Annotated in this window: 52 protein-coding genes (1 of these 52 running past the window's edge); 20 read left to right on the top strand and 32 right to left on the bottom strand. The window is 42.2% G+C overall.

Translation table 11 applies throughout. From position 1 onward, the window contains the following. Positions 1–983, bottom strand: the 5' portion of a protein-coding gene (locus AC1HJP_RS16010; RefSeq protein WP_480362660.1) for an NAD(P)H-hydrate dehydratase. It extends 496 nt beyond the left edge of the window; the window shows 983 of its 1479 coding nt (coding positions 1–983); it begins with the start codon at positions 981–983; the stop codon falls past the left edge of the window. Positions 984–995: 12 nt separating this feature from the next. On the opposite strand from AC1HJP_RS16010, the gene queG reads away from it, so the two are divergent. After that, the gene (queG, locus tag AC1HJP_RS16005) at positions 996–2129 is read left to right on the top strand and encodes a tRNA epoxyqueuosine(34) reductase QueG (protein ID WP_480362659.1); all 1134 of its coding nucleotides are present in this window, start codon (positions 996–998) and stop codon (positions 2127–2129) included. Positions 2130–2309: 180 nt separating this feature from the next. On the opposite strand, the gene AC1HJP_RS16000 is transcribed toward queG, so the two are convergent. From AC1HJP_RS16000 to AC1HJP_RS15990, 3 genes are all read right to left on the bottom strand, one after another. Next, a complete protein-coding gene (locus AC1HJP_RS16000) occupies positions 2310–3437 on the bottom strand; it encodes a response regulator (RefSeq protein WP_480362658.1) in 1128 nt (375 codons plus the stop codon). A gap of 58 nt (positions 3438–3495) precedes the next feature. Continuing rightward, the gene (locus tag AC1HJP_RS15995) at positions 3496–5457 is read right to left on the bottom strand and encodes an ATP-binding protein (protein ID WP_480362657.1); all 1962 of its coding nucleotides are present in this window, start codon (positions 5455–5457) and stop codon (positions 3496–3498) included. Between the two features lie 87 nt (positions 5458–5544). After that, positions 5545–6030: an N-acetyltransferase family protein gene (locus AC1HJP_RS15990; RefSeq protein ID WP_480362656.1), complete on the bottom strand. Its 486-nt coding sequence runs from the start codon at positions 6028–6030 to the stop codon at positions 5545–5547. A 76-nt stretch (positions 6031–6106) separates the two neighbouring features. Between AC1HJP_RS15990 and AC1HJP_RS15985 the strand changes: the two genes are divergently transcribed. The 4 genes from AC1HJP_RS15985 (at position 6107) to AC1HJP_RS15970 (ending at position 8055) form a co-directional block, all read left to right on the top strand. Then, the gene (locus AC1HJP_RS15985; RefSeq protein WP_480362655.1) at positions 6107–6646 is read left to right on the top strand and encodes a glutathione peroxidase; all 540 of its coding nucleotides are present in this window, start codon (positions 6107–6109) and stop codon (positions 6644–6646) included. 81 nt (positions 6647–6727) lie between these two features. Then, positions 6728–7009, top strand: coding sequence for a peptidylprolyl isomerase (locus AC1HJP_RS15980; protein ID WP_349285420.1), 282 nt, complete (start codon positions 6728–6730; stop codon positions 7007–7009). Positions 7010–7101: 92 nt separating this feature from the next. Next, positions 7102–7683, top strand: coding sequence for a glutathione S-transferase family protein (locus AC1HJP_RS15975; RefSeq protein ID WP_480362654.1), 582 nt, complete (start codon positions 7102–7104; stop codon positions 7681–7683). Positions 7684–7704: 21 nt separating this feature from the next. After that, on the top strand, positions 7705–8055 hold the full coding sequence (locus AC1HJP_RS15970) for a DUF2750 domain-containing protein (RefSeq protein ID WP_138478029.1): 351 nt from the start codon (positions 7705–7707) through the stop codon (positions 8053–8055). Here the strand turns inward: AC1HJP_RS15970 and AC1HJP_RS15965 are convergent. Both AC1HJP_RS15965 and panP read right to left on the bottom strand, forming a co-directional pair. After that, positions 8032–8421 carry a VOC family protein gene (locus AC1HJP_RS15965; protein WP_480362653.1) on the bottom strand — a complete coding sequence of 130 codons (390 nt, stop codon included), beginning with the start codon at positions 8419–8421 and terminating at the stop codon, positions 8032–8034. The genes AC1HJP_RS15970 and AC1HJP_RS15965 overlap by 24 nt on opposite strands. A 113-nt stretch (positions 8422–8534) precedes the next feature. Then, a complete protein-coding gene (gene panP / locus AC1HJP_RS15960) occupies positions 8535–10160 on the bottom strand; it encodes a pyridoxal-dependent aspartate 1-decarboxylase PanP (RefSeq protein WP_480362652.1) in 1626 nt (541 codons plus the stop codon). Between the two features lie 258 nt (positions 10161–10418). Between panP and AC1HJP_RS15955 the strand changes: the two genes are divergently transcribed. After that, positions 10419–12296, top strand: a complete 1878-nt coding sequence (locus AC1HJP_RS15955) for an EAL domain-containing protein (RefSeq protein WP_480362651.1) — start codon at positions 10419–10421, stop codon at positions 12294–12296. Between the two features lie 69 nt (positions 12297–12365). On the opposite strand, the gene trmB is transcribed toward AC1HJP_RS15955, so the two are convergent. From trmB to rph, 7 genes are all read right to left on the bottom strand, one after another. Then, complete coding sequence (gene trmB / locus AC1HJP_RS15950) at positions 12366–13037, bottom strand: tRNA (guanine(46)-N(7))-methyltransferase TrmB (RefSeq protein ID WP_480362650.1); 672 nt, start codon at positions 13035–13037, stop codon at positions 12366–12368. Further along, entirely contained in the window at positions 13037–13810 is a 774-nt protein-coding gene (locus AC1HJP_RS15945) for an ABC transporter permease (protein ID WP_480362649.1), read from the bottom strand. Before AC1HJP_RS15945 ends, trmB begins: the two co-directional genes overlap by 1 nt. Beyond that, a complete protein-coding gene (locus tag AC1HJP_RS15940) occupies positions 13807–14727 on the bottom strand; it encodes an ABC transporter ATP-binding protein (RefSeq protein WP_480362648.1) in 921 nt (306 codons plus the stop codon). Before AC1HJP_RS15940 ends, AC1HJP_RS15945 begins: the two co-directional genes overlap by 4 nt. Position 14728: 1 nt before the next feature. Further along, complete coding sequence (locus tag AC1HJP_RS15935; RefSeq protein ID WP_480362647.1) at positions 14729–15352, bottom strand: flavin prenyltransferase UbiX; 624 nt, start codon at positions 15350–15352, stop codon at positions 14729–14731. Between the two features lie 30 nt (positions 15353–15382). Beyond that, on the bottom strand, positions 15383–16750 hold the full coding sequence (gene mpl, locus AC1HJP_RS15930; protein ID WP_480362646.1) for a UDP-N-acetylmuramate:L-alanyl-gamma-D-glutamyl-meso-diaminopimelate ligase: 1368 nt from the start codon (positions 16748–16750) through the stop codon (positions 15383–15385). A gap of 341 nt (positions 16751–17091) precedes the next feature. Then, the gene (pyrE, locus tag AC1HJP_RS15925) at positions 17092–17736 is read right to left on the bottom strand and encodes an orotate phosphoribosyltransferase (RefSeq protein ID WP_480362645.1); all 645 of its coding nucleotides are present in this window, start codon (positions 17734–17736) and stop codon (positions 17092–17094) included. 21 nt (positions 17737–17757) lie between these two features. Continuing rightward, the gene (gene rph / locus AC1HJP_RS15920; RefSeq protein ID WP_058031002.1) at positions 17758–18471 is read right to left on the bottom strand and encodes a ribonuclease PH; all 714 of its coding nucleotides are present in this window, start codon (positions 18469–18471) and stop codon (positions 17758–17760) included. A gap of 202 nt (positions 18472–18673) precedes the next feature. On the opposite strand from rph, the gene AC1HJP_RS15915 reads away from it, so the two are divergent. Further along, the gene (locus AC1HJP_RS15915) at positions 18674–19549 is read left to right on the top strand and encodes a YicC/YloC family endoribonuclease (RefSeq protein ID WP_480362644.1); all 876 of its coding nucleotides are present in this window, start codon (positions 18674–18676) and stop codon (positions 19547–19549) included. A gap of 74 nt (positions 19550–19623) precedes the next feature. Here the strand turns inward: AC1HJP_RS15915 and AC1HJP_RS15910 are convergent, their stop codons facing one another. Further along, positions 19624–20400, bottom strand: a complete 777-nt coding sequence (locus tag AC1HJP_RS15910) for a DUF2306 domain-containing protein (protein WP_480362643.1) — start codon at positions 20398–20400, stop codon at positions 19624–19626. Positions 20401–20579: 179 nt separating this feature from the next. On the opposite strand from AC1HJP_RS15910, the gene AC1HJP_RS15905 reads away from it, so the two are divergent. The 6 genes from AC1HJP_RS15905 to AC1HJP_RS15880 all read left to right on the top strand — a co-directional run bounded on the left by AC1HJP_RS15905 (position 20580) and on the right by AC1HJP_RS15880 (position 28473). Beyond that, a complete protein-coding gene (locus tag AC1HJP_RS15905) occupies positions 20580–21812 on the top strand; it encodes a helix-turn-helix domain-containing protein (RefSeq protein ID WP_480362642.1) in 1233 nt (410 codons plus the stop codon). Between the two features lie 535 nt (positions 21813–22347). Continuing rightward, positions 22348–23184 carry an alpha/beta hydrolase gene (locus AC1HJP_RS15900; RefSeq protein WP_480362641.1) on the top strand — a complete coding sequence of 279 codons (837 nt, stop codon included), beginning with the start codon at positions 22348–22350 and terminating at the stop codon, positions 23182–23184. Between the two features lie 40 nt (positions 23185–23224). Next, on the top strand, positions 23225–24718 hold the full coding sequence (locus tag AC1HJP_RS15895; RefSeq protein ID WP_480362640.1) for a flavin monoamine oxidase family protein: 1494 nt from the start codon (positions 23225–23227) through the stop codon (positions 24716–24718). Between the two features lie 57 nt (positions 24719–24775). After that, on the top strand, positions 24776–26470 hold the full coding sequence (locus AC1HJP_RS15890; protein WP_480362639.1) for a thiamine pyrophosphate-binding protein: 1695 nt from the start codon (positions 24776–24778) through the stop codon (positions 26468–26470). Positions 26471–26524: 54 nt separating this feature from the next. Next, positions 26525–27451: a hypothetical protein gene (locus tag AC1HJP_RS15885; protein ID WP_480362638.1), complete on the top strand. Its 927-nt coding sequence runs from the start codon at positions 26525–26527 to the stop codon at positions 27449–27451. 5 nt (positions 27452–27456) lie between these two features. After that, positions 27457–28473, top strand: coding sequence for a hypothetical protein (locus AC1HJP_RS15880; RefSeq protein WP_480362637.1), 1017 nt, complete (start codon positions 27457–27459; stop codon positions 28471–28473). A 200-nt stretch (positions 28474–28673) separates the two neighbouring features. Here AC1HJP_RS15880 and AC1HJP_RS15875 read toward each other — a convergent pair whose 3' ends face one another. The 4 genes from AC1HJP_RS15875 to prlC form a co-directional block, all read right to left on the bottom strand. After that, positions 28674–30599 (bottom strand): methyl-accepting chemotaxis protein, encoded by a 1926-nt coding sequence (locus AC1HJP_RS15875; RefSeq protein WP_480362636.1) that lies wholly within the window; start codon positions 30597–30599, stop codon positions 28674–28676. Positions 30600–30729: 130 nt separating this feature from the next. Then, positions 30730–31509 (bottom strand): class I SAM-dependent methyltransferase, encoded by a 780-nt coding sequence (locus AC1HJP_RS15870; protein WP_480362635.1) that lies wholly within the window; start codon positions 31507–31509, stop codon positions 30730–30732. Positions 31510–31600: 91 nt separating this feature from the next. Continuing rightward, the gene (locus AC1HJP_RS15865) at positions 31601–32737 is read right to left on the bottom strand and encodes a response regulator (RefSeq protein ID WP_480362634.1); all 1137 of its coding nucleotides are present in this window, start codon (positions 32735–32737) and stop codon (positions 31601–31603) included. Positions 32738–32966: 229 nt separating this feature from the next. Then, positions 32967–35003, bottom strand: coding sequence for an oligopeptidase A (gene prlC / locus AC1HJP_RS15860; protein WP_480362633.1), 2037 nt, complete (start codon positions 35001–35003; stop codon positions 32967–32969). A 176-nt stretch (positions 35004–35179) separates the two neighbouring features. Here prlC and gorA point away from each other — a divergent pair, with 176 nt between their 5' ends. From gorA to AC1HJP_RS15845, 3 genes are all read left to right on the top strand, one after another. Continuing rightward, positions 35180–36538, top strand: coding sequence for a glutathione-disulfide reductase (gene gorA, locus AC1HJP_RS15855; RefSeq protein WP_480362632.1), 1359 nt, complete (start codon positions 35180–35182; stop codon positions 36536–36538). 350 nt (positions 36539–36888) lie between these two features. Further along, the gene (locus AC1HJP_RS15850) at positions 36889–38079 is read left to right on the top strand and encodes a conjugal transfer protein TraF (protein WP_480362631.1); all 1191 of its coding nucleotides are present in this window, start codon (positions 36889–36891) and stop codon (positions 38077–38079) included. A 210-nt stretch (positions 38080–38289) separates the two neighbouring features. Further along, positions 38290–39894 (top strand): DUF342 domain-containing protein, encoded by a 1605-nt coding sequence (locus AC1HJP_RS15845; protein ID WP_480362630.1) that lies wholly within the window; start codon positions 38290–38292, stop codon positions 39892–39894. A gap of 508 nt (positions 39895–40402) precedes the next feature. Here AC1HJP_RS15845 and asnA read toward each other — a convergent pair. Continuing rightward, entirely contained in the window at positions 40403–41398 is a 996-nt protein-coding gene (gene asnA / locus AC1HJP_RS15840) for an aspartate--ammonia ligase (RefSeq protein ID WP_480362629.1), read from the bottom strand. 357 nt (positions 41399–41755) lie between these two features. Here asnA and asnC point away from each other — a divergent pair, with 357 nt between their 5' ends. The 3 genes from asnC to recG are packed head-to-tail and all read left to right on the top strand — an operon-like array spanning position 41756 to position 45075. Then, positions 41756–42214 carry a transcriptional regulator AsnC gene (gene asnC / locus AC1HJP_RS15835; protein WP_058031017.1) on the top strand — a complete coding sequence of 153 codons (459 nt, stop codon included), beginning with the start codon at positions 41756–41758 and terminating at the stop codon, positions 42212–42214. A gap of 51 nt (positions 42215–42265) precedes the next feature. After that, on the top strand, positions 42266–42961 hold the full coding sequence (gene trmH, locus AC1HJP_RS15830) for a tRNA (guanosine(18)-2'-O)-methyltransferase TrmH (RefSeq protein WP_058031018.1): 696 nt from the start codon (positions 42266–42268) through the stop codon (positions 42959–42961). 26 nt (positions 42962–42987) lie between these two features. Further along, positions 42988–45075, top strand: coding sequence for an ATP-dependent DNA helicase RecG (gene recG / locus AC1HJP_RS15825; RefSeq protein ID WP_480362628.1), 2088 nt, complete (start codon positions 42988–42990; stop codon positions 45073–45075). A 195-nt stretch (positions 45076–45270) separates the two neighbouring features. Here recG and AC1HJP_RS15820 read toward each other — a convergent pair whose 3' ends face one another. The 3 genes from AC1HJP_RS15820 to AC1HJP_RS15810 form a co-directional block, all read right to left on the bottom strand. Further along, on the bottom strand, positions 45271–45945 hold the full coding sequence (locus AC1HJP_RS15820; protein WP_480362627.1) for a site-specific integrase: 675 nt from the start codon (positions 45943–45945) through the stop codon (positions 45271–45273). Positions 45946–46195: 250 nt separating this feature from the next. Continuing rightward, positions 46196–47242: a recombinase RecA gene (gene recA, locus AC1HJP_RS15815; protein ID WP_480362626.1), complete on the bottom strand. Its 1047-nt coding sequence runs from the start codon at positions 47240–47242 to the stop codon at positions 46196–46198. Between the two features lie 66 nt (positions 47243–47308). Next, positions 47309–47800 (bottom strand): CinA family protein, encoded by a 492-nt coding sequence (locus AC1HJP_RS15810; RefSeq protein ID WP_480362706.1) that lies wholly within the window; start codon positions 47798–47800, stop codon positions 47309–47311. Between the two features lie 22 nt (positions 47801–47822). Here AC1HJP_RS15810 and mutS point away from each other — a divergent pair, with 22 nt between their 5' ends. Next, on the top strand, positions 47823–50426 hold the full coding sequence (mutS, locus tag AC1HJP_RS15805; RefSeq protein WP_480362625.1) for a DNA mismatch repair protein MutS: 2604 nt from the start codon (positions 47823–47825) through the stop codon (positions 50424–50426). A gap of 52 nt (positions 50427–50478) precedes the next feature. On the opposite strand, the gene rpoS is transcribed toward mutS, so the two are convergent. The 10 genes from rpoS to AC1HJP_RS15755 all read right to left on the bottom strand — a co-directional run bounded on the left by rpoS (position 50479) and on the right by AC1HJP_RS15755 (position 57446). Next, entirely contained in the window at positions 50479–51462 is a 984-nt protein-coding gene (rpoS, locus tag AC1HJP_RS15800) for an RNA polymerase sigma factor RpoS (RefSeq protein ID WP_480362624.1), read from the bottom strand. Positions 51463–51520: 58 nt separating this feature from the next. Next, complete coding sequence (locus AC1HJP_RS15795; RefSeq protein WP_138477922.1) at positions 51521–52342, bottom strand: peptidoglycan DD-metalloendopeptidase family protein; 822 nt, start codon at positions 52340–52342, stop codon at positions 51521–51523. A gap of 67 nt (positions 52343–52409) precedes the next feature. Then, complete coding sequence (locus tag AC1HJP_RS15790; RefSeq protein ID WP_480362623.1) at positions 52410–53051, bottom strand: protein-L-isoaspartate(D-aspartate) O-methyltransferase; 642 nt, start codon at positions 53049–53051, stop codon at positions 52410–52412. Continuing rightward, positions 53052–53801: a 5'/3'-nucleotidase SurE gene (surE, locus tag AC1HJP_RS15785; protein ID WP_480362622.1), complete on the bottom strand. Its 750-nt coding sequence runs from the start codon at positions 53799–53801 to the stop codon at positions 53052–53054. It lies immediately after the preceding gene. Next, a complete protein-coding gene (truD, locus tag AC1HJP_RS15780; protein ID WP_480362705.1) occupies positions 53798–54829 on the bottom strand; it encodes a tRNA pseudouridine(13) synthase TruD in 1032 nt (343 codons plus the stop codon). Before truD ends, surE begins: the two co-directional genes overlap by 4 nt. Then, on the bottom strand, positions 54826–55302 hold the full coding sequence (gene ispF / locus AC1HJP_RS15775) for a 2-C-methyl-D-erythritol 2,4-cyclodiphosphate synthase (RefSeq protein ID WP_475162904.1): 477 nt from the start codon (positions 55300–55302) through the stop codon (positions 54826–54828). Before ispF ends, truD begins: the two co-directional genes overlap by 4 nt. Beyond that, positions 55295–55993 (bottom strand): 2-C-methyl-D-erythritol 4-phosphate cytidylyltransferase, encoded by a 699-nt coding sequence (ispD, locus tag AC1HJP_RS15770; RefSeq protein ID WP_480362621.1) that lies wholly within the window; start codon positions 55991–55993, stop codon positions 55295–55297. Before ispD ends, ispF begins: the two co-directional genes overlap by 8 nt. A 1-nt stretch (position 55994) precedes the next feature. Next, a complete protein-coding gene (gene ftsB / locus AC1HJP_RS15765) occupies positions 55995–56270 on the bottom strand; it encodes a cell division protein FtsB (protein WP_349285383.1) in 276 nt (91 codons plus the stop codon). Positions 56271–56296: 26 nt separating this feature from the next. After that, positions 56297–56917, bottom strand: coding sequence for a hypothetical protein (locus AC1HJP_RS15760; protein WP_480362620.1), 621 nt, complete (start codon positions 56915–56917; stop codon positions 56297–56299). A gap of 49 nt (positions 56918–56966) precedes the next feature. Next, positions 56967–57446 (bottom strand): DUF2947 family protein, encoded by a 480-nt coding sequence (locus AC1HJP_RS15755; RefSeq protein WP_480362619.1) that lies wholly within the window; start codon positions 57444–57446, stop codon positions 56967–56969. Between the last annotated feature and the right edge of the window lie 225 nt (positions 57447–57671).

Here is a 57671-nt window from a genome sequence, read left to right as displayed (position 1 = left end):
CCAAGTCCTGGTCCTATCACTAAGACATCGGCTTTATCCATAAGTGCCAATAAATCAGCTTTATTTTCAAGACCATGCACCATAAGCTCATAGCGTCCTTGTAATACCATGGCAACATTATCTGGATGCGTTGCGACACTAACAAGGCCTGCCCCTGAACGTAAGCACGCCTCTGCAGCCAGCCTTATGGCACCAGCCATCCCCTTCCCACCACCAATTAATAACACATGACCACATTGGTTTTTGTAAGTGTCACTGCCTCTAGCTGGACTTCTCGCAAGGTGTTCACTTTGGTTGAGGTAAGTGGCACTCGGCTTAACAAGCGTTGCAAACGCTTCTGCAACTCCCAATTCAGCTAAATAGAGTCGACCACAATGCGCCGTCGCTTTACCCGTTAATAAGCCTTGCTTTAAAGCGATAAAAGTCAGCGTGACATCTGCTTTAAAGGCACCAATAGCAACTTCTGATGAATTGGCATTGACACCGCTGGGGACATCTATACTCACTTTTATTGCAGTGCTTTTTTCGCATTGATTAAATATAGAGATAAGCGGAGCGCTTAAGTCACCTTTAAACCCTGTGCCAAATATGCCGTCAACAATGACATCGAACGTTTGTTGCTGAGGCCAACCTGCACTGAATTCAACTTCACATAATTTAGCGTGTTGGTAGGCTTTCAACGCATCACCTTTCAATAAACTAGTAGGAAACACACTGTAAACGACAACCTGTCGGCCCGTTTGCTGTAAATGCGCGGCCAACAAGTAGGCGTCCCCCGCATTATTGCCTTTTCCAGCCAAGATCAAGATTCGTTCAGCATCAATAAACTCGACGTCAAACAAACTGAATAACGCCTCACCAGCTCGTTGCATTAATTGCCATAACGATAGGCCTACTTTTTGCGCAGCTTGTGCTTCATGCGCTTGTACCTGTTGGGCGAGGTATGCGTATTGTGGTAAATTAGCGGTGTATTTAGCTTCCAAGATTATGATTCCGTGACTGCCACTAAGATTGATTATATTGAACTTGCTGCAAAAATTAAGCAATGGGGTAAAGAATTTGGCTTTGCCGAGGTTGGGATCACTGATATTGATCTGAGTGAACACGAAGCTCAACTGCAACGCTGGTTAGATAATGGCTATCATGGCGAAATGAGTTATATGGCCGCCCATGGTATGAAACGGGCAAGACCCGCTGAACTTGTCCCGGGTACTCAACGGATCATCAGTGTAAAAATGAACTATCTGCCACCTGAGGCGAGCTTTGCAAAGGCGCTTGGAAATAAAGAAACCGCCTATATTAGCCGCTACGCATTAGGCCGAGATTACCATAAAGTGATCCGCAATAAACTGAAGAAGCTAGGACAAAAAATTGAGCAAGAAGTTGGACAGTTTGGCTTTCGCCCTTTTGTTGATTCAGCGCCAGTATTAGAACGCCAACTCGCAGAAAAAGCAGGCCTTGGGTGGCGTGGTAAAAACAGCTTGTTAATCAATAAACAAGCTGGTTCCTGGTTTTTTTTAGGAGAGTTATTTGTCGACCTACCCCTTCCTATTGATGAACCAAACAAAGAAGAAGGCTGTGGAAAATGCACTGCCTGTTTAACATTGTGCCCTACTGGTGCCATTGTTGAACCCTATGTTGTTGATGCTAGAAAGTGCATTTCGTATTTAACCATCGAGTTGCAAGGCCCCATTCCTGAAGAGTATCGCACTCTTCTGGGCAATCGCGTATATGGGTGTGATGACTGTCAGCTGGTTTGCCCTTGGAATCGCTTCGGGCAACTTACTCAAGAAGATGATTTTGCGCCACGTAAGAACTTAAAAGATCAAGAACTACTGGTTTTGTTTAGTTGGACAGAAGATATATTCTTGAAAAATACCGAAGGCAGTCCAATTCGCCGAATTGGTTTCGAACGCTGGCAGAGAAACCTAGCTGTTGGGCTCGGAAATGCACCATTTAATCAAACCATCGTAAACGCATTAGAAGCTGCGCTTCATCAAAGTAGTGATTTGGTTAAAGATCACATTGAATGGGCTTTAGAGCAACAAAGGCAAAAACAGCGCAATGAAGATAGAAAGCAATTGCGCTTGATCCGCATTATTGAAAAGGGATTGCCGCGCGATGCTTAATACCAATCCTCAATAATATTCAATCATTTTGAGGGACTAAAACTGACGCTAACTTCGTTGAAAATTTCTTATTTAGAACAACTAAATAGCAAAATTTTGCCTCGTTACCGACACGCTTTTCTTGCCTCAAAATAGCTCGCTTAATTAAGAGGATTGGTATAACAAATAGTAGTTGCCCCACTACTTCTTATTAATTAGTGAGAGATCCGCTTCGATTTCAGCAAAAGCCGTTCTAACTCTCGTGATTGACTCTTCACGCGCAACAGAGTTTTGGATTGCCTCATCAACATTAGTAAAGATAAATACTTCTTGGTCTTCATCTAAGCCCATCGTCGGGATCCGGTTCTCAAACTGCTCCTGCAATGAGCGAAACACTTCTTCGTTGTGCTTACGGTTATCGTCCAGTAACGACATTAATCCGGTAAACTTACTATGTACCATAGAAATGACTTCTGAGAGGTTTTGCTGCTGCTCTTGTAACTCTCTACGTGTCAAAATTGACAACAGTTGCTGCTCTGTCACACTCACGATAAAGCAAATATGATCGCGAATACGACCATGCTTTTCTTCGTCATCTTCAGGCATATTCAAGATTAATAAACTCAGATTTTCGTAATTTACCAGAATACGGTTTTGGAACTCATGGAGTCGACCTTTTGATTTGAGGATCTCGAAAAGCTCCAGCACAATCGGAGAACATAAACCTGAAGACGCAAAATGCTGTCTATCGTCGTCTATCCTCAGTTCCATATTACAATTCAAACCAAAGCTTGATAGGCAACTTATTAAAGCTTGCGCTAGTTCAGAGACATCGTCTATTTGACCGATTTGCTCGATATAATTAACAATTTGTCCCATTTCACTGCTGGTCGCCATAGCGCTAAATGCAGTGCTGGTTGCATCCTCAACTTGTTGCTCAAGACTTTCTTTTTCAAGTAATATCTGGCCAAGATTACTCAGCTTACTTTTTAGTTCACCATGTGCAAAAGGCTTAACAATATAGTCTTCTGCTCCTACGGAATATCCTTCCATACGCTCTTCAACTGAGCCTCGAGCAGATACAAACATGACTACAATGTCTTTGGTGGCTGGATTTGCCTTAATTTGACGACACACTTCATAGCCATCCATACCCGGCATACTTACATCAAGTAAAACGACTTGAGGGGAAAACGATTCTAATACTTCCAAACATTCTGGACCACTCTCTGAAGTCACCAATTGTAAGTCTAAATCTTCTAAGATTTCTTCTATGATCTCTAAATTAAACGGTTCGTCATCAACGGCTAAAATTCTTTGTAATGCCATGAGCTATTCCTTTTCTTGATACCTATAGAATAGTTATAGTCTTGGTTTTGCAAGTTTGCTAAACCATTAACTCATTTTGTTTCTTTAATGGTAACTCAATCATCACGGTAGCACCGCCATTATTATTGTTTTTGGCACAAATATAACCCTTATGTAGTAGTATAAACTCCTTACAAATAGCCAAACCAAGCCCTGTTCCACCAGCGCCACTGTTGGTTTTACTGCTTTGTACAAACTTAGAAAATACCTGCTCTAATTCATCTTCAGGAATACCAACACCTCGATCACTAATCGAAATATGAACCTTTTCTTCGTCTAACGTAATTGCCACGTCAACTTCACTGTCTTTTGGGCTGAATTTAAGCGCGTTACCTAACAGATTTCGTATTACCTGATTAAGCTGCTCTTGGTCGCAAAACAGCGGCAACCTATCAACAGGTGAATTAACCCGAATTTGTATGCCCTTTTCCATTGCAGAGCCTGCGACATCTTCGATGCCTGTTTTAATGATCGCCATTAAATCATGGTTACTTGGGTTAAATGGAAAATGACCCGCATCAAGCTTTGAAAGGTCTAACAAATTATTCAACAATAAAAGCAGACGCTCACCACTGGTTTCTATTCGCGATAAATATTTTTTCAATTTATCAATTGGTGTTTCACCTGCCCCAAGTTTGTCTAACCCAAAGCGTGCAAAACTTAAAATAGAATGCATGGGTGTACGAAGCTCATGTGACATATTAGCTAAAAACTCTGATTTACTTTGGTTAGCCGCTTCAGCATCATCTTTTGCTTTTTGTAACTGCGCAGTTCTTGCCTGCACTTCAACTTCTAAGACTTCTTTCGCCTCTTCTAACAATTGTTGCTTTTTCTTAAGCTGCGTCACATTTTTTAATATCACCGCAAATGCCATTTCACCATGATGGTCTATTTCGGTGAAAGTGCCCATGAGTGGCACTGAGCCATTTTCTCTTGGCAATAATAGTTCAAAATTGAAATGTCGATGAGCACCAACACCTTGGATAGCTGTTTTAAGGCCTGACGCTGTTTCTTTATCAAATAACTCAAAAATAGAATGTTCAGGCAGCTCTTCTGGAGAAAGTTTTAATAATTCGCCACAAGCATCATTCGCTTCAATAATTTTGCCATTTCGAGAGAACAGCATAATTGGATCAGGCGTATGCTTATAGATAACTCGAAGTAAGCTATCTCTTTCGATTAAGGCATCGACAGTATCTTGAAGTCGTTCAACCAACTCTTGGTTATGACGTTTTAGCAGTTCGGTTTGCCATAACTTGTGTAGAGATTGCAGTAGTTCACTCTCATCAAAAGGCTTTATTAAAACATCTTCAACGCCTTGACGGATGGCTTCCATCATATCCACTTGATTGGCACGAGAGGTAAACAATAAACATCGACAATGTGGATACACCATTTTGAGCGCATTAAACACTTCGAGACCCGTGCCTTGCTCTAAATTAAAATCACTGATCAGCAAGTCAACATCATTATTTTTAGCTAGCTCTAACGCTTCATCTTTACTATGTGCTGTTAACACTTGAAGCTGTGCGCCTCGTAGGCTGGTAGCCAGAGATTCAAGCCGCTCGTGATAATGATCAACTAACAACACTTTTGGTAACACCAGTCGTGAATCAATACCAATCTCTAAAACACGCTCTAATAAGTTAGTAATTTCTTTATTGGCGAAGAAAGGATAAATCACTATACCGTTAGGTAAAGCACGATTAAACTGGCTAAAGACCTGCAAGTGCTCTGTGTTGTCAGGCTTAGGGGCGAGTAATATTAATTTAGGGTGTGCGCGAAGAACAGATAGACTATCTAGATATTCACTGGGAATACCATGCGCAATGGCAACAACACCGTATTGGTTATAATCAAAAGCGTCATTTAACATTCGATAGTGAATATGTTCTACTTCACCACCTAGTAACTCAAATAGCACTTTTAGACGCATAGCCAGTACACTATTGCTGTCAATTATCAGTATTTTATTAGACATAGCTTGTTCTTAGACTCTATTTTCCAGCCAACCACATATTGACTGAGCAAACTCACACTTGAGCAAATCAGTGATTAATTATGGCAATCACAAATGCTTCCCTAGAATAGTCAAACTATAAGTCTGATCATCCATTTCTGCCACTTGAGGAAACTCACCCCATACAGCATAACTATGCTGTTTAAATAGTTTAATGCTTGGCGTGTTATGCGAAAATACAAAACCGAGTAATACTTTCAGCCCTATTTCTCGACCATGTTCTTCAGCAAATTCGAGCAGCTTTTTACCCAGCCCCTGACCTCGTGCTTTGTGCGTAATATAAATACTAATTTCTTTACAGTTCTGGTATGCCGGTCGCCCATAAAAGTCTTTATAACTTAACCACCCGAGCACATTTTCACCATCGCAACAAACAAAAATAGGCGAGCGCATATTATGACTCTCAAACCAAACAACTCGAGACTCAACAGTCACAGGCTCGGTGTCAGCTGTCACCATACGGCTGGCGATGGTTTCGTTGTAAATGGCAACTATCGCCTCTAAATCAGTTGCTTGTGCATAGCGAATATTCATTACTTTTACTCTACAATGATCGTGGTAAACGAAGAATTCGTATCTTAAACTAGTCAAATAAAAAATGGGAAAACATATGTGTAAGTATTTATTAAGTTTAATGATTTTGTGCTATGCACTGTTTACATCGCCAGTGCAGGCAAATAGTTGCGATGACTTCACGAATGTCACTATGCGAAAACTACACTCTGAGGAGTCAGTAAATTTTTGCGAATTTAAAGATAAACCTCTGCTGATTGTGAATACAGCCAGTAATTGTGGTTTTACAGGTCAATTTGAAGAACTTGAAGCCCTACATCAAAAGTATAAAGACAAAGGCCTCGTAGTAATTGGTTTTCCTAGCGATGACTTCTTTCAAGAAGAAAACGATGAAGCAGACACCGCTGAAGTCTGTTATGTAAATTATGGGGTAACATTCACAATGCTCTCAACAACAGCGGTTCGTGGTGATGATGCAAATCCTATTTTTAAGCACCTTAATGCAGAGACAAGTTCACCAAAGTGGAACTTCTATAAATATCTTGTTTCAGCAGACAGAAAAACGGTGCAACGCTTTAACAGCCGAACTAAGCCGCTTTCGGCAAATTTAACTCAAGCAATTGAAAATTCACTATAACCGTTGCGCGAGAAAAAATTCTATCTATACTAGAATAAACTATGAGTAAATAATGCTCAGATTTAGAATTATGGAGAATGTATGACAGTTGCCAGTGCAAGACATATTTTAGTTGAAAGCGAAGCGCTTTGCTTAGAATTGAAATCAGAAATAGAGCAAGGTGCAGACTTCGCAGAACTTGCAAAAAAACACTCAAGCTGTCCGTCAGGCCAAGATGGTGGTGAACTAGGCGAGTTTGGGCCAGGTATGATGGTACCAGAATTCGATAAAGTGGTTTTTTCTGCACCGGTTAATCAAGTACAAGGTCCAGTGCAAACTCAGTTTGGTTATCATTTACTAGAAGTAACAAGCCGAACTGAATAACTATCAATATATTCTAAAGCCGCTTTAGCGGCTTTTTTTATACCTATTTCAAAGATATTTTTTCAATGAGCATAAAAGATAGGAGCCGATTTATGCACTTGTATGGTTCTGACACCTCTCCCTACGCACGCCGCATTCGTATGTTTGCTCAGTATCATCAATTTGATTTACCTTACACTTGTCTAGATATATTTGCGCAAGCAGATCGACAAATCATGGTTGAGCACAATCCAACTCGTAAAATCCCATTTCTAACTAATGACGAGTTAAACATCGCGGACTCAGGGTTAATCATGCGCTATTTAACTGAACAACATCAGATACCTGAAATGACTTGGTGGCAAGCGAACCAACTAGTGCAGGTCGACGCTTGTAATGATTCATTAATCGAATTGTTACTTTGCCATCGTTCAGGCTTTGATACCTCTGAAAACAAACTATTCTTCAACCTTCAATATGAACGTATTGCTGCACTTTTAGCCTATTTAAATGAACAATGTGTGAAAGAAGCTTTTTTAGAAAGCAGTTATCTCAAGATCAGTTTATACTGCCTGCTAGATTGGATCTTGTTTCGTGATCTCTATAATTTGCAAGACTTTGCAGCCTTGGTGGCATTTCATCAAGTACAAAGTAATTTGCCTGGTGTAGCACAAACTGATCCTAGACATTCTTGATAGCTTAAACAGGATAAGATGATGAGCGAAATCGAAATTGAATCAGAATTAGTCACATTTGTTGAGCAAGCCCGCCTTGGAGCGCAAGTTTGGGCTTTAGGCGCAGAAGATGGTGGCGTCGTTGTTTGCGAGTCAAACCAGTTTGAAAATGCGGATGTCCTTTTGCTATGGGACAGTGAAGAAAAAGCAAAAGCACAATGTAAAGACGAGTGGCAGACATACTCACCTATGGCTATCGACCTAGACGAGTTACTAGACGAGTGGGTTGAAGATTTAAACGAAGACCAAGCATTATTTGGCTTAAACTGGAACGATGAGAACGTGTGTGTAGAAATCGAGCCTACTGGCTTAGCACGCGCTTTGTGTGACTAACGCAATCAAAGTCCCTTCGATAGCACGCACATAAGCTTGTGTGTGCTCTCCTCTATGAATTGGAGGCATCAGCGGCTCCGCGCCGGCTTCAACCGCTCTATCATAACTCTCAATCACATTTTCACACTCAATACATAATTCAAACCCCAGTGCGGGCTGCTTTGGGTGGCTACGAATATAACTTTGCTTAAACTGCGCTTGCGCCAAAGGGTGTGAGGCAAAGCCAAGTGTCACCATACCTGTATCTAACTCACCATAATCAGCCGCTTCTGTCAGCGCAGTAGTCGCAAAACCAAAAGCTTGATAGTAAAAATCTAACGCCTCTTCAACTGAGTCGACATAAATGATTGTTTTTAAATACTGCATGTTCAGATGTTAGTAAAAAAGTGCATAAACTAAGCATACTATTTGAACAGCATAAAAAAAAGCCAACTTATTCAGTTGGCTTTAATTTATAAATAGCGTTTAGTTATATAAAGTTAGATATACTTAGCTAAGTACTTTTTAAAGATAGGGTCTGTTTTCGCCAATTGCTTTTGCTCGTCTAGAATTTCTTTAAGCATAGCTTCAGAGGTTAATGGGTTGGCTAAAACCACTCTGAAAACAACCGTAGGCTGCTTATCGTATTGTACAGGTGTCAGGCGTGTACGTGAGACGAATGAGCGCCCAGCTTCACGCTGACGCTTTTGCATGCTTGCCGTGAATCGGTTTAATGCAGCATAAATGTCGATTTTCTCGTCTTCATTCACATTGGCGATTGCCTGCTTAATTGCCTTCGGTACATAACGGTAAGTTAATAAACATAACTCAGGCTCTGAAACCAACTCAAAATCTTCATCTTGTTTGATAAGCTCGGCAAAGTACTTTGCCTTCGCAATGCCTTTATCGATCAACATTTCATAGCCTTGACGGCCAATCACTCGTAAACAGGCATGTACAAGCATCGCCATACCTGGGCGGCTTCCCTCTAGCGTATGACTCCCTAAATCTTTAGAGCCCTTACGAAGAATATATTCAGCATGATGTTCGATGGCATCGGTGGCATGCGGATCTTTAAACAGCACCATACCGGCGCCCATCGGCACATACATTTGTTTGTGTGCGTCAATGGTGATTGAATCAGCACGCTCAATGCCTGCTAATAATGGACGCGCATTACTCGACAATAAGGTAGCACCACCCCAAGCCGCATCAACATGGAAGTGACAGTTTAACTCTTGAGCTAGATCAGCCATCTCATTTAATGGGTCTATGTTACCTGTCTCCGTTGTGCCAGCAACACCCACTAACGCCATAACTTTAATGCCTTGCGCTTCAAGCTCTAATGCTTTCTCTCGCATAGCCTGAACATCAACCTTGTTATTATCGCTGGTCTTAACGGCAATAAAATTGTCGCGGCCAATACCTAGAACATCAGCGGCTTTACCGAGTGAGTAGTGTCCTCGTTCAGACACTAAAACCGCCAAGCCTTTGTAGCCATAATGCATCATAGCTGCAATTAGGCCTTGACTGTTAATGCCTTTAAAGTCACCTTGAGGTTTTAACAAACGGTTTCGAGCGATCCAAAGTGCTGTGATATTTGCAACGGTACCACCAGAACAAAACGCACCTAAAGAGGTCTTTGCGCTATGCATCCATTTGCTGTAGAAAGATTCATCAGCACCATAAGCAAGATGATGCATCATACCTAATACTTGACGCTCTAATGGTGTAAATGCTTTCGAAGTTTCGATTTTAACTAGGTTCTGGTTCAACCCCACCATGAGTTTTGACAAAGGTAAAACAAAATGAGGGAGTGCAGAGGTCATATGACCAATAAAACTCGGGGAAGCCGTATGCACTGAGTGCGCAACCAGCTGCTCCATAATGTCTTGAGCATAGTCAGATACAAACATAGGCTGTTCTGGAATAGCAGCCGATTGAAAATCTTTTTCCACTTCGTGCAAAGGTTTTTCAATTGCAGCAATATTCTCGTTTAAAAAGCCCACCAAATTATTGGAGATTTCCAGTTCAATCTTACTTAAAGTTGAATCTGGCGCTTCCGGCACCGTAAATATACGCATTAAAGTTTCATCAGAAGCTACAGCACAACGCTTAGGACCCATGTTTCTACCTAGTTAAACAAACCAACGATGAACGAAAATATCCTCATTGGCCTTATAATTCTTATATGACTAAACCGCTAACTGTACTTTAAGTTTTCATTAAAGTCTCGTTTTGCGCCTATAAAACTTAAACGCGCCTTCTATACTAGTGTAAAAGACGCAATCTTGAAGTGGACTTAAGTCAGATATTTGCCTAATATTTGGGAAAATAATGATCATTCTTCAAAGCTTTTTTGCTTTTTAGAATAAGGACTAACAATGATCAGAAGGACCTCGCCAGCAAACATTCTCTTTGCAGGCTTTTTTATATTTCTAACTTGTTTAGTGGGTTACGTTTATTACACCTACGAAACAACGCGTACTGCAATTATTAATGATATTGATGAACGCTTGCTACATGCAGCTAAAAGTGCACAGCTTTTGATTGGCGAACAATACCATGATGATTTAGCTGCAATTCAACCTGGACAATACCAAGGTTTAAGCAAACAACTTTCGCTTTTGGCTGATACGCTCAATGTCGAGTACGTGTATAGCATGGTGTATGAGCAGCCCTTTGTACTTTTTACTTCATCAAGCTACACCAAAGAAGATGTGCAAGCTAACATGCTTACTCGCTTTTTAGACCCTTACCCTGAAGCAACAGTTACAAACAAAAGTGCTTTTCGCTCTACTGAACCAGTATTTGAGATTTCAGAAGACCAATGGGGGCGATTTAAAACGATTCTAGTACCCTACATAAGCAATACTGGTAAGACTTATCTGGTGGGTGCTGATATAACCATGGATTCTGTGCAAGCACAACTCAATGCCAGCGTTACGCGTGCCATTCTTAGCGGTAGCTTTTTCTTTTTAATTGCAGTTTTGGTGGCTAGCTTTTACTTTATCCTATATCGCAAATCACTCACCACAGATCCTCGTACAGGGTTTGGTAATCGCATTGCACTTGAACATGACATTAAACAACACAAAAGTGAGCACTTAAGTCTTGCCATTGTAGAAATACATGAGCTAGAAAATATCGTTAGTTTTTACGGCGCGAATGTGGGCGATCAGGTCATGAACAAAGTGATGGGCTACTTTGCTACTCAGTCTAACTCTGTGTATGTTTACCGACTCGCAACATCAAAGTTAGTGTTATTTTGTGACAGTGAACGTGGCGAGCACTTTTTAAGTAACTTAGTACAACAATTCCCTGCCAGCTCACCCGTTTTAAATAGGCCTCACCTTTATGTTCAGCTTAATGCAGGCATAGCGGAAGGGAATAAATCTTTACTGTTAGAAAACGCCTATGTTGCTTGTCGACAAGCGGTTCAGCAAAAAGAGTTAGTGTGTATTTACAGTATTGATAAGCACGAAGCTAAACAGTTGCAACATGCTCGCCTCGCAATGGCTAAAACACTTAATGATGCCTTTTCTCAAAATCGCGTGGTTGTTTACTTTACTCCGCGCTGCGCCCCAAACCATGACAATATATGCCAGTATTTATGTAATGCTAGAGTACTCGATGAGCAAGGCGGTATCATTACCGACAACGCTTTTTCTGAAGTGGTTAAACAATCCCGTATGGAAGGACAACTTACCAGACATATTTTTTCTCAATGTGTAACCCGGTTTAGAAAATCCCGTACTGCTTGGTCAATCGATCTAAGCTACCAAGATGCCTCTGATCCACAATTAATCGACTTTATCTCTCAAGAGCTGCGCCGTTACCCGCAACCAAGCTTAATCACCTTTGAACTTGATGAGCAAGACATACTCGATAACTTTAATGCCATGGCTGTTGCAATTAATATATTAAAGAGTAAGGGCGTGAAGATTTTGGTCAACTCAGTGAGCAGTGGTTTGTTGACCGTCAGCAGAGTGATGAAACTCAGCATTGATGCCATTAAACTCGATGACGCCATTTCAACGCACCTAGAAAGTGATGAACAAGTACTGTCTTTTATCGAGCATTTAGCGCGTTTATGTAAAGATAGAGAAATGCACTTGATCGTAGGTAATGTAGAAACCGAAATACAGTACGAACTACTCAGTGCGGCTGGTGTTACTTACTTACAAGGGAGCTATATTGGCAAGGCCACGCCACATATCAAATGCCCAGAAGAGCATGCGACATATCAGGCGAGTGCATAGACCTTTGGGCTTCAATGTAAAAAAGGGCTAAATAGCCCTTTTTTGATGAGTTTGAAAACAGACTATATTTTAGCGCGTTAAGTCTAATTGCAAACGCGTACTCGATTGCCCGCTCGCCCAGTATTTACGCTCAAACGGCGTAATAGCCGTATCACTTTCATAAGCTTCAACCTCAACAGAGTGGCCTGCTAGTTCAAGTGCTCGGGCGAATTCTTTAACGTAAATGTCCCAATTAGAGCGCACTTCTAAAATACCGCCTAACTTCACAATAAATGGGAAGACGGGGGCACCGTGCCAACGTCTACCAATATGCTTGGCTTTAGGCCAAGGGTTTGGATATAACAAATAATGATGCGTTGGCTGCCAACCAGCTTCTAGCGCAAGGCGCCAAAAGTCGTTTAAATCAGCCTGAACTAAAATATAGTGCCCTGATTCAGTTTGCTTATATTCCACATCATGCTTATCTAAGCGGTGCGACGACTTATCGATACCAATCACTAAGGCATCTGGGTGCAATTTCGCTAAGTTGGCGGTGCTTTCACCTACCCCACAGCATGAGTCTAAAATCAAAGGCCCATTAAAAGCTTGAACCTTTTCATTGACCTCATCAAACGCTTTTTGCGTATGTTCGGCAATGGGCTTTTTAAACTCTGCCGCTAGGTGTTTTTGTACTATTTCATCGAGCTTTTCATGTAGCCCAGGTTGGTTTGAAACAATGCTTCTCGAATTTGCTTCACTCATCAGTGACGTAACCCTATCCCACGGCGAATTAATGTCAATGCCGTAATAAATAAACCAGTAATTAGCACTAATAATACCGAAAATGAGGTGTAAATGCTGACATCAGACACACCTAAAAAGCCAAATCTAAATGCATTCACCATATAAATGATCGGATTTACCTGCGACACACCTTGCCAAAACTCAGGCAACAGCGTGATAGAGTAAAATACTCCACCTAAGTAAGTTAGTGGCGTCAGGACAAACGTTGGGATAATACTGATGTCATCAAAGCTGTTGGCATAAACGGCATTAATCAGGCCTCCTAGCGCAAAAACCGCCGATGTCAGTACCACAGTGGCGATGATCACAAACACATTATGAATTTGAATATCAACGAAAAACAAAGACACAATTGTGACGATTAAACCTACGAGCATGCCACGGGCCATACCGCCGCCCATGTAACCAAGCACAATAATGTAATTTGGAACGGGCGCCACTAACAGCTCTTCAATGCTCTTTTGGAATTTAGTCGAATAGAAGCTTGATGCCACATTTGAATAGGAGTTGGTGATCACCGACATCATGATCAGACCCGGAACAATAAACTCCATATAGCTAAAGCCGCCCATCTCGCCAATACGCGAGCCAATCAAACTACCGAAGATCACAAAATATAAGGTCATAGTGATTGCAGGTGGCACTAAGGTTTGCACCCAAATACGTAAAAAGCGAATACACTCTTTGATCCAAATACTTTTTAACGCGACTGAATAACGACTTAAACTCATGCTTCACGCCCCTGCTCTAGTAAACTTACAAACAATTCTTCTAATCGGTTAGCTTTATTTCGCATACTCAGTACGGTATTACCTTGCACTGATAACTGTGAAAACACCTCGTTTAACCCCTGTGATTTTGCAACCTCAACCTCTAATGTGTGGTCGTCAGTCATTGCGAACTCATAACCCTCTAAGGTGACGGGCTTCACAGGTGACTGTAAGTCGAGTACGAAGGTTTCTTTATCTAACTTAGCAAGTAAGGCTTTGATCGTGGTGTTTTCAACAATCGTACCTTGGTCGATGATGGCGATGTTTTTACACAGTAACTCCGCCTCTTCAAGATAGTGAGTCGTCAAAATAATCGTCACCCCTTGCTCGTTGATTTCACGTAAGAAATCCCACATTGAGCGACGTAGTTCAATGTCTACACCTGCGGTTGGTTCATCTAAAATAAGCAACTTAGGTTCGTGCATTAGCGCGCGAGCAATCATCAAGCGGCGTTTCATACCACCCGAAAGTGTGCGTGCTTGCTTGTCTTTTTTATCGAACAGACCCAGCTTTTTTAAATATTTCTCGGCACGCTCATGGGCAAGTTTGCGTGGCACACCATAGTAACCCGCTTGGTTCACTAAAATTTGGTTCAAAGTTTCGAACTGAGAAAAGTTAAACTCTTGCGGCACTAAACCTAGCTCTTGTTTCGCGTCTTCAAGCTTTGTATCAATTGAATGACCAAAAACCTCAACTGTGCCTGCGGTTTTATTTACCAATGATGAGATAACGCCAATGGTGGTTGATTTACCAGCACCATTAGGGCCAAGCAGCGCAAAAAAATCGCCCTGCTCTACTTGCAAGTCGATGCCTTTTACCGCCTCGACGCCATTTTTATAGACTTTGCGTAAGCCTTGAATATTTAATGCGATGGTCATGTTATTTGTGGTCTCCATAACCCCAACGTTTAGTGAGTGTATGTTCGATATTAAGGTGGTCTAAAATTCGTGCCACCATAAAGTCGACAAGATCGTCGATTGATTCAGGTTTATGATAAAAACCCGGTGCAGCAGGCATGATGGTCACACCCATTTGGCTCAGTTTAAGCATATTTTCTAAGTGAATTGAGCTAAATGGCGTTTCGCGTGGCACTAAAATAAGTTGTCCACGTTCTTTGATCACCACATCAGCCGCACGTTCTAATAAGTTATCTGATGCGCCTACCGCAATCGCCGATACAGAACCTGCGCTACACGGGCAAACCACCATTTTTTTCGGTGCTGCTGAACCAGAAGCCACTGGGCTAAACCAGTTGTCTTTACCAAAAACTTTGACTTGCTCAGGCCCTGCTTTTACTAATTCACTTAACTGCTCAGTACATTTTTGCTCATTGCCAGACAACTTTATATTTGATTCGGTATCAAGCACCACGCGCGCTGCGCTCGAAATAAGCACATAGACTTGATAATTCATTGCCACCAGCACTTCGAGTAGACGAAGACCATAGGGGGCGCCTGATGCGCCACTAAAAGCCAGAGTGATGGCCTCTTTATAGTGTTTCATTTTTAAACCTTTAAGCTCGACGTTGGCAACCTAGCTAAATTTAGCCTGCAACGCTGTCAATAATTTTTGATGGATACCCGCAAAACCACCATTACTCATGATAAGAATATGCTGACCTGCCTGTGCGTTTGCACACACCTTCTCAATAATAGACTCAATCGTGCTATCGCACTCTCGCCCTGCTTCTTTGGCTTGGGCCTTCAGCGACCAATCTAACCCTTCAGGTTCAAATAAATACGCTTTATCAGCTTGTTCAAGTGACGCCAACAAGGTTTGTTTGTGTACGCCCATTTTCATGGTGTTAGAACGAGGCTCTAAAATAGCAACGACCTCATCACTGCCTACTTTGGCTTTTAAGCCTGCCAAAGTGGTTTTAATTGCCGTTGGGTGATGTGCAAAGTCGTCGTAAATACGAATACCAGCTACTTCACCGATCAACTCCATGCGGCGTTTTGGTGATATAAACTCAGCTAAGGCATCAATCGACACCTCAACTGGAATGCCCACATGACGTGCTGCAGCAATGGTCATCATGGCATTTTTCACATTGTGCTCACCAATTGCGTCCCAATTCACAACCCCTTGTACTTCCCCGTGTAAAAGCACTTCAAACTGCGAGCCGTCAGCTGAGAGTAAGTGATAATCCCAATCGCCTTTTAAAGTTTCCTGTTCACTCCAGAAACCGCGTTCAACCACCTCTTGCAAGGCAATATCATCCGCCGGATAAATGGCTTTACCTTTACCGGGTAAAGTACGAATAAGATGATGGAACTGCGTTTGAATGGCGTTGAGATCAGCAAAGATATCGGCATGATCAAATTCAAGGTTGTTCATGATCAGTGTACGTGGCAGGTAATGCACAAACTTACTGCGCTTATCAAAAAAAGCTGTGTCGTATTCGTCTGCTTCAATCACAAAAAACGGCGTATCGCTGACGCGAGCCGACACTCCAAAATTTTGTACTATGCCGCCGATTAAAAAGCCAGGGCGCAAACCTGCATATTCTAAAACCCAGGCTAACATACTCGCCGTTGTGGTTTTACCATGTGTGCCCGCCACAGCAAGCACCCAACTGTCACGCAGTAAATGATTCTTCAGCCACTCAGGGCCTGAGGTGTAATTTAACCCTTTCTCTAACACATACTCAACGCATGCATTACCTCGACTCATGGCATTGCCAATCACCACCATATCTGGCGCAGGGTCTAGCTGTTTAGGATCGTAACCTTGAGTGAGCTCAATACCCAATTCTTCAAGCTGAGTACTCATAGGTGGATAAACGTTTTGGTCTGAGCCTGTCACTTTATAACCCAAAGACTGAGCAATGGCCGCAATGCCGCCCATAAATGTGCCGCAAATACCTAAAATATGAATGTGTTTATTATTGTTGTTGCTCATAAACCAAGACCTTGGGTGAAGAATATATGGTTTGCCATATTAACGGAAATCACCATTATTGTGCGAATTAATTACAGAAACAGGTGTTATATCAATACTGATTAAATATGGGCTGAATATATAAAAAAAATGCCAGTCTTAGACTGGCATCTTCTATCTTATATTTGTACCTATTCTCTTAAAAAAACGCATTTATAACAGCACATAGAACAGGTTCAAACTCTAAGTATTTCGTATTGTACGTAGGCGGCAAACATATGAGACCCATGAGCATAGGTTTCCTATGTGATTGGGCGATATATGTGAAGCCAACACCCGTACGAGACGAAAGACGACGAGTATTAGGCTACGCCGTACTGGTCGCGGTACGCCTTAACTGCTTCTAAATGCTCGCCCATTGAGCCTTGCTCTTCTAGGTAAGTAATTAAATCAGCAAGTTTCACGATTGATACCACTTGTGTAGCAAAATCACGTTCAACTTCTTGAATTGCAGATAATTCAGCTTTACCTTTTTCCTGACGGTCTAGGGCAATTAAAACACCTGAAAGGTCAGCACCTGCCGCGGCAATGATTTCCATTGATTCACGAATTGCAGTACCCGCTGTGATCACGTCATCAACTAACATGATACGACCTTCAAGTGGAGAACCTACTAAGCTACCGCCTTCACCGTGGGTTTTTGCTTCTTTACGGTTAAAGCAATACGGTACGTCTTTGTTGTAGTGATCAGCCAGTGCAACTGCAGTCGTTGTTGCAATTGGAATACCTTTGTACGCTGGGCCAAATAGTAAGTCGTACTCAATGCCTGCATCTTCTAGAGCTGCTGCATAAAAACGACCTAAGCGTGCCAGATCACGACCTGTGTTAAACAGACCCGCGTTAAAGAAATAAGGGCTAGTACGGCCAGATTTTAAAGTGAACTCACCAAACTTTAATACCTGCTTTTCTAGAGCAAATTCAATAAACTCTTTTTGATATGCTTTCATGTCAACTTAACCCTATTTAAATTATGCCAATGCTTGTTTTTGAATATCGATGATTTCGCGAATTGAATGCTTCGCCAAACCTAACAGCTCATCTAATTCTTCAAATGAGAACGGTTCGCCCTCAGCAGTACCTTGTACTTCAATCAGCTTGCCTGTTTCTGTCATGATCACATTCATATCAGTTTCAGCTTCTGAATCTTCTAGGTATTCAAGGTCAGAAATCGCTTGGCCTTTGTAAACACCCACAGAAATTGCTGCAATCATAAACTTCAGCGGGTTATTGTTGATCATGCCTTTCGCACGCATGTTAGTCAGCGCATCTACCAATGCCACACATGCACCGCTAATCGACGCCGTACGCGTACCACCGTCAGCCTGAAGTACATCACAATCAATTGTAATGGTGTTTTCTCCAAGCGCTTTTAAATCAACCGCAGCACGAAGCGCGCGCGCGATTAAGCGTTGAATTTCCATTGTGCGGCCGCCTTGCTTGCCTTTCGCAGCTTCGCGGTTATTACGCGTATGAGTAGAACGTGGCAACATACCGTATTCAGCTGTGATCCAACCTTTACCTTGGCCTTTCATAAAGCGAGGTACACCGGCTTCAACCGTTGCTGTACAAAGTACTTTTGTGTTTCCGAACTCAACCAGCACAGAGCCTTCGGCGTGCATAGTATAGTTACGGGTAAAGGTCACAGGCCTAATTTGATTTGCTGTTCTTTCACTTGGACGCATCCACGTTCCCCTATATTCAAAATTTTCAATATTATAAAGGGTCATGCGTTATCTTGCCACGGACATTTGTGTTAATTCGAGCTATAACTTACTCTCAACAAAAATGATGATTTTGTGACTGGGCAGAAATTGCACTTCAAACTGGCCTGCCCTGTAGCTATAATGCCATCGGTTTTAATTTTATGATTTTAGGAATCTTTACATGATCCACAGTATGACCGCCTACGCACGCCGAGAAGTTAAAGGTGAATGGGGCACAGGGGTTTGGGAAATCCGCTCAGTTAATCAGCGTTACCTAGAAACCTTTATCCGAGCACCTGAACAATTTCGCGGTATGGAGCCGGTAATACGCGAACGCCTTCGCAAGCACCTACAACGCGGCAAGGTTGAAGTATTCTTAAAGTTTGCAGCCAACCCAGCCCATGTTGGCGAATTGTCTATCAACGAGACTTTGGCACAGCAGTTAATTAAAAGCGCCCAGTGGGTTCAATCACAAAGCAATGGTGACCAAGCAGTAAGTACCATTAACCCAGTTGATATTTTACGTTGGCCGGGCGTGATGGAAGCCGAAGAAATCGATTTAGACACAGTAAACAGCGAGCTACTTGCTGGTTTTGATATACTCGTTGAAGATTTCAAAGCGGCGCGTGCAAGTGAAGGTGAAAACCTTGAAGCCATGATCACGACACGTCTCGATGCCATCATCGAGCAAGTAGCGATTGTTGAAGGTCATATGCCAGAAGTGGCTAAATGGCAACGCGACAAGCTAACTAGCCGTTTAGATGAACTTAAAACAGATATCGACGAAGGCCGCCTTGAGCAAGAACTTATTTACCTTGCGCAAAAACAAGACGTCGCTGAAGAGCTAGACCGTTTAAAGTCTCACGTGAAAGAAACAAACAAAATCCTAAAGAAAGGAGGCGCATGTGGCCGTCGCTTAGACTTTATGATGCAAGAATTTAACCGTGAATCAAACACCCTAGCTTCAAAATCAATCAACACAGAGATCACCAATGCAGCGGTTGAACTTAAAGTATTAATTGAACAGATGCGCGAGCAGATCCAGAATATTGAGTAATAAGCCGATATTTTACCTGCTTTGAAAAACCGCCTTTTGGCGGTTTTTTATTGAGTACCTTTAAACAAAATTACTTAAACTTTAACATGCAAATTTGATTCATTAGCGCTTTCTTCAACACGTTGCTTTCTCATACACACCTCTACCACCAGCACATTTAAAACTAACCCAATCAAACGGTCATAGTCGTGTAAAACACTAATAGCTAGCTCTCCCACCAGGCTCGCAACATCGATAAACAAACTTAAAATTACTTCTAAAAATAGTGGTGTCACTACTGCTAAAGTCACTGCGACAGCGCGCGTCATCCATACTTTATGGGCAGTGATGTTTTTCTTCATTGCAAACACAATAGCTATACTGAAGCTAATACAAATGGCGATAGCGACAATCACCAAGGATATAAAACGTGCACCTAAGTCTGTTGTTGAAAATACTAGGTGCATCCACACACCAGATATTGCCATGACGCATGCAGACATAACGGCCAAACGCCCCATCACTCTGTGCATCTTAGGTCGAGTTACGCGTAATCGAGTTGAGAACTGAGTGGGTAATGAAAAGAAGAAAACAATGCCGCTTACCCCATGTACCAAAATTGCTGTTGGGAGTTCAAAGTAACGGGCATTAATCAAACCTGATGCCTCCGCAATTGCACCTGGGCCGAGTAACACCAGCGCCACAATAAAAATTGCAGGTATAGCGGGCAGGCCAATTAAAAAGAATAACAGGCTGACTACTTTCCAATTGCTTGGACTTTTTTTGTGATTACTTGATGATGACGCGGCCACACAGTTTGGGTCTACTAGCTGTGAGTCTCTTTGATTTTTATTTGCAGTGATTAAGTTCATAACATTGCCTTGTTTGTCGTTTTGCTTGAGACAATCTTGTAATATCAATGCTAGTGTGTCGTTCTGTCCTATTGATTAAGACTCTATAGAGGACCTTAATTTAAATAGGCCTGAGAAATAGAACACCATAAACATACAACTAACCAACTGTAAAGTAAGAATAAAAAAGGGTTATTTATATGCCAGCTGCTGATTTAAATTTACTGGCAATTAATATTGCGACTTTGAGCGTGTTATTCTTTAGCGCAAACTTACTGGTTGTTCGAGCCGACAAAAACCACACTTATTTTCCGCTCGCTTTGAGCTTTATTGGCATCGCGATTGTCATTTGTCAGCCAAGTCTAAAAGTCCTCGCGCCCGCTTTACAGCTTTCAACCTTAACGCTGGCATTACCCGCTTTATTACTGATTGCGCCCTGCTTTTGGCTATATGTAAAAGGCTTAACACACAATGCACCTTGGCGATTTGAAAAAGCCGATATAAGGCATTTAGTTCTACCTGGGCTTGGGTTATTGATTAGCCTTATCACCTTTTTGCTACCCGCTGAGATTCATTACAATCTGCTTGGTAAGGGTGACATGGCAATACTCGAACAGACATCGGCACTGTTTAGAAACTTCGTCTACGGATTGCTGATCGCCACTTTTTTTCTGGTGTTGGGCTGGATTGCACAATCAGCGTTTTACCTAATTAAAATCATCAAGCGTCTACAGCACTATAGAAACCAATTGAAACAGGTATTTGCTTCGACCGAAGCCAAAGAGATCAGATGGCTAAGTGGTTTACTGCTGTTTGTAGGCATTGCTTGGGCTTTCTCTGCAATCAATTTATTACTCGATAATTTGTTTATCGCCAGTGAATTTACACAAGATATCTTTCAATTTGTTTTGCTCATTCCGGTTTGCTTTGTCGCCACTTGGGGCTTGAGACAAAAACCGGGCTTTGAAGAATTATTTTCTACCGAGTCGATCGATGTTGAACATCAAGCGTCTTTTGCTTTGGATAATGAAAATAGCCAAGTTAAAGAATCTGAAAATGTTTCTTCTGAGAAATACAAACGCTCAGCTCTCACTGCTGAGATGGCAGAAAACATCGCACAGAAAATGGAAGCGGCGATGACCTCAGAGCAGCTTTACTTAGATGCAAACCTCTCTTTACCAAAACTTGCCAAACACATTCATACGTCGCCTAATTATATTTCTCAAACACTAAATGAAACCTTAGCGACTAACTTTTTTGATTACGTGAATCATAAACGCATTGTGGCTGCACAAAAGCTGCTATTAGAGTCAGAACTAACGGTTTTAGATATCGCTATGCAAGTAGGCTTTAATTCTAAATCAGCGTTTTATAGTGCGTTTAAAAAACATACTCAATTAACACCAAGTCAATTCAAGCAACAGTCAAAATAAGCACTTAACTAAATTAGACGCAAAGATACCTGCGGTGTGCAATAAACTGAAAATTGCATACAGATACCACCTAATGGGAGATTTAAAATAAATTATTTTATAAAAAACTATTTAACTCCCATCAACAGTGCCCAATAAGAAAACTCGTTAAGACTGCATATTTCAATAGTGGGAGAAAGATAAAGGTTAATTTGACAGATAATAAATAATCATAACTGTGCACTTACTCTCGCAATATTTACATTATTGCAGGCCTTTTTGAGTAAAAAGAAAACAGTCCGTTCGACTACAAGAAACAATAATTATTTTTATTCGACAAAAGTATAATACCTTCACGCCATACGGTCATAGAATAGTTAACCTGCTGTTTAGCATAAAAATTCTTAACTTTTACGGCAACTCTAAAAGATTTTTGAGTTTTTTCGATTAACGCAGTTAAAAAGCAAAAGTCCCTATTTTTTATACTGTTATTTTTCGTATTTTTTATTGCTAAGATGCCCGCGTTTTTTACTTACAGAATTAGGAAGGACTTAGGATGAAGTTAAAAAATACCTTTATCGCTTTTTGTACCACAGCCAGTTTAGTGGCTTGTAATAGTATTTCTTCAGACTCAACACCGCTTTCTGCGGCTGCTCTAAGCGCTGAGCAAGCTGCTGCCACTGTGGTATTTATTCATGGCGCACATTTGCGTGGCTCTGCTTGGCAGCCTGTTGCAACTGAACTGGAAAGTGCACAAATTGCATCACATATTCTAGATTTACCCGGACGTGATAATACTGTTACGCCATCAAGCATTACCTTAAATCACGCGGCAAAGGCACTGTGTGAGCGAACTAATGCACTACCTCAGCCTCAGGTTTGGGTTATGCACAGTCAAGGTGGCGCGGTTGCTCACGAAGCGCTCGCATCATGCAATAAGGCTGAGATCAGTAACTTAATCTATGTCAGTGCCGTTGCGCCTATCGAAGGCGCTAAACCTTTTGCACTGCTAAACAAAGACGATGAAAACAATTACTTCAAAGGCGTCACCTATAAAGATGGCTGGATGAAAATCACCAACCAAGCTGAATATGTTGCGTCATTTACCAACACCCAATCTCATTCTCTTAAGGCAAAAGTTTGGTCACAATCTGTCGATGAACCTGCTGTCACGGGCGAAGGCAAAGTGTACTTAAACAAAACTAAGTTAGACGCAATTCCAAAAGCCTATGTGTTTGCGAAAGAAGATAAAATCATCTCTTATGCGACACAACAAAAGATTGCTCAATCTATAGGTGCGACAAAAACTTACAGTATTACGTCTGGTCATTTGCCTATGATCACGCAACCTGTGGCTTTGGCAGATGCAATTAAATCAGCGTTAACACTTTAATTTTTAAATAAACTTAATCAATCGTTAAAAGGACTTTTTAATGATGAATAATACTCTTGCCCATAGTGGCAAGCCTATGGCGCTATTGAAAAGTGTCAGGGCACTTGCTGCCCAAAGTTTACCGAAAACGCCTTCTGTTACTATTGTGGGTGGTGGTATTGCGGGATTAACCAGCGCCTACGAGTTACTAAGACTCGGTGCAAAGGTGACCATCATTGAGTCTGATCCTGGCCATATCGGTGGTCGCGTTAGAACCTTACGAGAATCTGATACGCTTTATGCCGAATTAGGCGCGATGCGTATTCCAACACATCATCAGCTATCACGTCATTACATCGCTGAAATGGGCTTAAAGTTGAGACCATTTGTACAGGATAATGCCAGAGCCCACGCGATGATCCGCGGCCAAAAAGTGGCTCGGAGTGCTGAAGGTTTTGAACGCTTAAAACAGGCCTTCGATCTGACCCCTAAAGAGCGCAACATGAGCGTAGATGATATGTGGGATCTTGCCGTCACTGAAGTACTCAATGCTTTATCGGATAAAGAAAAACTGTCCCTATATGACAAAGAGTTAAGTACTGACAAACTGAAAACACTCGATGCTATGTCACTAAAAGATGCTTTTAAACAAGCGGGATTAAGCTCAGAAGCCCTTGAGTATGTCTCGTCAATTTATGGGGTTTCGACCTTACTACATACTGCTTTTTCAGAACATTTGCGCGAGCAACTTGAGCGAGTTTGGTTTGAAGGCTTTGACGAAATCGTCGGCGGTACAGATTTACTCGCACAACGTCTTTATCAAAGTATTGCAGGTAAAGTTAATTTTCTGGCTGGTGCCAAAGTCGTCGATATTAACAATCAAGCCGATAAAGTATCTGTGTGTTACCAGTCGAGAGATAGAAGCAAACACACCATAGAATCTGATTATGCTATTTGTACGTTGCCTTTTGGCGTATTGGGCAAAATCGACTTTCATAACAGCATAAACCCAAAGAAAGCGCGCGCATTTGCACAAGTGCACTATGATTCAGCCACTAAAGTGTTGATCAGAACAAAAAATCGTTTTTGGGAGCTTAAAGAAGGGATCTATGGTGGTAGCACCATCTATGATGTCGGCCTAGGACACACTTGGTATCCAGCTGATAATGCCATCGCCAAAGATACTTTGGTATCAAACTCGGCAAGTTATCTACTCGCCTCTTATACCTGGGGGCAACACGCACGTCGTGTTGATACGCTCAATAACTTCGAGCTAAAAGAGCTGATTTACACCGAGCTGAAAAAAGTACACCCCTATATCACACGAGATGACATTTTAAGTGTCTTGCGATGGAGCTGGAGTAACCATACTCACTCAGCGGGTGCCTATGCTTTTTTCAACCCCAGAGATCATCAAGATTATTATGCACTCATGCGTGAACCTGAACAGCGCTTATGTTTCGCGGGTGAGCATTGCTCTGTTTATCACTCTTGGATCCAAGGCGCGTTAGTCTCAGCGCTTGAGGCCGTGCAATACATTCACAAACACGCTTAAATTTTTTACCAATTAAAGTAGTAAGCCAAAGATAAGTTTTGGTAATAAGGAAATATCATGTCTTATACAGTCGCTGAGTTTATTACACTCAGACTTAAACAGTTAGGGTGTCACCATGTTTTTGGTGTGCCGGGTACATCATGTTCAGATTTTATCGACAGCTTAGTTGCCGATCCAGACATGCACTTCATCAATACCGTAAATGAACTAGAAGCAGGTTATGCCGCAGACGGGTATGGCCGACAAGGCGCGTTAGGTGCTGTTTCAGTTGCGTATGGTGTAGGTACGTTAAGTATGGCCAACGGCATTGCCAGTGCATTAACAGAGCGCGTGCCTCTGGCGGTGATCAACGGCGGTCCAACCGATAAAGACTTAAGCCTTGAGGCCGAATACGATGTGTTATTCTCGCACTCAACGGGGTTTGGTAAAACCGATTTACACGTGTTCAAAGAGCTGACGCTCGCCGCTGAAGAGATCCGTGAATTAGACGGTGCTGCAGATAGAATAGATGCTTTGCTGATCACTGCGTTAGAGCAATCTGGTCCTGTGTATATCGAGATCCCTCAAGATTTGTGGAAAAAGCCGATTGGTCACTTCTCTGCGAACTTAAGCTATTCAGCAAAACGCCACACTGCTGGTAAGCAACAGTTTGTCCGCGCCCTTGAAGACAGACTAGCGCATGCCCAAAAGCCTGTGGTGTTATTGGGTGCTGAACTAGTTAGATTTGGTCTAATTGATGAGGCAATGCAATTTGTTGAATCTCAGGGACTGCCTTTCTATACCACCTTACTGTCTAAGTCTTTAGTAAGTGAATCACACCCTCTGTTTTGCGGTGTGTATGACAGTGATTTAGCTCCTTCAACCATAACACAGGGTGTTGAATCATCTGACTGTGTGATTGCACTTGGTTGTTTGTTTGGCATTGATCACCGTTATATGGTTATCTCACTGAAAGAGAAGCTGATCCGTGTGGCATTTAATAAAGCCATGGTAGGCAGCCATGTACTACCAAAACTCTCTTTGGGCGCTGCAATAGAAGCCATCAATATGTTGCCAAACCTTAACTCACAAGGCAACACCGTACCCAGTGTCGCCGGATTAAGTTATCAGCAACGCCGAGAGCAATGGCAAAGCAAATTTGCCAGCGATCCATATTCAGGCACTTTGGGGCATGATGGTATTTTTGCCGCCATCGGGGATTTCTTAAATAACACCCATGCGCCTTATTACATTAGTTTAGATACCTGTTTGGCAAGCTTCCCGGGCGCGGATATACCTGTGACCGATACACAATGCTTCTTAGCAAACCCGATTTGGCTTTCAATTGGCCAGGGCACTCCCGCCGCCATTGGTAGTTATTTTGCAACGGGCAAACGACCGCTGATTGTAACTGGTGACGGTGGATTTCAAATGGTGTCACAGGCATTCTCATCGTTTGTACAAAACAATATCCCAGCCATTATTGTCATTGTTGATAATGGATCCTATGCGATAGAGCAGTTCTTAATTGACGGTTCGTTCTTTACTGAGCCTGGTAAAGCACCATTAGATTACGTGATGCTCAACGGTTGGAAGTACGAAAATATGCCGCATGTTTACAACGGCGGCATTGGCCTTCGAGTAAATACCTATGAAGATCTACTCGGTGCACTGCAACATGCGCATGCCCGCGATGATCAACCTTGTGTGATTGCAGCACAGATCCCAATTAAAGATCTCCCAGCTGAAAACCGCGCCTTTTTAGGTATTTAATCAAAACCGGCCGGTAAAACATCATACCGGCCACGTTAACACAAGGGTAAAAGGATGACATTGTCGCGACGCGCTTTTTTAAAAAGCGGTTTTGCTGCTGCCGGATTAACTAGTCTTGATGCGTTTGCTTCGCCTTGGATAAGGGCCTTGCTTAATGAATCAAATAGCTACCATGCGTTGTATTTAAATAAGTATTTATTTAATGACTTAACGGCGTTATTAGCAAAGCAACTGCACTTATACCAAGACGCTGAAATACACACTCAAGCATTAAAGTGTGCGGCAAACATGCAAGATGAAGCGCTGATATACCAGCGTTTGTCGGCTATTCTAGCCAGCAGTAACCTCAATATACAGTTGCTTAATATGCATCGTTTGCAAGATCAGCAAGTGCGCTTCAGCCAATATTTAACGGAGTTAATCCAGCATCAACGTTTCTCTGGGTATATCAGCTTTGGCCTGCCCAATAGTGAGTTTGATCCCATCAACCACTTGCCATTTTTTAATGGTGCAACTTATACCATGACGCACACCTTAAGCGAGCAATATACACCATTGCCACGAGCGGATTTCACTGGAGTAATTCATCCAACAGAGCTATTCACTCAAGCAAGTCATATAAATGCGCCTAAGGCTGAGTTAGCCGCTATTTATAATGGCCCTCATAGCTATTCAAGCAATGAGTTTACTCACATGATGCTCAATATAAAGCAGCGCATGCCCTCTGGTGGCAAGTTAATCATGCCGATATTCGACGTGCAACACACCGCACAGAAACATCTGGTCTCGGTATTTAATGATTGGCAAAACTTGCTACATGGTCGCTCTTGGCAGAGCGCGCAAACGCATAGAAATAGACTGCAATCTTTAGATGCATGGCATAGAGAAATGGCGGTCTATGGCTACAAAGTGCACAAGGTTATTCCGCTCGAAGAAAGCACTATGCTACCGGAATATCTCAGTATTTACGAAAAGGTTTAAATATTATGGAACCATCAAATAACAAAGGACTATCAAGACGTGCTTTCTTAAAAGGCACCGGTGCAGGAATGGGGTTGTTAGCCAGCAGTATGCCCAGCTTTGCACTCGACAACGTGTTTAACAATCACAATGGCGCGGTTGCCACCGCACAATTAAAAAATGCAGGGCTATTGGAGCAAGCACAAACCAATATGCTCTTCAACCAACTAACGGATGCGCTTAATTTCAAACAATCTGAAACAGATAAAGTACTCATTATCTTAGGGCAAGTGAGTGAAAAAGCATTCCCCTACACTGTTGATCATAAATTAGTCAACGCTTGTTTGACACGCTTACAATCAAAAGGCATCAACAGAAAACACATTACTATTGCCTATAATGCACCAGAGGGGCTAGCGAGTAATTCACCACTGCTTAAAGCGATTGCAGACCCTCAAACAGATAAGCAATTTCATAAAGCGCAACTTGTGAATGTTGCTAATAATAGTAACTGGTCGACTCTGACTATGCCCAAAGCGTTACCAGATGTGAAAGTACTAGCGCAGGCAAGGCAAGCCGATCATGTTCTATTTTTAGATCAGCTTACTGATACAGAAGGAGTGATTCATTCCCCGCAAAATGGATTAGCTAACGTATTATTTGAGCCAAAATCTATAGAGAAATATCGTAATCGGCTTTATGACTTATTTGCGATGCGCGACATACAAGAAACCATCTCAAATAAGGTACGTTTACTCGCTTACAATGCCTCTCGATTTATTGCACAGTCCCCTGAATCAGGTGTACACATGCATCATGTTCATCCGGGTATGCTGGCTATCTCAAATGATATCACAAGCCATCAATTATTCGCTGAAAACTACTTGCATAGTGTATTGAATAACACGCCTAAGCTCAGGTATAGCGCGCAAACACTTAATTGGTTCCAATCTGGCGTAAGTCGTGACCCTATGACCATTGAGCAAATAGAAAAGACCATGCAAAAATCTGGAGTGGTGCTGAATAAAGTGCAGTTAGCCTAGGTCATCATTTATTACGACAAGATTTAGCTCTGAGCTGTTTTTGTCGGGCTAAAGCCACGACCTACAGGTCAAATTAATATGTACGATGTAGGTCGCCATTTATGGCGACAGAATTTTTTTGCTCTGAGTTGCTTTTGTCGGACTAAAGCCACGACCTACCACACACCCAGATTGTAGGCGCGATTTTACATCGCGCTTTTTTATGACAAACCGAGACTTTGCCTCACTTGTAGCATTTGCTGCTGTAACTTCAACTGGATCTCACTCACTTGCTGGCTAGAACTATTTACTTGGTCTTTCATACTCAACATAGCTTGACTGAAATCATCCACCAAACCACTTTGCTGTTGTGCGAGCTCCATGGCATGGCTCGCTACTTGATTGGCCGTCTGAGCACTTTCTGCCACCCCTTCAGAATTACGTTTTAACTCTTGCGCATGTTCAGTCTGCGCTTGCGCGTCTTGTGAGAGTGCACCCATTTGCTCCGATACTTTCTTAGAGTTTTCGCCTAAGGTATTTAACTGTTGATGAATATCAGACAGAGAGTCTTGCGTTTGCTGCGCCAGCTTTCTCACTTCATCGGCAACCACCGCAAAGCCACGGCCGTGCTCGCCCGCTCGCGCCGACTCTATGGCTGCATTTAGTGCTAATAAATTAGTTTGCTCCGCAATGGTACGGATCATTTCAACCACAGTGCCTACATCTGATACACCCTTTAATAATTCATTTAAGCTATCTTGTCCTTGCTCTACACGCTGCTCCGTAGAAGAGCTCGCCTCTAACATGGCATCGGCAAATTGCACACTGTGTGACATGGCTTCAAAAGTACCATTGGCATTATCAGAAACCTGGGTATTAATATCGTTGGCTTGCTCGCCTAAATCTCGAATATTGTGCAGTAGCCCCTGGGTTTGCTCGACTTGATTATAAGTGTTTTCAGATTGCTGACTGATCTGTGACAGATTTTCGCTCATCTGGGCCATAAACTCATTTACTAATGTCAGCATTTCTTGGCGCTCTTGCGCTTCTAGTTGTTGGCGCTGAATGAGCTGATTAAAGTAACCTGCTATCTCACCCACTTCCGTATCTGGGTTTTTACTATGAATTTGTTTCATTTCATTTGAATTGATCAAATCAGCAAAACCATCTCTAAGCTGTCGCAATGGATTAAGCACTTGGTTTAGCTGCACAAAGTAAACACCTGCAGCGAGTAAAATTAACAAACCAATTGCCACACTGAATAATACCAAAACATTCAATTTTAAATCGTCTTGACTGGCTTTTAAGTCACTTTCAGCCGATAGCACAATATCAATAATCGTCTGAATATCTGCTCGAAGTGCTTTTGTACCCGATTGGCGAGATTGTGATTGCGCAAAGGTATTTTGTACGTCTTTGCCAAAACGATTCGCCCAACTAGAAAGCTCTGATTTGATTTCATCGGCTAAGTCTTCTGCTTCTTCGCCAAAAAACAATGCATCTTCATCGACTTCGCTCATAACTCCTAGGTTTTCTAAACGTTCGATTTTATTGGCGATGGATTGCAAAGTCGAAATAGTGTTTTGTAGGCTCGTTTGCGTATTTGCATCCGGATTAATTGATAAGTGGTAGGTAAAAATACTCAGTTGGTTGACAGCTTGGAAGTAATCAGACGCTAACGCGTAATATTGTTTTTTGACAGGACTGTCACCTGCTTTAGATGCATAACTAATTAAAGATGATGCTGAGCCACTCATTTGTCTCAGAGCATTATCGAGTAGTGCCATTTCATTGCCAGACAATTTACCTATTGCACGATACTTTCCGTTAATGTCTGCATCTAATGCATCAAGCTTTTTGCTCATGGTCGCAGCCAATACATCAGGTAATTGACCAATATATGCTTGTTTGAGCTTTTTGATAACGTCTGAAGACTCAGTTAAATACTGACTATCGCCGCTGCTAAGATAGCTTTCAACGCTACCTGATAGCTCCACCAGCACAGTATTTTTAAGTTGGTTATATCCAGTGTTCTGCTGATCTAGCGTATTTAATAAATTCGACGCCCAAAACAACACGCCAGCCAAAAATAAACTTGCCGACGTTAGCAAAATTGCTAGCCATCGAGTAAAAGCAGAAACACGCATAACACCCCCTTTGTTTCAAATTTCGGCGCTAGCGTATTACTCTTTTATGACAGTTTGATGTAATTTGTTCAACAAGAATGCAGAAGGGTAAAAAGCATACTTTTTACCTACACCACTTAGAGTCTCTGCTCTACTTCATGGCTGCTTTTACATAGACATCAAAACGGTTTTTCTTAGTGGTGATTTGCATACTCGGCTTTTGCTCATCGAGGAATGGCGCGTAGTCAGGGCGTTTCACGGCAACGCGTTTACTCGCCAATTGCATAGCAAAGGGTAGTAATGCATCTGCATCGTGATCGTCTCCCACTAAAGATTGGAACACACGCATTTCTTTTTTCACAAGTGCCGACTTTTCTCTATGTGGAAACATAGGATCAAGATAAACCACATCAGGTTTAACTTCTGTGCTATTTAATAAGTCATGGCTAGAACCAAACGCCATATCCACTTGCGCCTTCATCCACTCACCTATTTCAGTATCTTGGTAAGCTCGTTGTAGGCCATCATAGAGTAATGCTGCAACCACAGGGTGACGTTCATGCATGGTTACTTTGCAACCTAGCGCAGCTAATACAAAGGCATCACGACCTAAACCTGCAGTCGCATCAAGTACATGCGGTATCGCACCTTTGTTTAGTCCCACAGCTTTAGCAATTGCTTGACCTTTGCCACCGCCAAATTTACGTCGGTGTGCGCTGGCCCCAGTTACAAAGTCAACTTGAATGGCACCTAGCTTTGGTTCATCACTTTTAAATAGTTGTAGTCCATGCTCATCAAACCGCAACTTAAACAAGCTTTTATTTGACACACCATCGCTATTACACTGCTCTGCCCATTTGGCTAATTCGAAGCGTTTTTCTATTTCATCAAGGTAAGGACGGTTTTCAGGATAGGGGGTATGGATTAGCAAGGGCAAACTCCTTATAGAACAGCTTGCCCATTATAACGTTGAAACGCTTATTTATACCAATCCTCAATAATACTTAATTAATAGGAGAGGATTAAAAGAGCTCAATATCATCTTGAGAGGCAACCTGCTCTTCACTCCAAGGCTGACTCAACTTATTAAGACTGGTATGAAGTGCTTCTCGCGTTTCAGTGATCAAAGCAAGCTTTTGTTTAATGACATCAATCTCTTCATTCATAAAAGCAAAATGTTGTGAAAACGCTTTTAGTTGCTCTGTATTTTCGATTTGTGCAGACTGCAATAACTGCTCAAAGTTTTCTGATTGTGTGCTGTGATGCATATCTAAAAATACCAATTGTTGCACAATGTCATCACATACCTGGCCTATGTGTTCTACTTGCTCGATTGCTTGCTCGCTCTCTTCCATATCTTGAATTTTGGCATTCGTCGCCTCCAAAATATGTGGTAGCAAGTCTTTGTAACGACCGTACATACCAGGATCTTCGGTCGGCATATTCTTAATCAGTAAGGAGACCTTCGGGTAGTTAATAATGGTACGACGGCCAAAGTCGACAAAACGACTACCTTCACGATTTTGCTCTAATAACTCTTGCTCAATTGGCTGAATAGCACCTTCAGCAGATTTAAACACCTCACCTTGTTGATGCCAAAATGCGACCGCGACTTCTAGCTGTAAAGGCACAAAGAATTCGAAGAAAAAGCTCGATAAACTTTCTAGATCATGGGCGTGATACGACTGGCCAACATAGCGCATAATCCGACCCATATCGCCGGAGTCTGTCATGGCGATTTCAGCAGTTATCTGCGCTTGCTCCATATCTTGTTTAAGACGCTGAGACACTTGGCGATAGTCATCAAGTACATTGATTCTGGCAAGCAACTCTTCTCGGTTAAAAGGTTTTACTATGTAGTCTGCAGCACCAGAGTTATAACCACGCATACGCTCAGAGATATCTGTGCGAGAAGAAAGAAACATCACTGGAATTTCTTTGGTTTGTGACGCTTTTTTTAGCTTTTCACATACTTCAAAGCCGTTCATGCCAGGCATTTCTACATCAAGAAGAATAATATCGGGTTGATATTTAAGGGCTAACCGCAATCCTTCATCACCATTTTTAGCTCGGATCAATTTACAGCTTTCAGCCAACGCGTCTTCGATGATCTTATGCACTAACTTGTCGTCATCGATAGCCAGCACCAGTCTGCTCATACCATTTCCCTTAATAAATCATGTCTTTAAATAGCATAGCTGGAGATGATAATTTTGCGAACCCCAAAAAGCATAAAAGCGCCCGAAGACGCTTTTATTTTTATAACTACATCAAACTCTGGGTAATTATTCAGCAGTTTTTTACTCAAATGTTTACAAGTGATCTGTAGGCGCTGTTAACAAATAAGCGTGACATAAAGTCACAGCCTACAATTGCATTTTCAAATGTTTAAGCAATACCACTATGACGCAGAAGTGCGTCAACTTGTGGCTCTCTGCCTCTAAAGCGTTTAAATAATTCCATTGGGGCTTCTGAGCCACCTTTTTCTAGAATATTCTGCATAAAGTCTTGTCCAGTTTGTGGGTTAAACACGCCTTCTTCTTCAAAACGAGAAAACGCATCTGCCGATAAAACCTCCGCCCATTTATATGAGTAATATCCCGCGCTATAGCCACCTGCGAAAATATGACTAAAACCATGTTGGAAACGGTTAAACTCAGGTGCTTTAACCACGGCTGTACGCTTACGTACTTCATTTAAAATAGACTGAATTTGACAACCTTCTTCGGCCTTATAATCAGCATGAATATGGAAGTCGAATAAACTAAACTCTAACTGACGAAGCATCTGCATTGCTGATTGGAAGTTTTTAGCAGCCAATAATTTATCAAGTAACTCTTTAGGCAATGGCTCACCGGTTTCAAAGTGACCCGAGATAAAGCTCAGTGCTTCTTCTTCGTAGCACCAGTTTTCTAAGAACTGACTTGGTAGCTCAACGGCATCCCACGCCACACCATTAATACCCGCCACCGCTGAAGCATCGATTTGCGTCAACATATGGTGAATACCATGACCAAACTCGTGGAATAAAGTGGTCACTTCGTTGTGAGTGAATAAAGCAGGCTTGTCGCCGACGGCTTTATTGAAGTTACATACTAAGTACGCAACAGGTGTTTGCAGCTCGCCGTTGGCGCGAATTTTACGACCCATGCAGTCATCCATCCACGCGCCACCACGTTTGTGCTCGCGCGCATATAAATCTAGGTAGAAGTGACCACGAAGTTCATCGTTTTTATCGTGTACAGCAAAGAAGCGAACATCTTCATGATAAGTATCAAAATCAGAAAGCTCAGTAACTTTAATGCCAAATAGTTTATTGACTGTAGTGAACAAGCCTTTTAATACCGTATCTGCAGGGAAGTAAGGACGTAACTGTTCGTCTGAAATGGCATACTTAGCTTGCTTTAACTTCTCACCAAAGTAACCGTAATCCCATGCTTGTAAGTTAGTCATTTGATATTCAGACTCAGCAAATGCTTGTAGCTCTTTTAATTCTTGCTCAGCTTGTGGTTTTGACTTAGCGGCTAAATCATTCAAGAACTCAAAAACTTGCGCCGGACTTTCGGCCATTTTTGTCGCCAATGATTTATCTGCAAAGCTGTCAAAACCAAGCAGTTGTGCCAGTTCATGACGTAACTTTAGCTCTTCTGCCATAATCTCAGAGTTATCAAACTCACCAGCATTTGGCCCTTGATCAGAGGCGCGAGTACAAAATGCGCGGTACATTTCTTCGCGTAACTCGCGGTTATCAGCGTATGTCATAACAGGAAGGTAAGACGGAATATCTAAAGTAAACACCCAGCCTTCAAGCTCTTTACTTTGTGCCGTATGCGCCGCTAACGCAATTGCCGACTCAGGCAAGCCGGCAAGTTCGCTTTCATCTGTGATATGTTTTTGCCATGCTTGCGTGGCATCCATGACATTATTACCAAACTTTGCAGCAAGCTCTGATAAACGCGCTGAAATTTCACCATAACGCTTTTGCTTGTCGCTATCTAACGCGATCCCCGACAAGGTGAAATCACGTAGCGCGTTATTGATTGAGGTCTGCTGGGCAATGCTCAGTGATGCAAATTCTTCTGAGCCTTTTAACGCTTTATAGGCTTCATATAAACCTTGGTGCTGGCCCACATAGGTTGAATATTCTGAAATAAGTGGCAAGCACTCATCATAGGCTTTACGTAAATCGTCAGAGTTAACCACTGAGTGCATGTGTGATACTGGCGACCACATACGAGAAAGCTTGTCATCCGCCTCTTCAAGTGGCACCACCAGCCCTTGCCAAGTGAATGCTTGTTTTGCCAATACTTCGTCAATGGTTTTACGACAATGTTCAATTGCAGCTTTAAGTGCAGGCACTACATGCTCTGGTTGAATTTTCGAAAATGGTGGCAAACCTTCAAGACCAATCAGTGGGTTACTCATAAATACTCTTTCCTTTAATCTTGCTCTATTAATATGTTCTTTTATGACATATTTAACGTATTAGCATTGAAATTGGGGCAAATGCCGCAATTACAAGTTAGACTGAAATATTCTTGATACTTCGCCTTTCTATTACAGAAAGCTTAGAACATAAAACCAATTTTTAAGGAGTTTTTATGGCTCAACATTTTGATTATATTGCCATTGGCGGTGGTAGCGGTGGTATTGCATCGGCTAACCGTGCGGCAATGCGTGGCGCAAAAGTCGCTTTAATTGAAGCTAAACACATGGGCGGCACTTGTGTAAACGTCGGTTGTGTACCAAAAAAAGTGATGTGGCACGGCGCACAAGTCGCTGAAGCAATTAAGCTTTACGCACCAGACTATGGCTTTGATGTTGAACTTAAAAACTTCGATTGGGCAAAATTAGTTGAGAGCCGCGAAGCCTATATTGGCCGAATTCACAAAGGCTACGAAGGCTATTTAGCAAAAAATGGCGTTACCGTGATCAACGGCTTTGCTAAATTCGTTGATAACAAAACCATCGAAGTGAACGGTGAGTACTATACGGCTGATCATATTTCTATCGCGGTTGGTGGCCGTCCTTCGATTCCAAATATTCCTGGTGCTGAGTACGGTATCGACTCAAACGGTTTCTTTGAATTAGACGAGCAACCACGACGTGTGGCAGTAATTGGCGCAGGTTATATTGCTGTTGAACTTGCTGGTGTTTTAAATAGCCTTGGTACTGAAACACATCTTTTTGTTCGTAAACATGCACCACTTCGTAGCTTCGACCCTTTAGTTGTTGAAACACTCACTGAAGTGATGGAAAAAGAAGGCCCTACACTTCATACCAACGCGACACCAAAAGCGCTGACAAAAGAAACTGATGGCTCTGTAACCTTGCATTTAGAAAATGGTGACAGCCATACGGTTGACCAAGTCATTTGGGCGATTGGTCGTGAACCTGTTACTGATTTAATCAATCTACAAGCCACTGATGTTGAAACCACTGAGCGCGGCTTTATTAAAACTGATGAATACCAAAACACCTCTGTACCGGGTATCTATGCACTGGGCGACATTATGGAAGGCGGTATTGAACTGACGCCTGTAGCCGTAAAAGCAGGTCGTATGTTGGCTGAGCGTTTATTTAATCCAGAATTGCCTGATGCCAAAATGGATTATGAACTAGTACCAACAGTGGTATTTAGCCACCCGCCTATCGGCACAATCGGCTTAACCGAGCCACAAGCGATCGCACAGTACGGCGAAGAAAATGTGAAAGTATACACTTCTACGTTTGCTGCTATGTACACCGCTGTGACACAGCACCGCCAGCCTTGTAAAATGAAGCTAGTCTGTGTGGGCGAAGACGAGAAAATCGTTGGTTTACACGGTATTGGTTTTGCGGTTGATGAAATGATCCAAGGTTTTGCTGTGGCAATGAAGATGGGCGCGACAAAAGCAGACTTTGATTCTGTAGTGGCGATACACCCAACGGGTTCTGAAGAATTTGTTACCATGAGATAGGCACTGCCAATTATTCATCCATGAAGCACCGCCCGGCTCGACGTCCTTTGTCTCGCGTTCGAGCCTAAAATAGCTGCACGCTTTCGCTATTTTCGGGCGGCTCTCGCCCGACTGGTTCTGAATAATTCGTTACCATGAGATGGACACTGCCAATTATTCATCCATGAAGCCCCCCGGCTAGACGCCCTTTGTCTCGCATTCGAGCCTGAGCTAACTACTTTCTAGTTATTAAGAAAGTTGATATCAATTAATCTTTCATATTTTTTTAACTGAAAGTTTTTATGCGATGCCGCTGAAGCTGCTAGAATAAGCGTAACTTTTCTGCTCTCAATACAACAAGGTTTTCATAGATGAAAAAACGTATTGCTTTAGCACTTTTAGCAAGTGCAACGTCTGCGGCTGTGTCGGCTGCTGATACTCGCTCTCAAGGTATGGGTAATGTCGGTGTCGCTTCTGCAGACTACCTATCTTCAGTGTTAATAAACCCTGCACTGATCAATCGCCACTCTGATGAGACTGACGATTTCGGCTTAATCTTACCTTCTGCTAACGTATTTGTTCGAGACGAGCAAGAGTTGCGTGACCACATCGATACTTTCCAAGATAGCTTCGACGAGCTTTCAGACTTATTAGAACGAGCTGAATCTGGCGGTAATGTTACCGTTGATCAATTAGATAGAGCTAGAAAGCAACTAGCATCTGATTTAGATAAATTAAACGGTGGTATCAATATTGAAGCAAACCTAGCACTGGCCCTTGCATCACCTAGCCGCATTGGTGGCTTTGCGCTATATGCCAATACAGATATTGATGCAACTGCAAACCTATTCATTTCTGGTGATGATGTAAATGTAATTGCAAATGCCCAAACGCCTGAAGAACTTGAAGAGTTAAACTCTCGCTTACAAGTTGTCGGTGCAGCAATTAGCGAAATTGGTTTTGCCTATGCAAATCAGTTTACTGTTTCTGATAAGCAAGTATATTGGAGCATCACACCTAAGTTCCAACAAGTTGATTCATTTAACTACGTATCAAAAGTAAATGACTTCGACGAAGATGACTTTGATGCAAACGATTACACGAAAACAGAAAATAACTTCAACTTTGATATTGGCTTAGCAACTGAGCTAACTGAAAGAGTCACTGTTGGTTTCGTAGCTAAAAACCTCATCGAAAATGACTACGACTCTGTAACAAGCCAAGGTATCACGCCTTCTTACAAAGTTGGCCCTGAGTATATCGCAGGTATCTCTTACAACGGTGACATCGTTACCCTTGCTGCTGATGTTGATTTAACTGCACCTCAACATTCAAACCTAACTGAAGAAAGCCAATTCGCACGTCTTGGTTTAGAATTAAATGCGTTTGACTGGGTACAAATTCGTGCTGGTTACCGTCACGATTTCAATGGCGATAAAGAAGACAGCTATAGTGTTGGCTTTGGATTAAGCCCATTTGGCGTTGTACGCCTAGACTTAATGGCACAAACATCTGGTGAGAACGACATAGGCGCTGGTTTACAGCTTAGCTTCACGTTGTAATCACTTTGACTATGGGCATGACATCTTTATTGTGCCCATAGTTTTACTTTTCCCCTGCTTCATTTTCCTCCCTGCTTGCTACTTTAGCTATTACCCAAACCTTTGATCTTACACACTTGACTAATGTCTTACTTTTAAGCAATCTGGTGGTAGTTAAAACAAATTTAACTAACCAAAAGTATTAGGTTTTCGCTTTATAAGGTGGATAACGTGTTTAAACTTGCACATAATGGCAAAATTTTAATGGACATCACTCAAGCCGCGCCTCCGAGCGAAGGCTTTATTATTGATGCCTTAAAAAAGTCGCCGTTTGCGCAATGTGAAGTCGATCACGAGAGTATTAAAGCGTATTTTAAAGGCGATCAAACAGAAAAGATTTTAGCGGTCGCCATTAAGCATGACGCCACATTAAAAGTCGATGTCTGTGAAGAGAAAATGCAAGCTATTGGTACAATTACAGTTGCCTTTGGCGGTAAGGCTATTTCACTCGAAGAGGCTAAAAAAGCACTGATTGCCGCTGGCGTTACCCGTGGTTTCAAAAATGTCTACCTTGAGAATTTGCTTAAGAAGCAACATCTAGCACAGCCTGGAGATGAAGTTTCAGAAATGCTTGCACAGGGGAGATTGCCGACCAACGGTGATCCTGCCACGTTAAAACTACATGTTTGTACTTTAAAACAGCGCTTAAAACAACCCAAACTTCGTGATGATGGTAGTGTCGACATGCGGGACTTTGGTGCACTAGCAAGTGTCGAAAAAGGGACATTATTAGCAACACAAATCCCCGCTACAAATGGCACTGATGGCTTTAACGTTTTAGGAGAAACTTTACCGGCCAAACCAGGTGATACTTTTCAGTTAACAGCCGGTGAAGGCACCGAGATCTCAACTAAAAACCCTCTACAACTGATTGCAACACTGTCGGGTTGCCCGAGTGAAATCAATAACGGCTTAAGAGTCGATGATGTTTTTACGATTGATGAAGTCAGTGTCAAAAGTGGCCATATCGAATTTGACGGTAGTGTAGTCGTCAGCAAAAACGTTGCACCAGGTATGAAAATTATCGCTAAAGGTGATGTCACTATTCTTGGCAGCGTAGAGTCAGCCGAAATACAAACAAAGGGAAATATAGAGGTAAAACAAGCTGTTATTGGTCACCTTGATCACCAACATAATGATGAAGAACTGACCTGTAAGCTCATTGCTGGAGGGAATATTGAGATTTCTCATGGCCAATATGCTTACCTTGAAGCAAATAATATTACTGTACATAAACAAAGCAACCACTGTGATTTAAAAGCGTTTGATACTATTACCATTGGCGATGGTGACAAACCAAACGGTAAGTTAATCGGTGGTGAAATTATTGATGCACAGAAAGTCATTGCAGGAGAAATTGGCACATCATCTGGTACTAAAATGAATATATTCTTAGCGCGCAGTGGGATGGCTTTAACTGAAAAAACGGATGAATGTGTAAAAGAGCTGAGTGCCGTTGAAGAGCAGCTAAACGCCCTTCAGCAAGCGGTAGAGAAAGCAGACCATTTAAAAGATGCTGATAAGAAAAAAGAAATCATGCAGAAAATTTTGGCAACTCAGCAACATTATTGTCAACAAGCTGAACAACTAGAAAAGCAGCTCAGCGAGTTAGATCACCACTTACATGACTTACTCGACAATACCCTATTAACGGCAAACAAAACCTTAAACAGTGACGTCGAGATCCATATCTTCGATCGCGTTTATAAAACACAAAGACAATATCCTCCTTGTACAGCCAGGCTCATCGATAATGAAGTAAAGATTGAGTTTTAAATTTTTTGTAATTTGCTTCATAAAATTTGTCACCATAAAAAACGACATACCAAACAACACTTTTTCACTTGTAGATCGCGGCTTTAGTCCGACAACTTTTAAAACATCTCGCCATAAGTACGACCAAATTCACTCAGAATAGACTCTTAAATATATTCAAAGCTCGTAGGCGCTCACTTTATATCACGCACAAAAAAGCGCAGGGTAAACCTGCGTCTAAAGTTCAAACAAAAAATTGACTCTAAACTGTAATAGCTCAACCTTGTCATTCCGAGTTTATTTCAGAATCTATTTTTTAGGTCATAGACCCTGAAACAAGTTCAGGGTGACGATTCTAGCAACTAATCCACAGTCAAAGCCCGTAGGTGCCGACTTTATGTCGCGCATAAAAAAGCGCAGGGTAAACCTGCGCCTACAATTCAGAGTAACTAATTCTCATCACTCGCTAACTTTACCCTCAGAACTCGCTAGCTAAACAAAACCCGACGTAAAGTCGGTGCTACCGAACTTACAACACGCCTTCAACTTGCTGTTCTAGTTCATCGCCCCACACGCCTACCTGAACCTGTGCAATATGCTGTTTTTGTAACATCAACATCACTAAGCGCGACTGCCCAATACCACCGCCTATGGTTTGCGGCATCTCACCCGCCACCAGCTGTTGATGCCAATCTTGCTCTAAACGCGCATCATCTGAAGTGATCGCTAACTGACGCTTTAACGACTCAGGACAAACACGAATACCCATAGAGGAGATTTCAAAAGCATCTTCAAGCACAGGGTTCCAAACTAGGATATCGCCGTTCAAGCCCTGATATTTATCACAAGTTGCTGTAGACCAGTCATCATAGTCAGGTGCACGCACATCATGAATTTCTCCGTCGCCTAATGCACCGCCAATACCGATTAAGAATACCGCACCATATTCTTGAGCAATAGCTTTTTCGCGTTGCTTAGCGGTAAAGTCAGGGTACATTTGGCGTAATTCTTCACTGTGCACAAAAGTAATTTTTTCTGGTAAGAATGGCGTTAAACCAAACTCGCTCGCCACCATTTTCTCAGTTGCTTTAATGGCTGAAAATAATGTCTCAACAGTAGACTTAAGTTTTGTTAGAGAGCGCTCACTGTCAGCACAGATTATTTTCTCCCAATCCCACTGGTCAACAAAGACAGAGTGAATCGGCGATAGTTTATCTTCATCAGGACGCAGCGCTTTCATATGCGTATATAACCCCTCACCGACAGCAAAGCCATGATCGCCTAAAGTTTTGCGTTTCCATTTAGCCAGTGAATGCACCACTTCAAAGCTCGCTTCTGGTAATGTTTTTACCTTCACTGAAACCGCTTTTTCTGTGCCGCTCAAGTTATCTTGAATGCCGTCGCCAACTTTAGCCAAAATAGGCGCTTGAACTTCTAACAAGCCAAGCTGGCTTTCTAGTTGCTCCGAGAAAAAGCGTTTCACGGCACTGATCTGTTTTTGTGTTTCTAGATAACTTGTTTTCATATTTGGTTCCTCATTCCCAATATTCGATGACACAGAGGGGTATACCGCTTCGCAATAACACTCAATCTTTTTGAAGGATCTAAACTGGCGCAAACTGCGTTATAAACTTCTACTTTAGAATCACTAAACAACAAAGTTTATGCCTTGTTATCGCCTAGTTTTTCTCGCCTCAAAAAAGAATTTTTTAGTTAAGCGAATCGGTATACTCAACCCAGCTCGCTCTGTGCTGTTGAATCCATCGTCAACAAATTCGAACATAAAAACAAGATCCAATAACAAAAATACCTTTACGCTATATTTTTCATTAAAAATTTCAGGTAAATTTTAATGATTCATAAATTACGAGCCTTTAAACGCATGGAAAATTATCAGATCGATAATCTCGATAAATCGATTTTGCACGCATTAATGGATAATGCGCGTACACCTTATGCCGAATTAGCAAAACGGTTTGCCGTGAGTTCGGGAACCATTCATGTTCGCGTAGAAAAAATGAAGCAAGCGGGCATCATACTTGGTACGCAAGTCACCATAGATCCAAAGCAACTTGGTTATGACGTTTGCTGCTTTATTGGGGTTAACCTAAAACATGCGGGTGACTACCCGAGCACCATTGAACAGCTAAGAGGCTTTAATGAAGTTGTAGAAGCTTATTACACCACTGGCAACTACAGTATTTTTATTAAAGTCATGGCGCGTTCAATCGATCATCTACAAGATGTACTGATCAATAAAATACAAACCATAGAAGCCATTCAATCAACAGAAACACTGATTTCACTGCAAAACCCAATTTGCCGTGAAGTAATGCCCTAAGCGCGATAACCGCGTATAATCGGCATAATTTTGAGAATTAGAGTAGTAACCGTGGACAATAAACGTTTTCATCGCGTAAAGCAGGTTTTAGACAGACGCCAAACCGACTTAACGGTATGTTTAGATGAAGTGCATAAGCATCATAATTTATCTGCCATTGTGCGCACCGCTGACGCTGTAGGCTGCCACCATGTACATGCTGTATGGCCACAAGATCAGCGTCGCTTAACCAACAACACCTCTGGCGGCAGCAAAAACTGGGTTGAGACACACATGCATGATGATATTGATCAGGCAGTTGCTGCGATCCGCGAACAAAACCCTGGCATTCAACTATTGGCAACCAACCTCAGTGATGAAGCCGTTGATTTCCGCGAAATTGATTATACCAAGCCGACTGCTGTGATCGTGGGTCAAGAACGTTTAGGAATCTCAGACAAAGCACTTGCCCATGCCGATAAGCACATTGTTATTCCAATGGCTGGTATGGTGCAATCACTCAATGTATCGGTGGCTGCTGCACTGATTTTATATGAAGCACAAAGACAGCGTGAAGAAGCAGGCCTTTACGATCGCAACGATATGTTAGATGCTGAGGTTAAACACAAACTCCTGTTTGAAGGCTGCCATCCTATTATTGCGAATCGTTGTGTGGAGAAAGGCTTACCTTACCCTGCACTCGATGATGAAGGTGAAATTGTCGCAGATGAAGCGTTTTGGAACACGCTTAAGTTTAAACAAAAGTAGTCATATAAGAGTCATTAAGGAATAGTATGTCGAGTCCTAATTTAGCCAACTACCCAATCATTGAGCTCAAAGGTGTTGGGCCTAAAGTTGCCGAACGTTTAGCTAAATTAGGCATTGCTTCTGTGCAAGACATGCTATTTCATTTACCACTTCGCTACGAAGACCGCGCACGCACTTATACGATTAATGAGTTAATGCCGCATACTCATGTCAGTATTGAAGCTGAAATTGAGCACAGTGATATTACCTTCGGTAAACGTCGCATGTTGGTTTGCCACGTTAACGATGGGACCGGTAGACTTACGCTGCGCTTCTTTAATTTTAATGCTGCACAAAAGAATGCCATGTCACCCGGCAAGATCATCCGATGTTTCGGTGAGGTAAGACGAGGACGTGCTGGGCTTGAAATGGCACACCCAGAATACAACATTCGCAGTTGCCCAACAGAGCCGCAAGATCCGAACCTCGCAACCCTAACCGCGGTTTACCCTACAACCGAAGGCCTAAAGCAGCTGAGCATTCGTAGTATTGCCAACAAAGCGCTCGATTTACTCGATAAGTATGATTTAGAAGAATATTTACCGCAGCAATATCGCCCTAATCAACTGAGTTTAAAAGACGCTGTATTGCAACTTCATCGACCACCTCAAGATACCGACTTGAGCTTACTCGAATTAGGTGAGCATCCCGCACAGAAACGTTTGGCGTTTGAAGAACTGTTAGCGCAAAACCTCAGTTTATTGCAATTGCGCCAAAAAGGTCAGGCGGTGCAAGCGGTACCCTTACCACCGACGAATAAACTCGAACCCGAATTTTTAGCTCAGCTACCGTTTAGTCCAACCAATGCGCAAAGCCGCGTCGTGGCAGAAATTAAACAAGACTTGCAACAGCCCTACCCCATGATGCGTTTAGTTCAGGGGGATGTGGGCTCTGGTAAAACCCTCGTTGCGGCGCTCAGCGCTTTGACTGTCATTGCAAAGGGTTATCAGGTTGCATTAATGGCCCCAACTGAGATTTTATCTGAACAGCATGGCATTAGTTTTAAAAATTGGTTCAGCAGCTTAGGTATAGAAACCGCTTGGTTAGGTGGCAAAACCAAAGGCAAAGAGCGTACTCAAGTACTCGAAAGTATTGCTTCGGGCAAAGCCCAGATGGTGATCGGCACCCACGCGCTTTTCCAAGAACAAGTCGAATTTCATAATCTGGCATTAATTATTATAGATGAGCAGCATCGTTTTGGTGTACATCAACGTTTAGCGCTCAGAGAAAAGGGCAAATTCAATAACTGCTACCCGCACCAGTTAGTTATGACTGCCACACCTATTCCGCGTACGTTAGCAATGACCGCTTATGCCGATTTAGAAACCTCGGTCATTGATGAACTCCCTCCGGGGCGCACGCCAATCACCACAGTAGCGGTGCCAGATACACGTCGTGAGCAAGTGATACAAAGGGTGAAGAGTGCCTGTATAGAAGATCAGCGCCAAGTTTATTGGGTGTGCACGCTTATCGATGAATCTGAGGTTTTACAGTGCCAAGCTGCTGAAGACACCGCTGCGCAATTAAAAGAATTACTACCAGAATTAAAAATAGCCCTAGTGCATGGTCGAATGAAACCGCAAGAAAAACAAGAGATCATGGCGGCTTTTAAAGCTGGTGAATACCATGTGTTGGTTGCAACAACGGTGATTGAAGTTGGGGTGGACGTCCCCAATGCCAGTTTAATCATTATTGAAAACCCTGAACGCTTAGGATTAGCCCAACTCCACCAGCTAAGAGGCCGTGTTGGCCGTGGTGTCATCGCATCGCATTGCCTGCTACTTTATCATGCGCCACTGTCTGTAACGGCACAAAAGCGCTTAGGTGTACTGAGAGACAGCAATGATGGTTTTGTGATTGCAGAGCGGGATTTAGAGATTCGCGGCCCTGGTGAAGTACTTGGTACTAAACAAACCGGCTTAGCTGAGTTTAAAGTGGCAGACTTAAATCGTGATAAACACTTATTACCGCAAGTTCGCGCACTGGCTTTTACACTGATGCAGCAGCAGCCGGAGACGGTGAAGCCACTGGTAGCCCGCTGGTTAGGTGGTAAGACAGACTTAGCGATGGCCTGATTTCTTATTTATTACTGTCTAGCTTATAAAAAGCGCAGGATAAACCAGCGCCTACAATTAAAGGAAGCACATTAATATCGACTCTCCGATTGAGTTTATGTAGGCACTGACTTTATGTCGCGCAATAAAGAGCAAAATAAGCTCAGCCTAATAGCTCTGTAGATACGGTTAATAAACTTCAAGAACCGACTCATATCAATGCCTTTCTAAAAAGCGCTGCCAATGAACAGACGAATTGATCACCCTTACTGGTGCAATGATCTTTTTTAATAACTGTGGAGACGGTTCTTTTAATAGGTCATTATCTTTTAAGCCTAATAAATAATGAAATGCAGGTTTGTTTAAGTGTTGAATGGCTGAAATACGAATTTGCTGTTCGAAGTTCAAACGCAGGCTACTCACTGACGTTTTGTGGCCTTGCTGATCAATACTTGGAATATCGCACTTTTGTAAATACCCTAATCGCTTACCTTCACCCGAAAACCAAATACGCACTTTTTCGCTGTAGCGTCCTGTTTTTGCTGGCAGGTCAAACAGCAAACGCTGTTCGTTCTGGCTTTTCACAAACTCTAAATACGGTTCTAATCCAGCTTGCCATAATGCGGTATGAATAGGGACTACTCTAGACTGAATTTTCTGGTGTGTTGCAAATTTAAAGCAATGCACGCCCTCTATTTTAATCACATCATCAAGGGTTAAATTACCAATTTCATCGCTGTAAGCACCGGTATAGTATGCAATTAGAGGCAACCAAAAGTGCCAATGCTTTGGCTGTTCACGCTTTTGCTTTTCATCACCGTAAATATAACCATGGAACAAAGTATGTAGTTCCATAGCTGAAAATGCGCGACGACCAAGGTGTACTTTCATAGACTTACGGTAACCTTATTTTTAAATAAGAAACACTATAAGTTTAAAGGGATTATAAAAAAGATAAACCACCAATTTTAAATTTCTTTAATCTGAATAGGTGTTTACCTATGTACTTTTCTTAACTGTTGCATAGCTATGGCATACCCACCAGCAACCTCTCGTAAGAAGAATCAATAAGGTGTAAAAACAAAAAAAGCCTGCTAAGCAGGCTTTGAGATGTTGTTTGATATTCTGAATTTAGTTGCGGTTAAAGCTCTGCGCCTTCCGCTAAACCTTTATCTTCACCGTCTTCAGGTTCGATAGTCGCTTGAAGTAAAAGCATATCTCTTAGCTTACCTTCAATCTCGTTAGCGATCTCAACGTTCTCTTTTAGGAATTTAATTGAGTTAGACTTACCTTGACCAACTTTGCTGCCGTTGTAGCTGTACCATGCACCTGATTTTTCAACCAGTTTGTGCTTCACACCTAGGTCAATTAGCTCACCTTCTTTAGAGATACCTTGACCATACATGATAATAAATTCAGCTTGCTTAAATGGCGGCGCAACTTTGTTCTTAACAACTTTCACTCGGGTTTCGTTACCCACTACTTCATCGCCATCTTTCACTGAGCCAATGCGACGAATATCAATACGTACTGATGAGTAGAACTTAAGTGCATTACCACCCGTCGTTGTTTCTGGGTTACCAAACATCACACCAATCTTCATACGAATTTGGTTAATGAAGATACAAAGCGTATTTGAACGTTTGATATTTGCAGTTAGTTTACGCAAAGCTTGTGACATTAGACGCGCTTGAAGGCCTACGTGTGCATCACCCATATCACCTTCAATTTCAGCTTTAGGTGTTAGTGCTGCTACCGAGTCAACAATCACCACATCTACTGCACCTGAACGAACCAGCATGTCACAGATTTCTAATGCTTGCTCACCCGTGTCAGGCTGAGAAACAAGTAGCTCGTCAACGTTAACACCCAGCTTTTCTGCGTAGACTGGATCTAATGCATGCTCAGCATCAACGAATGCACATGTTTTGCCTTGTTTTTGCGCTTCTGCAATAACTTGAAGAGTAAGCGTAGTTTTACCTGATGATTCAGGACCATAAATCTCGACAATACGACCAGTTGGTAAACCACCTATGCCTAATGCGATATCAATACCTAGTGAGCCTGTAGAAATTGCTTCAATGTCTAACGCTTGGCTATCACCTAGTTTCATGATTGAACCTTTACCAAATTGGCGTTCAATTTGTGATAACGCGGCATCTAGTGCCTTTTGTTTATTGTCGTTCATTTGCTTCTCCAATCTTGCGTAATGCCAGTAAGTATACTGTATGAAATTACAGTATCAAGCATATTTTTATGAATTTAATAGCTCAATTGACTTTTCTAAAGAAAAAACAATAGCTTGCTCTCTAACTTCAGCTCTATTTCCAGTAAAAACACAATGATAGGTATATTGTTTTCCCGCCAAATACAGGCCAAACCATACAGTACCTACCGGTTTTTCATCACTGCCTCCTGTAGGCCCTGCGACTCCCGAAATTGCAATAGCAAGATCTGCATTGGCAGCTTTTGCAGCGCCTGCACACATTTCTAACACGGTTTGCTCACTGACAGCACCGTGCTCCTGTAGAGTACTCTCAGTGACACCTAGCAATGCCTGCTTAGCTTCATTACTGTAGGTGACAAAGCAGCGATCAATATATCGTGAACTGCCCGATGTGTCGGTAAGCGCATAACTCACTCCTCCGCCTGTACATGATTCAGCGGTAGTGATCGTCAGTCGTTTATCAGCTAAAATAGCGCCCAACTTTGACGCTAGAGTACTCACTTGTTGCTGTAGCTCCATCATTATCCTTTTAGGTCATTGCATGTCGATAGATTTATATTCAGAACATACTATAAAACAACAAACTCCCATGATGCAGCAATATCTGCGGATCAAAGCAGATCATCAAGATATTTTACTGTTTTATCGCATGGGTGACTTTTATGAACTGTTCTTTGATGATGCTATTCGTGCCGCTCAACTGCTTGATATTTCACAAACCCATCGCGGTAAAGCTGGCGGTGCCCCTATCCCAATGGCGGGTGTGCCTTATCATGCTGTAGAAAACTATCTTGCTCGCCTAGTGCAGATGGGTGAGTCAGTGGCGATTTGTGAGCAGGTTGGCGATCCTGCAACCAGCAAAGGGCCGGTTGAGCGAAAAGTGGTGCGTATTGTCACACCGGGTACGGTTAGTGATGAAGCTTTGTTACAAGAGCGTCAAGACAACTTACTTGCCAGCGTTTATCAAAATAAACAAGGCCAATACGGCGTCGCTTATCTTGATATCAACTCAGGCCGTTTTAACATTGTTGAATTAAACACCGATGAAGCATTGGTTTCGACGCTACAGCGCCTGCAACCCGCAGAATTACTTTATCCTGAGTCATTCCAGAATCTGTTTTTACTTGAGCAAGTCAAAGGCGGTCGTCGTCGCCCTGATTGGGAATTTGATTTAGATACTGCAAAACATTTGCTTTGCCAGCAGTTTGGTACACAAGATCTAATCGGCTTTGGTGTTGAAAAAGCCCATACAGGCTTAATCGCAGCAGGCTGTGTGATGCAATATGTTAAAGATACACAACGCATTGCTTTGCCACATATTCGCGCCATTACCCTTGAGAAGAACGAACATGCGGTGATCTTAGATGCGGCAACTCGTAAAAACTTAGAGCTGACAGTCAATCTATCTGGCGGGATCGAAAACACCCTAGCGCAAGTATTAGATAAAACCGCGACACCAATGGGCTCACGTTTATTAAAGCGTCGTATTCATACACCAGTTCGTGATCGCAACGAACTAAATGCTCGACTAAATGCCATTGCCAGCTTGATCAATAGCCAAATTTGTATGGAGCTCTATGACAGCTTAAGACATATTGGCGATATTGAGCGCGTGGTCGCTCGTCTTGCGCTATGTAGTGCCCGCCCTCGCGATTTAACGCGTTTACGCGGTGCCTTACAAGCTCTTGCACCGCTGCATGCTTTACTCGATGAGGCAGCCGATCCACGTATAAAGTTGATCTGCGATCAATCGCCTGTATTGCCTAAGCTACAGTCACTCTTAGAGCAAGCGATTATTGATAACCCGCCCGTGCTGATCCGCGATGGCGGCGTAATTGCTACTGGCTATAACGCTGAACTTGATGAGTGGCGAGCACTAAGCCAAGGTGCCACAGATATTCTTGAAAAATTAGAAGTGCGTGAACGTGAGCGCACTGGAATAAGCACACTTAAAATTGGCTACAACAAGGTGCATGGCTTTTACATTGAAATTAGCCGCGCTAACTCACACCTGGTGCCACCTGAATATATTCGTCGCCAAACGCTTAAAAACAACGAGCGTTATATCATTCCTGAACTAAAAGAGCATGAAGACAAAGTATTGGGCAGTCAAAGTAAGGCTCTGGCACTTGAAAAACAATTATACGAGCAGTTATTCGAATACATTGCGCCTTACCTAGAGCAACTACAATTAATGTCTGCAGCACTCGCTGACTTAGATGTATTGAATACGTTAGCTGAGCGTGCCCAGACGCTCGATTACTGCAAACCAGAATTAACGCTAGAAAGTGGCATCGACATCATTGATGGTCGCCACCCAGTTGTTGAGCATGTAAGTCAAGAGCCATTTATTGCCAACCCAGTGAAACTCAATGAGCAACGTAAGATGTTGATCATCACTGGTCCTAACATGGGTGGTAAATCGACCTATATGCGTCAAACAGCGCTTATCACTTTAATGGCACACATTGGCTCTTACGTACCAGCAAGTAAAGCGCGTATAGGCCACATTGACCGTATATTTACACGTATTGGCGCAAGTGATGATCTTGCTTCTGGTCGCTCAACCTTCATGGTTGAAATGACCGAGACCGCCACCATTCTTAACAATGCCACTGAGAACTCTCTAGTGTTAATGGATGAAATCGGCCGTGGTACCAGCACCTACGATGGTTTATCTTTGGCTTATGCAACCGCTGACTACCTAGCGAGTAAGCTCAATGCTAAAACACTCTTTGCAACTCACTACTTTGAGCTAACGGAGCTGGCAGAGCAACAAACAGGGCTTGTAAACGTGCATTTAGATGCGGTAGAACACAACGATACGATTGCCTTTAAACACACGGTCTTAGATGGGGCTGCGAGTAAAAGTTTTGGCCTGCAAGTGGCAGGACTCGCGGGAGTGCCAAAACCCGTTTTAGCCATGGCAAAAGAGAAGTTAAAACGCCTTGAGCAACATGAAAGTGTGATTGATGAACAAAAGCCAACCGCTCAGTCACAAGGTCAATTACCATTAGAGCCTGTTATACAAGAGTCAGAAGTTGAACTACAACTTGCGCACATTGATCCTGATGATCTGACACCTCGCCAGGCACATGAGTTACTCTATAAATTAAAAGGCTTACTCAATTCAGCGACGAATTAGTACCACAAAAAAACCACTTCAATAGAAGTGGTTTTTTATTCTTAAATTAAGCTTATTGTTGCTCGAATAAACTATCAATATTTAAACCTTCATGCTGTAGAATATCTTTTAAGCGTCTCAGAGCTTCAACTTGAATTTGTCTTACACGCTCACGTGTTAAACCAATTTCTCTGCCGACATCTTCTAATGTTGAAGGTTCATACCCCAATAAACCAAAACGTCTTGCTAGCACTTCACGTTGCTTAGGATTAAGCTCACCGAGCCAATCAACAATGTGCTTATTGATATCATTGTTTTGAACTTCGTTTTCAGGGCCAAATCCCTTCTCATCAGCAATGATATCTAGTAGCGCTTTATCATTCTCACCGCCTATTGGCGTATCAACAGAGGTGATTTTTTCGTTTAGTCGAAGCATTTTAGTGACATCTTCAACTGGACGATCTAGACATTCTGCAATTTCTTCTGCAGTTGGCTCATGGTCTAGCTTTTGTGTCAGTTCACGAGCTGTTCTTAGGTATACGTTGAGTTCTTTAACAACATGGATAGGAAGGCGAATCGTACGAGTCTGATTCATAATCGCACGTTCGATGGTTTGTCTTATCCACCACGTTGCATAGGTTGAAAAGCGAAAGCCTCGTTCTGGGTCAAATTTTTCAACCGCTCTGATCAGGCCCAAATTGCCTTCTTCTATTAAATCAAGAAGTGCAAGACCACGATTATTGTAGCGACGAGCAATTTTAACCACTAATCTCAAATTACTTTCGATCATGCGTTTGCGAGAAGCCTCACAGCCTTTAAGTGCTTTACGCGCGAAATAAACTTCTTCTTCGGCACTTAATAGAGGGGAAAAACCAATTTCGCCTAAATACAACTGAGTTGCATCTAAATTCTTAACGGTTTCTTCTTTTGCAAAAACATCATCTTCCGTTTCGACATCTTCCAAAAGTTCCATTTTTTCGTCATCTATCACTGCTTCATCAACTTCAGCTTCTGCAGTGACTAGCTTCTTAGTCTCTTTCTTTGCTGTTTGAGCCATATCATCCTCCCAAGCGAGTGAGTGGTATTAATCCATCATACAGTCAGTAAAAAAGCATTTATGGTAAATACTTCTTAGGATTTACCGCTTGGCCTTTAAAGCGAATCTCAAACCTCAAAGCCGTTTGCGTTGCATCCGTATTTCCCATTTCGGCAATTTTCTGCCCAGCTTTAACTTTTTGCTGCTCCCGAACAAGTAGCCGATCGTTGTGAGCATAGGCACTTAGGTAATCATCACTGTGTTTCAGGATGATTAAATTACCATACCCCCTCAACGCGCTTCCTGCGTATACGACTGTCCCTGCTGCTGCCGCACTTACTGATGTTCCTAATTTGTTTTTGATCTGCAAGCCTTTATAACCTTGCTCTTTGTTAGAAAAGCGCTTGGTTATTTGCCCTTGGGCCGGCCATTGCCAATCAATTTTGCCATTCTTTTTCGATGCTGCTGTGTTTACTTTTTGAGTGGCTTGTTTTTGAACATACTCCCGTTGTTTTGGCTTCGCAAGATCTTTTTTTACCAAGTTGTTATTTTTTTGTTTCTTATCAATAGTCTCTGTTTTAACAACTTTGCGTGGAGTGCTTTTTTTATTGCGCGTTTTAGGTTTAGCTAGTACTAACTTTTGACCTGGAAAAATTGTGTATGGTGGTTTGATATTATTTAGGGCTGCAATCGTACGCACGTCCCTATTGGCGGTAAAAGCAATAGCAAACAGCGTATCGCCTTTTTGCACCGTGTACCGATTGTTTCTGATGATGATTTTTCGTGATGATAATGAATCAGCATAAGTCAAAGAAGTCACGGGGGCAGGTGTGTGCGTTGATGAACATCCTGCAATGAACACAATTAGTAACAAAATAATGAACATGTTCACTGCTTGCATTCACTTACCCAGTAAAGTTGACGATTAACTTATTAAAAATAACAAGATAAGAAGAGGTTAGGCAAGGTCATAACGAAATTTCTCCCGCTATTAACGGGACAAAGCGTACTGGTGCCATTTTATGCTCTATAAATTGCTCGCCTTTTCGTACCACAAGCGTTAATACTTGTTCTTCTTCACCTATGGGAAGCAATAAAGCACCTTCGTCTTCGAGTTGTTCAACTAAGGCTTGCGGTACTGACTTAGCTGCTGCGGTAACAATAATACCAGAGAAAGGGCCTTTCGTTTGCCAACCTTGCCAGCCATCGCCATGTTTCATAGAAACATTGTATAAGTCTAGCTGATGTAAACGTCGCTTTGCTTGCCACTGCAGTGATTTAATTCGCTCAACACTGAACACCTGCTCGAACACTTGTGCTAGCACCGCGCTTTGATAACCAGAGCCTGTACCTATCTCAAGCACCTTACCTTTCACGCCAACTTGTCGCAAAATTTCTGTCATCTTTGCAACAATAAATGGTTGAGAAATCGTTTGCCCATTACCTATGGGCAATGCCGTGTTTTCATAGGCTTTGTGCTTTAACACATCATCGATAAAAAGGTGTCGGGGGGTATCTTTGATTACCTGTAGCACCTTCTTATCTTGTACTCCCGATGCTTTTAATTGCTCAGCTAAAGCTTCTGCACTGCGGGCATAATTGCCTAGCACTTAATTAGCTCCTTCCAGCCAAGAAGACATTGCATCGATGCTCTCATGCGCTGTCATATCAACCTTAAGCGGAGTCACTGCAGCATAACCCTGATTGACAGCATAGAAATCAGTGCCTTCCCCAGCATCACTTTCAGAGCCAAGCGAGCCATACCAAAAAACACTTCGGCCCCAAGGATCAATTTGCTCGGTCATGGTGTCTGCTTTATGACGTGCCCCTAAACGCGTTACCTTAACCCCTTTTAGGTCAGCTAAAGGAATATCAGGCACATTTATATTGATAATTTGATCTTTAGGAAGCGGGTGAGAACTTAATTGTTTGATTATCTTAACAGCTACTTCAGCTGCGGTTTCGTAATGCGCTTCTTTTTTTGAACATAGAGAAACTGCAATTGCAGGTAACCCTAAATGACGCCCTTCTGTTGCCGCAGCGACAGTGCCAGAATAGAGCGTATCATCTCCCAAGTTAGCCCCATTGTTAATGCCTGCCACAACTAAATCTGGCTCTTCATCTAAAAGCTGGTTCACACCAAGATGAACACAATCTGTCGGCGTGCCATTGACTGAGTAAAAGCCATTTTCTAATTGTGTTGCACGCAATGGATTTAACAACGTCAAAGAGTTACTTGCACCACTACAGTTTCTGTCAGGGGCAATAACGGTCACATCGGCAATTTTGCTCAAGGCTTCATACAATACAGAGATCCCTTTTGCATGAACTCCATCGTCGTTACTTAGTAAAATCTTCATCGTTCTTCCTTATTTGCAAATGCGCTTTTATTCACATCAACGTAATTAACAAGCTCTCTAAGCACTGCTGTTGCGAATGTCCCTTTAGGTAGTGCAAAACGTAATTCAATACTGTCTAAAGACAAGGTTTTAACTTCAAGATCGATGGGGATCAATCGTAAAGCGCGACGCTCATTTTTTAATCCTAATTCGGCAAGGCCATGATGCCAAGCACTGAAGGTTTCAAGAAACTCTTTTTCTTGCGCAATTAACCCTTTTTCACCTTTACCGACCAGAGGCGCCGACAAGCAAATGTCTCCAGAGGTTAACCTTGCAATATTCTCGTCGCTAATATCATCTTCAAAAAATGCATTTGAGCCGTCTAGCATAAAAATTTCTCTATGCCAGGTTTTCGCTAAGCCGTGCTCTTCTACTCGCATACTCACCAGCTGATTGAATATGTGCGAGCGCGCTGCAGAAATAACAATACTACGTAATTTTCTATCTCGAATATGTTCGCCTGCAAACATGCGCTCAGCCATAGTAAGATTGTGACCATCATGGCCAAAGCGTTGTTCACCAAAGTAGTTTGGTACGCCCTGACGCACTGCATTAATACGTGACAAAATATCTAATGGCTTATCAATGTTTCTTAGTGTGATCGTAAAGCGATTACCTGAGTGACAGCCTGTTCTTAGTTTTCGATTATGGCGCTTTTGCTGAGCAACAAAAATAAAGTCATCGTTTAGTTCGGTAAAATCAACGTCTTTCTTGATAGGAACAGGGACACTAAACCACTGACTGCAAACACCGTGGCGATCTTTCAGTCCCGCATAGCTGACATTTTTTACATGTGTCCCCGCTTGTTTTGCGATTTTTTTAGCGACATCTAAGGTGTTTATCTGCTTTTTAATAATATGCAAACAGACATGTTCACCTTCGCCGGTCAGTTCGATATCAAGTATTTCATCAACAATGAAGTCTTCTGGCTGACTTTTAAAATCACCCAACGCTTCAGGCTTGCCATACAGGTAGTGCAATTTCATTATGCTTTAACCAACAAAACAACTGCATGGGCTGAAATGCCTTCTTTGCGACCTTCGAAGCCCAGTTTTTCTGTCGTTGTAGCTTTCACATTTACCTCAGTCAGTTCTGCCTGGCAATCAGCAGCAAGGTTGGCACGCATGTTATCAATATGCGGTCTCATTTTTGGTGCTTGCGCAACAATAGTGACATCGCAGTTACCGAGCTTATAGCCTAGTGCTGTAACCTGTTCCATTACTTGTCTTAGCAAAATTCGGCTGTCGATATTTTCAAACTCAGCAGACGTATCTGGGAAGTGTTTACCAATGTCGCCAAGTGCCATTGCACCCAGCAAAGCATCACATAAAGCATGAATAGCAACATCACCATCAGAGTGCGCAATAAAGCCTTGCTCAAAAGGAATTTTCTCACCGCAGATCGTTAACGGGCCTTCACCACCGAATTTATGCACATCAAAACCGTGACCAATTCTAATCATTTTCTTCTTCCTGCTCTTTTAATAAAAACGCGGCTAAGCGTAAATCTTCTGGCGTGGTAATTTTAATATTATCACTTCGGCTTTCAACGAGTAACACAGGCTTACCTTGCAGCTCCATGGCTGAAGCTTCATCCGTAATAAGTTTTGATTCAGATAAACAAGTCTTCAGAGCATCTTTTAGCGCCTGATAGGGAAATAACTGAGGTGTAAGTGCCTGCCATAATTCGGCACGAGGTACGGTCTCTTCACTATATTGTTGACCACGTTTAATGGTATCTTTGACCTTAGCTGCAAGTATACCGCCTTCTTGCTTTTCAAAGCAGCTAGCAATCAACTTTTGTATATCTTCGATTTGCACTATTGGTCTTGCAGCATCATGTACTAAAACCCAATCTGGATTCAGTGTCTCAAGTGCATTTAGCGCGTTTAAAACAGAGTCTGCTCGCTCTTTACCACCTTCAGTAGTTTGCACTTTGTCCGTACTAAATTGTTGAGTATTAAATAGAATATCTTCAGGATTAATCGCTAACATGATGGTGCTAAGTTCACTCATAGAGCTGAGCTTATCCACTGTGTGCTCTAAAATAGACTTATTATTTATTTTTAAATACTGCTTTGGGATCTCAGCTTGCATACGGCTGCCAACACCTGCAGCTGGAACAACAGCAGCAATAATAGGAGAATTATTCATGTTATTTATTCGGTAAAACTCTAATGAAGGTTTCATTTGGCTTGATCATACCAAGCTCATGTCTTGCTCTTTCTTCAACGCCTTCTAAACCAAGTTTAAGATCGTCAATATCTGCTTTTAATAGCTTATTTCGTTTAATTAATTTCTCATTAGCTATCTCATGCGTGTCTACAACGCTTTTCAAGCGCGTATAATCTTGCATACCATTATGGCCAAACCAAAATTTATATTGAAGAAATAGCGCAAGGCTAAGAAGTAGAAACTGAAATATACGCAAAACTGCACTTCCCAATAACAAATTAATCAAACATTACGTTTTATAGAACGAACATTTTTCCAATTGATCATACTGGCTAATAGCATCTCGCGCAAACTAAGCCTTCTGGGTGGCACTGCTTTATTAAATTGCCATTGATGACCACAGCACGCTGCTGTCATGACCTGTTTGCTTGGTTTTAGCACTTGTAGATTAGGGTTGGATTGAGAGACTCCTGAAAAGAAAAACCACCCACTTAAGTTGCTGTGAAAACTATTTTTATCAACTTGATCAATACTGTCTAAAGTCAAAGACTGATAACCCGTATGCTCTTTTAGCACAGGAATTACTAATCCTGTTTTAGCATGTTTTTTATAAAATGAAGCGTTTTGCTCGAGATCTAGAGAGGGCAGCTTCTTCTGGGGTGCAAGCCAACCACCATTTTGCGAATCTAACTCTAGCGGAATATCACCTTGCACTATATGCCGTGCAGCGCGTTCAACATAGAAGGGTAAACTGGCTAATGATTTACGTAGTTTCTGGTCATTATGAACAGCTGCAAGCGCTGGAATTTCTCTGGCGTAGAAAACATTAACCAGCTCAGCAAACATTAACCGCTCTTTTTCATCGTTCCATAGCTGAGCTTGTTGCACACTCTGCACTGCCATCCCCTTCTTTGGTTACTGCAGTTTTTATAGCATGTGCAACGTATTACTGCTAGCCCTTAGGTTTATTACCCAGTTTAACATCACCATTTTCTAAAAACTGTGCAACTGTATCGCGCTTTTTACCAAGTAATAAACAGCCATCAGCAAGGAACATAAAGTTTTGCCAACAACGTTTGAAAACATCAAACTGGGTTTCAATCACGCAGTCTCTGCTTAAACAAAAATATACCGTTGTATTGTTTTCCCACTTTAGAAATTCATTTATGGCCTCTGGTAGCTCTTCTAAACCTGCCTCCCAGTCTTTTTCCCAGTTCAAATTCTCTTGCCATGAACTTGCTTGCCCAGCCCATTCATTTTCAGTGAAGAAGTCTGGATGATCTTTTTCACGACTAACCATGGTAGACCAAAGTACTGCTGAACGTGTCGGAGACATTAGTTTAATCTTTTCAAGATCAGTCGGGGCAATTTCCAAGTCTTGATGCCTAAACACCCAAGCCTTTTTGAATTCATTAAGGGGAATATAGTTCATTGTGACCTTTTAATTTTGCTCGCGGTTTGTGAGGTGGGATTATCACTATGTTTATATGAAAAGTGAATGATAATTTGATATTAAATTTTTTAAGCTAAAAACGAAAAAACCCCAACTCTTTCGAGTTGGGGTTAAAATTTGGTGCCTAGCGATGTTCTACTTTCACATGGGAAGCCCACACTATCATCGACGCTGTTTCGTTTCACTTCTGAGTTCGGCATGGGG

The organism is Pseudoalteromonas sp. NFXS53 (genome assembly GCF_056629255.1).
This window is presented reverse-complemented; position numbering and strand designations above follow the sequence as displayed.

What these genes read in the sequence shown, in the direction of transcription:
- AC1HJP_RS16000 (WP_480362658.1), bottom strand. Translation starts at nt 3,437, where the DNA reads ATGGCATTACAAAGAATTTTAGCCGTTGATGACGAACCGTTTAATTTA.
- AC1HJP_RS15995 (WP_480362657.1), bottom strand. Translation starts at nt 5,457, where the DNA reads ATGTCTAATAAAATACTGATAATTGACAGCAATAGTGTACTGGCTATG.
- AC1HJP_RS15990 (WP_480362656.1), bottom strand. Translation starts at nt 6,030, where the DNA reads ATGAATATTCGCTATGCACAAGCAACTGATTTAGAGGCGATAGTTGCC.
- AC1HJP_RS15985 (WP_480362655.1), top strand. Translation starts at nt 6,107, where the DNA reads ATGTGTAAGTATTTATTAAGTTTAATGATTTTGTGCTATGCACTGTTT.
- AC1HJP_RS15980 (WP_349285420.1), top strand. Translation starts at nt 6,728, where the DNA reads ATGACAGTTGCCAGTGCAAGACATATTTTAGTTGAAAGCGAAGCGCTT.
- AC1HJP_RS15975 (WP_480362654.1), top strand. Translation starts at nt 7,102, where the DNA reads ATGCACTTGTATGGTTCTGACACCTCTCCCTACGCACGCCGCATTCGT.
- AC1HJP_RS15970 (WP_138478029.1), top strand. Translation starts at nt 7,705, where the DNA reads ATGAGCGAAATCGAAATTGAATCAGAATTAGTCACATTTGTTGAGCAA.
- AC1HJP_RS15965 (WP_480362653.1), bottom strand. Translation starts at nt 8,421, where the DNA reads ATGCAGTATTTAAAAACAATCATTTATGTCGACTCAGTTGAAGAGGCG.
- panP (WP_480362652.1), bottom strand. Translation starts at nt 10,160, where the DNA reads ATGGGTCCTAAGCGTTGTGCTGTAGCTTCTGATGAAACTTTAATGCGT.
- AC1HJP_RS15955 (WP_480362651.1), top strand. Translation starts at nt 10,419, where the DNA reads ATGATCAGAAGGACCTCGCCAGCAAACATTCTCTTTGCAGGCTTTTTT.
- trmB (WP_480362650.1), bottom strand. Translation starts at nt 13,037, where the DNA reads ATGAGTGAAGCAAATTCGAGAAGCATTGTTTCAAACCAACCTGGGCTA.
- AC1HJP_RS15945 (WP_480362649.1), bottom strand. Translation starts at nt 13,810, where the DNA reads ATGAGTTTAAGTCGTTATTCAGTCGCGTTAAAAAGTATTTGGATCAAA.
- AC1HJP_RS15940 (WP_480362648.1), bottom strand. Translation starts at nt 14,727, where the DNA reads ATGACCATCGCATTAAATATTCAAGGCTTACGCAAAGTCTATAAAAAT.
- AC1HJP_RS15935 (WP_480362647.1), bottom strand. Translation starts at nt 15,352, where the DNA reads ATGAAACACTATAAAGAGGCCATCACTCTGGCTTTTAGTGGCGCATCA.
- mpl (WP_480362646.1), bottom strand. Translation starts at nt 16,750, where the DNA reads ATGAGCAACAACAATAATAAACACATTCATATTTTAGGTATTTGCGGC.
- pyrE (WP_480362645.1), bottom strand. Translation starts at nt 17,736, where the DNA reads ATGAAAGCATATCAAAAAGAGTTTATTGAATTTGCTCTAGAAAAGCAG.
- rph (WP_058031002.1), bottom strand. Translation starts at nt 18,471, where the DNA reads ATGCGTCCAAGTGAAAGAACAGCAAATCAAATTAGGCCTGTGACCTTT.
- AC1HJP_RS15915 (WP_480362644.1), top strand. Translation starts at nt 18,674, where the DNA reads ATGATCCACAGTATGACCGCCTACGCACGCCGAGAAGTTAAAGGTGAA.
- AC1HJP_RS15910 (WP_480362643.1), bottom strand. Translation starts at nt 20,400, where the DNA reads ATGAACTTAATCACTGCAAATAAAAATCAAAGAGACTCACAGCTAGTA.
- AC1HJP_RS15905 (WP_480362642.1), top strand. Translation starts at nt 20,580, where the DNA reads ATGCCAGCTGCTGATTTAAATTTACTGGCAATTAATATTGCGACTTTG.
- AC1HJP_RS15900 (WP_480362641.1), top strand. Translation starts at nt 22,348, where the DNA reads ATGAAGTTAAAAAATACCTTTATCGCTTTTTGTACCACAGCCAGTTTA.
- AC1HJP_RS15895 (WP_480362640.1), top strand. Translation starts at nt 23,225, where the DNA reads ATGATGAATAATACTCTTGCCCATAGTGGCAAGCCTATGGCGCTATTG.
- AC1HJP_RS15890 (WP_480362639.1), top strand. Translation starts at nt 24,776, where the DNA reads ATGTCTTATACAGTCGCTGAGTTTATTACACTCAGACTTAAACAGTTA.
- AC1HJP_RS15885 (WP_480362638.1), top strand. Translation starts at nt 26,525, where the DNA reads ATGACATTGTCGCGACGCGCTTTTTTAAAAAGCGGTTTTGCTGCTGCC.
- AC1HJP_RS15880 (WP_480362637.1), top strand. Translation starts at nt 27,457, where the DNA reads ATGGAACCATCAAATAACAAAGGACTATCAAGACGTGCTTTCTTAAAA.
- AC1HJP_RS15875 (WP_480362636.1), bottom strand. Translation starts at nt 30,599, where the DNA reads ATGCGTGTTTCTGCTTTTACTCGATGGCTAGCAATTTTGCTAACGTCG.
- AC1HJP_RS15865 (WP_480362634.1), bottom strand. Translation starts at nt 32,737, where the DNA reads ATGAGCAGACTGGTGCTGGCTATCGATGACGACAAGTTAGTGCATAAG.
- prlC (WP_480362633.1), bottom strand. Translation starts at nt 35,003, where the DNA reads ATGAGTAACCCACTGATTGGTCTTGAAGGTTTGCCACCATTTTCGAAA.
- gorA (WP_480362632.1), top strand. Translation starts at nt 35,180, where the DNA reads ATGGCTCAACATTTTGATTATATTGCCATTGGCGGTGGTAGCGGTGGT.
- AC1HJP_RS15850 (WP_480362631.1), top strand. Translation starts at nt 36,889, where the DNA reads ATGAAAAAACGTATTGCTTTAGCACTTTTAGCAAGTGCAACGTCTGCG.
- asnA (WP_480362629.1), bottom strand. Translation starts at nt 41,398, where the DNA reads ATGAAAACAAGTTATCTAGAAACACAAAAACAGATCAGTGCCGTGAAA.
- asnC (WP_058031017.1), top strand. Translation starts at nt 41,756, where the DNA reads ATGGAAAATTATCAGATCGATAATCTCGATAAATCGATTTTGCACGCA.
- recG (WP_480362628.1), top strand. Translation starts at nt 42,988, where the DNA reads ATGTCGAGTCCTAATTTAGCCAACTACCCAATCATTGAGCTCAAAGGT.
- AC1HJP_RS15820 (WP_480362627.1), bottom strand. Translation starts at nt 45,945, where the DNA reads ATGAAAGTACACCTTGGTCGTCGCGCATTTTCAGCTATGGAACTACAT.
- recA (WP_480362626.1), bottom strand. Translation starts at nt 47,242, where the DNA reads ATGAACGACAATAAACAAAAGGCACTAGATGCCGCGTTATCACAAATT.
- AC1HJP_RS15810 (WP_480362706.1), bottom strand. Translation starts at nt 47,800, where the DNA reads ATGGAGCTACAGCAACAAGTGAGTACTCTAGCGTCAAAGTTGGGCGCT.
- mutS (WP_480362625.1), top strand. Translation starts at nt 47,823, where the DNA reads ATGTCGATAGATTTATATTCAGAACATACTATAAAACAACAAACTCCC.
- rpoS (WP_480362624.1), bottom strand. Translation starts at nt 51,462, where the DNA reads ATGGCTCAAACAGCAAAGAAAGAGACTAAGAAGCTAGTCACTGCAGAA.
- AC1HJP_RS15795 (WP_138477922.1), bottom strand. Translation starts at nt 52,342, where the DNA reads ATGCAAGCAGTGAACATGTTCATTATTTTGTTACTAATTGTGTTCATT.
- surE (WP_480362622.1), bottom strand. Translation starts at nt 53,801, where the DNA reads ATGAAGATTTTACTAAGTAACGACGATGGAGTTCATGCAAAAGGGATC.
- ispF (WP_475162904.1), bottom strand. Translation starts at nt 55,302, where the DNA reads ATGATTAGAATTGGTCACGGTTTTGATGTGCATAAATTCGGTGGTGAA.
- ispD (WP_480362621.1), bottom strand. Translation starts at nt 55,993, where the DNA reads ATGAATAATTCTCCTATTATTGCTGCTGTTGTTCCAGCTGCAGGTGTT.
- AC1HJP_RS15760 (WP_480362620.1), bottom strand. Translation starts at nt 56,917, where the DNA reads ATGGCAGTGCAGAGTGTGCAACAAGCTCAGCTATGGAACGATGAAAAA.
- AC1HJP_RS15755 (WP_480362619.1), bottom strand. Translation starts at nt 57,446, where the DNA reads ATGAACTATATTCCCCTTAATGAATTCAAAAAGGCTTGGGTGTTTAGG.